At 53.3% G+C, this 57,671-nt stretch carries 55 protein-coding genes and 1 tRNA gene (1 of these 56 running past the window's edge); 25 read left to right on the top strand and 31 right to left on the bottom strand.

The features are described 5' to 3' along the window. From ACMV5H_RS17300 to ACMV5H_RS17270, 7 genes are all read right to left on the bottom strand, one after another. Positions 1–217: the start of a winged helix-turn-helix domain-containing protein gene (locus ACMV5H_RS17300; protein WP_115158304.1), read on the bottom strand. It extends 533 nt beyond the left edge of the window; the window shows 217 of its 750 coding nt (coding positions 1–217); it begins with the start codon at positions 215–217; its stop codon lies beyond the left edge, outside the window. Between the two features lie 378 nt (positions 218–595). After that, the gene (locus ACMV5H_RS17295; protein ID WP_115158303.1) at positions 596–1,246 is read right to left on the bottom strand and encodes a response regulator transcription factor; all 651 of its coding nucleotides are present in this window, start codon (positions 1,244–1,246) and stop codon (positions 596–598) included. A gap of 17 nt (positions 1,247–1,263) precedes the next feature. Further along, complete coding sequence (locus ACMV5H_RS17290) at positions 1,264–4,524, bottom strand: ATP-binding protein (RefSeq protein WP_414822172.1); 3,261 nt, start codon at positions 4,522–4,524, stop codon at positions 1,264–1,266. Between the two features lie 88 nt (positions 4,525–4,612). Further along, a complete protein-coding gene (locus tag ACMV5H_RS17285; RefSeq protein WP_115158301.1) occupies positions 4,613–5,113 on the bottom strand; it encodes a winged helix-turn-helix domain-containing protein in 501 nt (166 codons plus the stop codon). 53 nt (positions 5,114–5,166) lie between these two features. Next, positions 5,167–5,745: a response regulator transcription factor gene (locus ACMV5H_RS17280; protein WP_414822171.1), complete on the bottom strand. Its 579-nt coding sequence runs from the start codon at positions 5,743–5,745 to the stop codon at positions 5,167–5,169. Between the two features lie 793 nt (positions 5,746–6,538). Further along, on the bottom strand, positions 6,539–7,543 hold the full coding sequence (locus tag ACMV5H_RS17275; RefSeq protein WP_414822170.1) for a LacI family DNA-binding transcriptional regulator: 1,005 nt from the start codon (positions 7,541–7,543) through the stop codon (positions 6,539–6,541). A 92-nt stretch (positions 7,544–7,635) separates the two neighbouring features. After that, positions 7,636–8,178: a D-lyxose/D-mannose family sugar isomerase gene (locus ACMV5H_RS17270; protein WP_115158521.1), complete on the bottom strand. Its 543-nt coding sequence runs from the start codon at positions 8,176–8,178 to the stop codon at positions 7,636–7,638. A 221-nt stretch (positions 8,179–8,399) separates the two neighbouring features. Here ACMV5H_RS17270 and ACMV5H_RS17265 point away from each other — a divergent pair, with 221 nt between their 5' ends. Genes ACMV5H_RS17265 through ACMV5H_RS17245 form a run of 5 tightly spaced genes read left to right on the top strand, consistent with a single transcriptional unit; the run spans position 8,400 to position 14,575 of the window. Then, positions 8,400–9,434 (top strand): NAD(P)-dependent alcohol dehydrogenase, encoded by a 1,035-nt coding sequence (locus tag ACMV5H_RS17265; RefSeq protein ID WP_115158298.1) that lies wholly within the window; start codon positions 8,400–8,402, stop codon positions 9,432–9,434. Between the two features lie 3 nt (positions 9,435–9,437). Continuing rightward, positions 9,438–10,955 (top strand): xylulokinase, encoded by a 1,518-nt coding sequence (gene xylB, locus ACMV5H_RS17260; RefSeq protein WP_021804837.1) that lies wholly within the window; start codon positions 9,438–9,440, stop codon positions 10,953–10,955. Beyond that, positions 10,952–12,457, top strand: a complete 1,506-nt coding sequence (locus ACMV5H_RS17255; RefSeq protein WP_414822169.1) for a sugar ABC transporter ATP-binding protein — start codon at positions 10,952–10,954, stop codon at positions 12,455–12,457. Before xylB ends, ACMV5H_RS17255 begins: the two co-directional genes overlap by 4 nt. A 37-nt stretch (positions 12,458–12,494) precedes the next feature. Beyond that, a complete protein-coding gene (locus ACMV5H_RS17250) occupies positions 12,495–13,532 on the top strand; it encodes an ABC transporter permease (protein WP_021178412.1) in 1,038 nt (345 codons plus the stop codon). A gap of 50 nt (positions 13,533–13,582) precedes the next feature. After that, positions 13,583–14,575 carry a substrate-binding domain-containing protein gene (locus tag ACMV5H_RS17245; protein WP_371822191.1) on the top strand — a complete coding sequence of 331 codons (993 nt, stop codon included), beginning with the start codon at positions 13,583–13,585 and terminating at the stop codon, positions 14,573–14,575. An 82-nt stretch (positions 14,576–14,657) separates the two neighbouring features. Here the strand turns inward: ACMV5H_RS17245 and flhA are convergent, their stop codons facing one another. The 3 genes from flhA to hypA all read right to left on the bottom strand — a co-directional run bounded on the left by flhA (position 14,658) and on the right by hypA (position 17,517). Then, complete coding sequence (flhA, locus tag ACMV5H_RS17240) at positions 14,658–16,724, bottom strand: formate hydrogenlyase transcriptional activator FlhA (protein WP_414822168.1); 2,067 nt, start codon at positions 16,722–16,724, stop codon at positions 14,658–14,660. 139 nt (positions 16,725–16,863) lie between these two features. Continuing rightward, entirely contained in the window at positions 16,864–17,157 is a 294-nt protein-coding gene (locus tag ACMV5H_RS17235; protein ID WP_059200441.1) for a HypC/HybG/HupF family hydrogenase formation chaperone, read from the bottom strand. 15 nt (positions 17,158–17,172) lie between these two features. Continuing rightward, positions 17,173–17,517, bottom strand: coding sequence for a hydrogenase maturation nickel metallochaperone HypA (hypA, locus tag ACMV5H_RS17230; protein WP_021804842.1), 345 nt, complete (start codon positions 17,515–17,517; stop codon positions 17,173–17,175). Between the two features lie 671 nt (positions 17,518–18,188). Between hypA and hydN the strand changes: the two genes are divergently transcribed. The 15 genes from hydN to ACMV5H_RS17155 all read left to right on the top strand — a co-directional run bounded on the left by hydN (position 18,189) and on the right by ACMV5H_RS17155 (position 35,021). Further along, a complete protein-coding gene (hydN, locus tag ACMV5H_RS17225; protein WP_021804843.1) occupies positions 18,189–18,731 on the top strand; it encodes an electron transport protein HydN in 543 nt (180 codons plus the stop codon). A gap of 31 nt (positions 18,732–18,762) precedes the next feature. After that, on the top strand, positions 18,763–19,383 hold the full coding sequence (locus tag ACMV5H_RS17220) for a 4Fe-4S dicluster domain-containing protein (protein ID WP_021804844.1): 621 nt from the start codon (positions 18,763–18,765) through the stop codon (positions 19,381–19,383). A 2-nt stretch (positions 19,384–19,385) separates the two neighbouring features. Continuing rightward, a complete protein-coding gene (gene hyfB / locus ACMV5H_RS17215; protein WP_021804845.1) occupies positions 19,386–21,401 on the top strand; it encodes a hydrogenase 4 subunit B in 2,016 nt (671 codons plus the stop codon). Between the two features lie 12 nt (positions 21,402–21,413). Next, entirely contained in the window at positions 21,414–22,364 is a 951-nt protein-coding gene (locus tag ACMV5H_RS17210; RefSeq protein ID WP_314733017.1) for a respiratory chain complex I subunit 1 family protein, read from the top strand. A 17-nt stretch (positions 22,365–22,381) separates the two neighbouring features. Continuing rightward, a complete protein-coding gene (locus tag ACMV5H_RS17205; protein ID WP_115158290.1) occupies positions 22,382–23,839 on the top strand; it encodes a hydrogenase 4 subunit D in 1,458 nt (485 codons plus the stop codon). A gap of 11 nt (positions 23,840–23,850) precedes the next feature. Continuing rightward, a complete protein-coding gene (gene hyfE, locus ACMV5H_RS17200) occupies positions 23,851–24,501 on the top strand; it encodes a hydrogenase 4 membrane subunit (RefSeq protein WP_115158289.1) in 651 nt (216 codons plus the stop codon). Positions 24,502–24,505: 4 nt separating this feature from the next. After that, on the top strand, positions 24,506–26,089 hold the full coding sequence (locus tag ACMV5H_RS17195; protein WP_414822181.1) for a hydrogenase 4 subunit F: 1,584 nt from the start codon (positions 24,506–24,508) through the stop codon (positions 26,087–26,089). Next, positions 26,032–27,822, top strand: a complete 1,791-nt coding sequence (locus tag ACMV5H_RS17190; protein WP_179247932.1) for an NADH-quinone oxidoreductase subunit C — start codon at positions 26,032–26,034, stop codon at positions 27,820–27,822. The genes ACMV5H_RS17195 and ACMV5H_RS17190 overlap by 58 nt, the downstream gene beginning before the upstream one ends. A 10-nt stretch (positions 27,823–27,832) precedes the next feature. Then, positions 27,833–28,378, top strand: coding sequence for a hydrogenase 4 subunit H (hyfH, locus tag ACMV5H_RS17185; protein WP_414822167.1), 546 nt, complete (start codon positions 27,833–27,835; stop codon positions 28,376–28,378). A gap of 1 nt (position 28,379) precedes the next feature. After that, the gene (locus ACMV5H_RS17180; protein ID WP_115158287.1) at positions 28,380–29,165 is read left to right on the top strand and encodes an NADH-quinone oxidoreductase subunit B family protein; all 786 of its coding nucleotides are present in this window, start codon (positions 28,380–28,382) and stop codon (positions 29,163–29,165) included. Then, the gene (locus ACMV5H_RS17175) at positions 29,155–29,571 is read left to right on the top strand and encodes a formate hydrogenlyase maturation HycH family protein (RefSeq protein WP_021804853.1); all 417 of its coding nucleotides are present in this window, start codon (positions 29,155–29,157) and stop codon (positions 29,569–29,571) included. Before ACMV5H_RS17180 ends, ACMV5H_RS17175 begins: the two co-directional genes overlap by 11 nt. Then, positions 29,568–30,020 carry a hydrogenase maturation peptidase HycI gene (gene hycI / locus ACMV5H_RS17170; protein WP_059200433.1) on the top strand — a complete coding sequence of 151 codons (453 nt, stop codon included), beginning with the start codon at positions 29,568–29,570 and terminating at the stop codon, positions 30,018–30,020. Before ACMV5H_RS17175 ends, hycI begins: the two co-directional genes overlap by 4 nt. A gap of 172 nt (positions 30,021–30,192) precedes the next feature. Next, positions 30,193–32,337 (top strand): formate dehydrogenase subunit alpha, encoded by a 2,145-nt coding sequence (gene fdhF / locus ACMV5H_RS17165; RefSeq protein WP_115158286.1) that lies wholly within the window; start codon positions 30,193–30,195, stop codon positions 32,335–32,337. A 280-nt stretch (positions 32,338–32,617) separates the two neighbouring features. Further along, on the top strand, positions 32,618–33,787 hold the full coding sequence (gene rfaQ / locus ACMV5H_RS17160) for a putative lipopolysaccharide heptosyltransferase III (protein WP_414822166.1): 1,170 nt from the start codon (positions 32,618–32,620) through the stop codon (positions 33,785–33,787). 19 nt (positions 33,788–33,806) lie between these two features. After that, positions 33,807–35,021: an O-antigen ligase family protein gene (locus tag ACMV5H_RS17155; protein ID WP_414822165.1), complete on the top strand. Its 1,215-nt coding sequence runs from the start codon at positions 33,807–33,809 to the stop codon at positions 35,019–35,021. 65 nt (positions 35,022–35,086) lie between these two features. Here ACMV5H_RS17155 and ACMV5H_RS17150 read toward each other — a convergent pair whose 3' ends face one another. The 8 genes from ACMV5H_RS17150 to ACMV5H_RS17115 form a co-directional block, all read right to left on the bottom strand. After that, the gene (locus tag ACMV5H_RS17150; RefSeq protein WP_414822164.1) at positions 35,087–36,685 is read right to left on the bottom strand and encodes an ABC transporter substrate-binding protein; all 1,599 of its coding nucleotides are present in this window, start codon (positions 36,683–36,685) and stop codon (positions 35,087–35,089) included. 162 nt (positions 36,686–36,847) lie between these two features. Next, the gene (locus ACMV5H_RS17145; protein WP_021178434.1) at positions 36,848–37,642 is read right to left on the bottom strand and encodes an ABC transporter ATP-binding protein; all 795 of its coding nucleotides are present in this window, start codon (positions 37,640–37,642) and stop codon (positions 36,848–36,850) included. Further along, a complete protein-coding gene (locus tag ACMV5H_RS17140) occupies positions 37,639–38,541 on the bottom strand; it encodes an ABC transporter permease (protein WP_021178435.1) in 903 nt (300 codons plus the stop codon). Before ACMV5H_RS17140 ends, ACMV5H_RS17145 begins: the two co-directional genes overlap by 4 nt. Before the next feature lie 80 nt (positions 38,542–38,621). Then, positions 38,622–39,584, bottom strand: coding sequence for an ABC transporter substrate-binding protein (locus ACMV5H_RS17135; RefSeq protein WP_414822163.1), 963 nt, complete (start codon positions 39,582–39,584; stop codon positions 38,622–38,624). A 162-nt stretch (positions 39,585–39,746) separates the two neighbouring features. Beyond that, a complete protein-coding gene (locus ACMV5H_RS17130) occupies positions 39,747–40,025 on the bottom strand; it encodes an ATP-dependent Clp protease proteolytic subunit (protein WP_223499230.1) in 279 nt (92 codons plus the stop codon). Then, the gene (locus tag ACMV5H_RS17125; RefSeq protein ID WP_218519515.1) at positions 40,022–41,266 is read right to left on the bottom strand and encodes an amino acid permease; all 1,245 of its coding nucleotides are present in this window, start codon (positions 41,264–41,266) and stop codon (positions 40,022–40,024) included. The genes ACMV5H_RS17130 and ACMV5H_RS17125 overlap by 4 nt, the downstream gene beginning before the upstream one ends. Positions 41,267–41,815: 549 nt before the next feature. After that, complete coding sequence (ppk2, locus tag ACMV5H_RS17120) at positions 41,816–42,691, bottom strand: polyphosphate kinase 2 (protein WP_414822162.1); 876 nt, start codon at positions 42,689–42,691, stop codon at positions 41,816–41,818. A 375-nt stretch (positions 42,692–43,066) separates the two neighbouring features. Beyond that, positions 43,067–43,154: transfer RNA gene (locus ACMV5H_RS17115), tRNA-Ser, on the bottom strand. 228 nt (positions 43,155–43,382) lie between these two features. Here ACMV5H_RS17115 and yccA point away from each other — a divergent pair. Together yccA and tusE are read left to right on the top strand one after the other, a co-directional pair. Then, complete coding sequence (gene yccA / locus ACMV5H_RS17110) at positions 43,383–44,042, top strand: FtsH protease modulator YccA (RefSeq protein WP_021181987.1); 660 nt, start codon at positions 43,383–43,385, stop codon at positions 44,040–44,042. A gap of 108 nt (positions 44,043–44,150) precedes the next feature. Next, complete coding sequence (gene tusE, locus ACMV5H_RS17105) at positions 44,151–44,480, top strand: sulfurtransferase TusE (RefSeq protein WP_024485653.1); 330 nt, start codon at positions 44,151–44,153, stop codon at positions 44,478–44,480. Positions 44,481–44,487: 7 nt separating this feature from the next. On the opposite strand, the gene yccX is transcribed toward tusE, so the two are convergent. Beyond that, on the bottom strand, positions 44,488–44,766 hold the full coding sequence (yccX, locus tag ACMV5H_RS17100) for an acylphosphatase (protein WP_021181988.1): 279 nt from the start codon (positions 44,764–44,766) through the stop codon (positions 44,488–44,490). 328 nt (positions 44,767–45,094) lie between these two features. Next, positions 45,095–45,496: a S24 family peptidase gene (locus tag ACMV5H_RS17095; RefSeq protein ID WP_414822161.1), complete on the bottom strand. Its 402-nt coding sequence runs from the start codon at positions 45,494–45,496 to the stop codon at positions 45,095–45,097. Between the two features lie 232 nt (positions 45,497–45,728). Here ACMV5H_RS17095 and ACMV5H_RS17090 point away from each other — a divergent pair, with 232 nt between their 5' ends. Further along, the gene (locus ACMV5H_RS17090) at positions 45,729–47,684 is read left to right on the top strand and encodes an acyltransferase family protein (protein WP_414822160.1); all 1,956 of its coding nucleotides are present in this window, start codon (positions 45,729–45,731) and stop codon (positions 47,682–47,684) included. Positions 47,685–47,726: 42 nt separating this feature from the next. Here the strand turns inward: ACMV5H_RS17090 and ACMV5H_RS17085 are convergent, their stop codons facing one another. From ACMV5H_RS17085 to ACMV5H_RS17035, 11 genes are all read right to left on the bottom strand, one after another. Next, positions 47,727–48,653, bottom strand: a complete 927-nt coding sequence (locus ACMV5H_RS17085; RefSeq protein WP_414822159.1) for a hypothetical protein — start codon at positions 48,651–48,653, stop codon at positions 47,727–47,729. A gap of 1 nt (position 48,654) precedes the next feature. Then, complete coding sequence (locus ACMV5H_RS17080) at positions 48,655–50,520, bottom strand: hypothetical protein (RefSeq protein ID WP_414822158.1); 1,866 nt, start codon at positions 50,518–50,520, stop codon at positions 48,655–48,657. 55 nt (positions 50,521–50,575) lie between these two features. Further along, positions 50,576–51,865 carry a hypothetical protein gene (locus ACMV5H_RS17075; protein ID WP_414822157.1) on the bottom strand — a complete coding sequence of 430 codons (1,290 nt, stop codon included), beginning with the start codon at positions 51,863–51,865 and terminating at the stop codon, positions 50,576–50,578. A 1-nt stretch (position 51,866) separates the two neighbouring features. Continuing rightward, positions 51,867–52,454 carry a DUF2612 domain-containing protein gene (locus tag ACMV5H_RS17070; protein ID WP_414822156.1) on the bottom strand — a complete coding sequence of 196 codons (588 nt, stop codon included), beginning with the start codon at positions 52,452–52,454 and terminating at the stop codon, positions 51,867–51,869. Further along, the gene (locus ACMV5H_RS17065) at positions 52,454–53,692 is read right to left on the bottom strand and encodes a baseplate J/gp47 family protein (RefSeq protein ID WP_414822155.1); all 1,239 of its coding nucleotides are present in this window, start codon (positions 53,690–53,692) and stop codon (positions 52,454–52,456) included. The genes ACMV5H_RS17070 and ACMV5H_RS17065 overlap by 1 nt, the downstream gene beginning before the upstream one ends. A gap of 7 nt (positions 53,693–53,699) precedes the next feature. Then, complete coding sequence (locus tag ACMV5H_RS17060) at positions 53,700–54,194, bottom strand: HNH endonuclease (RefSeq protein WP_414822154.1); 495 nt, start codon at positions 54,192–54,194, stop codon at positions 53,700–53,702. After that, a complete protein-coding gene (locus ACMV5H_RS17055) occupies positions 54,191–54,550 on the bottom strand; it encodes a hypothetical protein (RefSeq protein WP_414822153.1) in 360 nt (119 codons plus the stop codon). The genes ACMV5H_RS17060 and ACMV5H_RS17055 overlap by 4 nt, the downstream gene beginning before the upstream one ends. A 57-nt stretch (positions 54,551–54,607) precedes the next feature. Further along, on the bottom strand, positions 54,608–54,856 hold the full coding sequence (locus tag ACMV5H_RS17050) for a hypothetical protein (protein WP_414822152.1): 249 nt from the start codon (positions 54,854–54,856) through the stop codon (positions 54,608–54,610). A 10-nt stretch (positions 54,857–54,866) separates the two neighbouring features. Next, positions 54,867–55,643 carry a phage antirepressor KilAC domain-containing protein gene (locus tag ACMV5H_RS17045; RefSeq protein WP_414822151.1) on the bottom strand — a complete coding sequence of 259 codons (777 nt, stop codon included), beginning with the start codon at positions 55,641–55,643 and terminating at the stop codon, positions 54,867–54,869. Between the two features lie 84 nt (positions 55,644–55,727). After that, entirely contained in the window at positions 55,728–56,381 is a 654-nt protein-coding gene (locus ACMV5H_RS17040) for a Bro-N domain-containing protein (protein WP_414822150.1), read from the bottom strand. Next, on the bottom strand, positions 56,371–56,544 hold the full coding sequence (locus ACMV5H_RS17035) for an Arc family DNA-binding protein (RefSeq protein ID WP_202290827.1): 174 nt from the start codon (positions 56,542–56,544) through the stop codon (positions 56,371–56,373). The genes ACMV5H_RS17040 and ACMV5H_RS17035 overlap by 11 nt, the downstream gene beginning before the upstream one ends. 118 nt (positions 56,545–56,662) lie before the next feature. Here ACMV5H_RS17035 and ACMV5H_RS17030 point away from each other — a divergent pair, with 118 nt between their 5' ends. Beyond that, complete coding sequence (locus ACMV5H_RS17030) at positions 56,663–56,941, top strand: Arc family DNA-binding protein (protein WP_414822149.1); 279 nt, start codon at positions 56,663–56,665, stop codon at positions 56,939–56,941. Between the two features lie 16 nt (positions 56,942–56,957). Continuing rightward, entirely contained in the window at positions 56,958–57,593 is a 636-nt protein-coding gene (locus ACMV5H_RS17025) for a hypothetical protein (protein WP_414822148.1), read from the top strand. Positions 57,594–57,671: the final 78 nt, after the last annotated feature.

The following is a 57,671-nucleotide window of genomic DNA, read 5'->3' as shown; positions in this document are numbered from 1 at the left end:
TATGATTATTGAGGTTATTATTTGACGCCGTTAGTCCATGCTCTGACCAGACGACATTTAGCAAATGCTCTCGAGCCACACCGGCAGGATTTTTCAAAAGCTCACAGAAAAGCCGGGATGAAATAGCACTTAACGTTAACGTTTTATTATTCTGCTTATTGGAGAGTAAATGCTCTTCGGTATCAAAGAGCAAACTGCCGTTGATAATATAGTTCACTTAATCACCTGCTACTTTGCATAACATGATTAAATAGGTGCACCTAATGGTGCTATAAAAGGATATCATTCAATTTACTCAGCAAAGCTAACGCTCTGCCATGGCAATATCATTCACCAGTCAGCTTTTTTTATCAAGTATTATGCAGCCGTAAGATTATTTACGCTTAAATAAAAAACAGCAAAAAAACATAAAATAGCTACTTAATAATAACTAAATATAATTTCGCAACTTATTATATTGTTAAAGCCCAATGATATATAAAAAAAACCCTAATAAAACATATTATTCAGCATTTAAAGCTATTTAATTTCACTTAACCAGCCCAAGATGCTTCTTCGACCTCTTGGGCTTCAACCTCGCCAAACCGCCGTACTATCAGTCAAAAATATGGTTGCCCATACAAAAACGGATCAGCTCCTGATTACTCTCAACGTTCAACTTACGCATAGCAGAATTCTTCTGCAGGCTAACCGTCTTGGCACTCCGATTAAGCCGTTCTGCAATATGCGCAATGGAATCACCTTTGACAAAGTAACGTAAAACTTCAAACTCGCGAGGTGACAAACTATTGATGCGCTGCTGTATAAATACCTCACGCTCATCGCTAAGGCCATCGCTCTGGAAGGAAGCGGGATAATATCTGGCGTTCGCCCTTACGGCTCGCAACGCTGAGTGAACCTCTGATAGCGGATCCTGTTTAAAGACCACCCCCGCTACACCGGTGTCGTAAAGCGCGGAGACGATCATCGGATTGGAAATCATGGTCAACACTAACATTTTAACTTGAGGGAAATTTCTGACCAGAAAATCGACGTAGCGTAAACCGTCTTTATGTGTCTCGTCGTGGGGCATATTGTAATCGGTGATAATCACATCGGGTGGGGTGGTTTTGAGATAGCGAACCAACTCCTCGGTCGAGGTGAAGGTGGCCACAACTTCGATATGGGGGAGTTGATCCAGATAGTCTTTCAGACCTGCCAACACCACCTGGTGGTCGTCCACCAAGACTACGCGTAATGTTTTCATCGGACACCTACGTTTGATCAGATTGATGCGATGTTGTTCAAAACCCGACGTATGTCAGTGACGATTGCGGACATTCTGGCTTGCCCTTGCTCATCAAGCCCCTGCGTTTGCATATGCAACTCAAGCTCTGCCATTTGCGCCGCGAGCGCTCGATGGTTGGCCAACGCCAGCGCAGCCCGCATACGGTGCAGGGCCGTGGCAACCCGGTCTGCATCGCTGTCAGCCATCCCTTGCTCTAGCTGACGCATATCTTCCTCCATGGTGCTGAGAAAAATGTCGCGGTGTTTGTTAAGCACGTTGGGCTCTACATGTTTGAAATCCCTATCGTCTTGACTCTCAAGTTGATTATGGTTGCTGTGGGAATATTTGCGCAAGATTTCTACCAGCGTACTTACCTCAATCGGCTTAACCAACCAGTCATTCATACCCGCTTCAACACAGCGGCGTTCCTCATCAAGCATCGCGTTGGCCGTTACCCCGATAATCGGCACCGTCGCCCCTTCCGCACGTAGCTTACGCGCCAGATCGTAACCATTCAGGTAAGGCATGTTGACGTCGGTCAGCACCAGGTCATAGGGAGTGATATCCCACTGCGCCAGCGCTTCTTCACCATCGCCTGCCAGCTGGACCTCACAACCCAACAGTTCGAGTTGTCCCTGTAGCGTGACCTGGTTAAGAGGATGGTCCTCCGCCACCAGTACGCGAAAGTGGAATTGCGGCAGAGCCATTTCTTGTTGTTCACTTGGCCGCTTACCGTTGAGCAGTTGGCCAATGCCGTAGCCTATGCTGCTTAGGCTGTATGCATCAACCACCGCGCCATTGGCAACTTCACCGGATAAATAAACGGCTAAAATCGGCCCATGCCACTCAAGCACCTCACCCGGAGAGCTCCGCTGCACATCCAGCAAAATGGCCTCGTCATTATTCCCCGGTAACAGCCGATCTCTAGCCGGTGCCGCTTGAGCCCCCCAATAGCGCAGCCAAGTACAGATATTATCGGTCAGTTCCGGGTGCGGTGACCGAACCAACACGCTGGCCCCTGCCAATTGCGGTTCATGATCATCAGGCGTTTCGCCAACGGCAAGATCCAACGTCACTGCAAACCTGCTGCCCTGCTGAGGTTTACTTTCCAGCGTGATTTCCGCCCCCATCAAATCGGCAAGGCGTTCACAGATGGAAAGGCCAAGCCCCGCGCCACCCAAACTGCGGTGCCCCCCGTCAATCAAAAAGAAGGGAGTGAACAGTTTCGCCTGATGTGCTTTAGAGATGCCGACCCCGCTGTCACAGACCTCCAGATGCAGTCGGGTTTGCTCGCGGCCAGCATCAACCTGACTGAGCCGAACGATGACGTGGCCAAACTCGGTAAACTTGATCGCATTACTGATGAGATTACTCAGGATCTGCCTGATGCGCACCGCATCCCCTATCGCCACCAGCGGCACCTCGGGATCGACCACAGAGAACAACAGTAAGCCCTTACGGTGAGCCATTGCCGCATAAGTGCCGGTACAGCTTTGTACCAACTCGCGCGGCTGAAATGCCCTCTTTTCCAACCGCAACTGCCCGGCCTCAATCTTGCTGACATCCAGGATATCGCTGATCAGTTGCAGCAGCATTTGTGAGGCGTCGTCAATACGTTCGACATATTGACGCTGCTGGCGGTCCAAACTCGTGGTGGCCAACAGCTCCAAAGTGCCTAATGCGCCATACAGCGGCGTGCGGATCTCATGGCTCATGGTGGCCAGGAAGGTGGATTTTGCCACGCTGGCGTCATCCGCAGCCGCCTTGGCTAACGCCAGTTGGCGTTCTATTTCCGCCCGTGCGCTGACGTCCGCAAAGGCGCACAGAATCACGTCACGCTGCCGGTAACGGGTTGGCGCATAGGCAACGTAAAGTATCCTTCCTGCCATATCCAGTTGTTCGATAACTCCGGCAGCCGGTGCAGAAAGCACCTGATCCAGCAGCCTGGTGGCGGCTGCGGAATCAGGCAACCGCTCACCGACGGTTGCCCCTAACCAGTCCAATGCCAGCCCATTACCAAACACCAAATGACCATCGTCACGGTCGATCAGACACAACGCAACCGGCGCCGTCTGTATCAGGGTGCGGTTAAAGGCATCGCTTTCTAGTATTTCATGTTGGGCCTCCTGGGCTGGCAAGATCACCTGCCGGTTATACCAGCGCAGATAAGCCAAACCGCTGGTAATACCGATCAGCAACACCAATAGCACGCTAACAGGCAACCACAGGTTATCCCGGAAAAAACTCACATAACTTACGGCATAATACCCTGCCCATTCGCCACTTGGGTCAACAATCTTGAACAGCAGGCCACTCGGGGAGTAGTACAAACCAGGCTGATTGACTCTAGGGGGCTGGCCTTCACCCATTAGTAGGCCGTGCGTTTTATGGCTCAACCATACCTGACCATACCGCTGCAGCCAGAATATATGACGCGGTGCCGGGTTGACGGCACGTTCCAGAACTCCCACGCGCGAACGACTTAGCAGAGTTGCTGCGTAGATACAGCTGGCAGGCCCTCTACTCAAGTGGCTCCAGATCCTGGGCGAGAACCCTGAGGGTATCAACCCAATCAACTGGTCTGGCAGAGCAGCGGTGCGAAACCAGATAGCCTCATCCTCTACCGGCTTGTCCCCTGGTTGCCACTGGCAATCCTTGATTGGCGCACTGCTGCTTAACCGTTCACGCACGGCATCGACCACGACCCGATAAGTCTCAAGGTCGATAGGTTCATAGCCAGCACTGACATTAACTGCGGGAACGCTAATGCTGGCATCGTCAGCTTCATTAATAAAGAACACGGTAGCAGCAGGAAAGTAGGATGCCGCCCAAAACGAAGAGTAAAAATCCGCCAGGTAGCTACCTAGCGGCAATAGTGCTTCAGGCTTGATAGGGCAATTTTTTTCGCACAGCAAAGAGAACGGCATCCCCACCGCGGTTTCACGCCCCTCAAACAACCTGTCCCCGAAAGCTGGCAAGGTGGCAATCTCATGAAAGCTACCCAGTCTCGCATCAGGCAGAGCAGACAGTTGCCCGCTCTGATGGCGCAATTCATGCAGGAAGGCCTCCTGTTCGTGGGCATACCCTACCAGCGTCAAGAAGTCTAAGGTGAAGCGGCCACGCTCCTGATCGATAATGCGCTGAGTGCCCCAATACAGGCCAGCGGCCAAAACCATCGCCAATACCGCAAAGGCAAACAGCACCTTGTTTTGTCTACGTGACGTATAGGTGACCCTACTAAACGGCGTTTGCGACATAGGATAGCAACCTGCAAATTCATCATGGGCTTATACTGATTATAAGGTTAGCCAATCAGAATGCCCACCTAGTCGAACCAGACTTGACTCAACACACCCCAAATATTGCGTGGTGATCGCTCGTCACCATCAGGCCGAGCAGCACCAGCAAAATGACAATCGTCATTGAGAGAAACCACAGGATCGCCGGATACTCCATCGTTGTCGTCTTTTTTGCCACTTTGACGGCTACCTCAGGCCGGTCAGAAACCTCCGTCTTGATCACGTTAACAGCATATTTCTTGTTCACCACAAAGCCTTTTTTGGGTAAGGTAGTGATCAGGTCATCCACTTGCGCAATGCTGGCAATGTACTTGCGTAACAGGCTGATATGGTTATTGAGATTATTATTTGACGGTTTCAGACCGTAATTGGACCATACTGCATCCAGCAGATAGTCACGCTCAACCCCCGCCACATTTTCTAGCATCTCAACAAATAAACGGGCAGTGATCGCCCCGATCTCGAGTGATTCATCTGGTGATTCTTGCAAGAATAGTGTTCTTTCGTCACTATCAAATACCAGTCTGGTATCAATGATATACTTCATATGATGTTAACTTTATATTTAAACTGCAGATAAATGATCACCTGAGGAAAATTTCATCTCAGATTTTCTGCTCCGCACATTTGCGGGTAATGCGTCTCGATGAGCCAACGCCTGAACTCGCCTTTGTGCTTGAAGTTAAGCTTGTTCATCGCTTTGATTTTGTGCGCACTGACCGTTTTCTGATGTATGCCAAGCAGTTCACCAATTTCTACATTCGTGTAACCAATTGAATAATAATGTAATACATCCTTTTCCCGCAGGGTCAATGACAGGGGGTTCCTAATCTGCGAAAATCTCTGCGGCGTGAGATAAACCTCGTCAATTTGCTGCAAGAGCGTACTGACAGAATGATTACGCAGCAGAATTTTCATAGCCTTTTCAGGGCGATTTAAAATCAACTCAACGTCGGGCTGAATAATGAATATCACCTCAGTACTGACCATTTTTCTGGCGTAGAAATATTGCGACAGATTATTGACGCCAATAAAGGCCAAATAGTAATGTGCATTGGCATCAAGTGTTTCATTCACGTCAACCAAGATGCCTTTTTCATTAAAGTAGTGACTCAAAATATGCGTCAGGCCCTGCGTAAAGAACTTGTCATCGTTGGATATAAGTACTTTTATCTTCATTGTGATATATGGTTAATTTAGCTTATGCCCAATACCATTCAATGGTGCCAAGCAGTCGTATCAGGTGCGATAAGAGAACATTATCCAAATTTATCAATCGAGCGATATAAGGAATGCCTTAAAGCACGCACATTGATGTTTAGATGGACAACAAGTAGAAGGGGCAAGATAAGTCTTGACTATCTGACACGCCATTCCTTTGCAAAACTATTACAGCCTATTAACTCTGGTATTCACACCAGGGCACCCATTATGTATGGTTAGGCCAACTTGAGTTCCATCCTTCAAGAATCTTCTGAGTGAGAATTCTTTCCGGCTAATATTAATTAATGTCGCCCAACTGTCAATGATCGTAAAAAAAGCCGCAATAACTCAATTCAACTGATTGATTTCAATCAATATTACATCAATAAATAGCTCTACTGCGCAGTTGTAACTCACTTTTTTGGTACTTTATCGCAAAACCTTAACAAAAGTAGATATAAAAACCAGTCAATAAAAAAAATAGATTTAAAATCTAGCATAAAACCATTAAATAGCTAATAACTCCAAAAAAGCCACCGTAAAACCTTGATTTATTAAAAAAAGATAAAAAAATAATTTTAATGAGGCGATCTATCTCGTCAAGAGAGAGCTTATTTTGTAAATATAACCTTACGGCTTATTAAAATAAGGGTTAAAAAGAAGGATAAATGCCTGACAGTATGAAACTCCAAGCCTTTGCGGTTAGGGGGTATGTGTGGCACATTAGATTCCCTCTCCTTGTGGGAGAGGGCTGGCGTGAGGAGCATCCCTAGCCGGAGAGCAACTTGCCTCTGACAATGACTTTACCCGGTTTAATATCGTGATCGACGGCCCGGCGGATAGCCAACCCCAACGCCTGCCAGGCGATTTCATGCAGATCGTGGGAAATACAGGGGAAATTAAAACCGTAAATTGCCGCATTAGAGACTTCATCAATACCGAACAGCGAGACGTCTTGCATCAGCCTCAGGCGATGGTCGACGCAAGATTTGATGATGCCCAACGAAATCTGGTTATTGCAGCCGACAAAATAGTCCGGCGGCGGCTGGCGATCGAGATACTCATTGGTCACACGCAGGGCGGCATCCATATAGAAATCCGCATGGATAATCTCCAGGCTCGCCACCTTGCCTTGCAGCGCAGCAATCAGCCCGGTAACCCGCTCTTTGGCCACGTTGGAGTCCTCTGGCCCGGAAACCACCACCACCTTTTGGCTGTTCTGCTCCAGCAGATAACGCCCCGCCTGTAAACCGCAGTCCAGATTGTCGATATACACGCCGCTGCAAAACGCCCCATCCAGTTCCCGATCGACCAGCACCACCGGGATGCCGAGCCTTTCCAGGTTTTTCAGGTAGCCGGGCGTATAGTTTCGGTCCGATGAGATCACCGATAAAATGATGGCATCCACGTTGTAGCCAATCAGCTTGTCGATAATGCGGTTTTCATTTTCCTGCGACTCATAAGAGTCAAACACCAGCGTATCGTAGCCCGCTTTCTGCGCCTCCAGCGTCATCAGCCGGGTGAGCGCGCCAAAAAACGGGTTGGCCATATCAGGGTTGACGATGCCGATCGTTTTGCTTGCTTTAGCCCGCAGATTGCGTGCGGCGGTGTTCATCACATACCCCAGACTCTCCGCCGTCTTGAGGATGCGATCGAGCGTATCGGGGTGGACTTTGTCCGGCTGCGAGAACGCGCGGGATACGGTAATTTTGCTGACATTTGCAAGCGCTGCGACGCTCTCTAGCGTCGCTTTCAGTGGTCGATCGGCCGCCAAGTGTGACTCCTGGTTGGAACATCTCATTTTGTACCATGGCAAGGTGATCAAGGATTATCACCTCTTATGTAAATACTCTCATCACTGCAGCATCAACCGACGCGCCGGACGTTGGGATCGGTAAAAACATCTAGATCATCACGGCTTTGCGATGAGAACTCAGAAACCACCGCACCAAGCTTACCTGCCTGGAACCAGTGTCTGGTATTAGGCTTGATTGTATATTGTTCTCCCGCGCGCAACAAAATATAACGCTGGCAGGTATACCACTGTTCGAACCCGGCTGGAGGTTGACAGACTGGGTTCCCCCGCTCGGTGTTCAAGGTCAGGGCATCATCATCCACAAACAGATAAACCTCACCCCAGCGGCAGCGGAACGTTTCCTGTTTGCCCGGCGTATTATCAAACGGCGGATGGAGATGCTCCGGGCAGGTTTGGTGTGGGAATAGCACCAACTCCTTGGCGCAGTAGCGCGGGGTGTTAATGTAAGTCAGTAGCTGTAACCCCGAGCGCGGGTAATCGGCCAGGCCGAAATCCGTCAGCTCGATCTCCCGTTTTTCCACGTCGGTCAACCGTATGCCACAGCCTGCAAGCAAGGTTTGGGTTCTTTCTAGCGCATCGATAGGTCGCTGCATGATGTCCTCGTTAACGTTAATGATATCGATACCATCATAGATAACATCGCACGCCAATAAATGTGATCTTCACGACTATTTAACATCATTAAACCAACAACTTTTAACACAAAAGCAAAAAACACAACCAACATCACACATTTTTAGCCCGTCCGCGCTTACTATCCTGCTCATTGAAAATGATATCGATACCATAAAAATGATACAAAAGGATGATAACCATGCAAGCATTAGTGCTAGAAAAACCCGGTAAAATCAGCATCCAGGATTGTCAGTTTGATGAAGTCCTTGGCGAAAACGATGTACAGGTCAAGATCCATTCCGTCGGTATTTGCGGCAGCGATGTGCATTACTATCAGCATGGCCGTATCGGACCGTTCGTGGTTAACGCCCCGATGGTGCTCGGCCATGAGGCTGCCGGCGTCGTCATGGCGATTGGCAAAAACGTTCGCCATCTACAGGTTGGCGATCGGGTTTGCATGGAGCCTGGCATTCCCGATCTGCAATCACAGCAATCACGTGCAGGGATATACAATCTGGATCCAGCCGTTCGCTTCTGGGCCACGCCGCCGATCCACGGCTGCCTGAGAGAGAGCGTCATCCACCCTGCCGCCTTCACCTTCAAACTGCCGGACAACGTCAGCTTTGCCGAAGGTGCCATGGTGGAACCCCTGGCCATCGGGATGCACGCCGCCACCAAGGCTGCGATCAAGCCGGGTGATATCGCGCTGGTGATTGGTGCTGGCCCCATCGGCGTGGTGACCGCTCTGGCGGCGTTGGCCGGTGGCTGCTCAGATGTGATCATCTGCGATCTGTTTGCAGAGAAGTTGCAGGTGGCCGCCAATTATGAGGGGCTGCACGCGGTCAATATCAAAACCGGCAACCTGGCGCAAAAGGTCGCCGAGTTGACCAGCGGCAACGGCGTCGACATCGTGTTCGAATGCAGCGGAGCCAAACCGGCCATCGGCGGCGTCAGCGAGCATATTGCTCCCGGCGGCACTGCGGTACTGGTCGGCATGCCAATTGATGCCGCACCAATGGACATCGTGGCCGCCCAGGCCAAAGAGGTCACCTTCAAGACCATTTTCCGCTATGCCAACATGTATTCGCGCACCCTGCGTTTGCTCAGCTCCGGCAAGTTGCGGGTACAGCCGCTGATCTCGCAAAGCTTCAAGTTCAAGGACAGCGTGGCCGCCTTTGAACGCGCTGCGGCGGGTCATCCAACCGACATCAAAATCATGTTGGAAATGGAGTAACTCATGGCGCTCTATGCAGGCATCGACTGTGGCACACAAGGCACCAAGGTGGTGATTGTCGATGGCACATCCGGCACCATCGTGGGCGAAGGCAGTGCGCCGCATGAGATGATCAGCGACTCTTCCGGGCGCCGCGAGCAGTTGGCCGAGTGGTGGATTGAGGCATTGCTGCTGGCGTTTCGTCAGGCGATCGACAGCGCCAGCATTGATCCAGCGGCGATTGTCGCCCTGTCGGTTTCCGGCCAGCAGCACGGCTTCGTTGCTCTGGATGAGCAAGGCGAAGTGCTGCACGCGGTAAAACTATGGTGTGACACCGCTACCAAGCGGGAAAACGACGTTCTGCTGGCAGGCCTGGGTGGCATCAAAGGTTCCCTGCAGAAGCTGGGGCTGATGGTAGCGGCGGGCTATACCGCGTCCAAGATCCTGTGGTTCAAGCAGCAACATCCACAGCTGTGGGCACGGTTGAAAACGGTGCTGTTACCGCATGACTATCTCAACTTCTGGCTGACCGGGGAACGGGTGGCGGAATTTGGCGATGCCTCAGGCAGCGGGCTGTTTGACATTCGTCAGCGCTGCTGGGATCGCGATGCCGTAGCGCTGATCGACGATAGCGGCCTGCTGTGGAATGCCCTGCCTCGCCTGATCAACGCCGAGCAAAGCGTTGGCTATCTGCGCCCGGAAGTGGCGGCGCTGCTGGGTCTGCAACCTAATGTCCGGGTGGCCAGCGGCGGCGGCGACAACATGATGGCGGCAATCGGCACCGGTAATATTCGCCCCGGCATCGTGACGATGAGCCTCGGCACCTCCGGAACGCTGTTTGCCTATGCCGATCGGCCGGTGGTCAGCCATTCTGAAGCGATTGCCGGTTTCTGCTCCAGCAGCAACGGCTGGCTGCCGCTGATTTGCACCATGAACGTCACCTCTGCCAGCACCTCGGTACAGCGTCTGTTGCACCAGGACATAGCCGGATTTAATCAGGCCCTTGCCGCCACCGAACCCGGAGCGGCAGGCGTGATGATGCTGCCGTTTTTCAACGGCGAACGCGTTCCGCAACTGCCCGCAGCCAAGGCCAGCCTGCATAACCTGGACAGTGACAACTTTACCGGGGCCAACCTGTGCCGGGCCGTGGTAGAAAGCGCTACCTATGGCCTACGCTACGGCCTCGACCTGTTCCAGCAACAGGGTATTTCCACCAGCGAAATTCGCCTCACCGGCGGCGGCGCTCGCAGCGCTTGCTGGCGGCAGATCGTCGCCGACGTGATGAACTGCCCGGTGGTGTGTCTGGCAGAAAAGGAAACCGCTGCGCTGGGTGCTGCCATTCAGGCCATGTGGTGTGACAGTCTGGCGACCCAACCCGAGCTGTTGGCCTCAGAAGAGTTAACCAGGCTATGCCAGCGCTTTGTCCGGCTGGATGAAGAGACCCGCGTGATGCCGGATCCGCAGCGCCAGCGGCAATATGCCGATCTGTATGCCGGTTACCTGAACCTACTGCAAAAAGAGTATCCCGAGGTGAAGCTATGACACGCGATCCCCAGACCCAAGCCCCGGCCTACTTGCTGGAGGTCACCGGCGTGAGGAAATCGTTTGGCTCCGTCGTCGCGCTGAAAAATGCCGAATTCTGCCTGCGCAAAGGATCGATCCATGCGCTGTGCGGCGGCAACGGTGCAGGGAAGTCCACCTTTCTCAGCATCCTGATGGGCTTTATCCAGCCCGACAGCGGCGATATTTTCGTCAATGGCCAACGCTGTGAATTGGCTCATCCGAAAGAGGCGCTGGCGGCTGGCATCGCTATCGTGCAACAAGAGCTGAGCGCCATCCCCGATCTGACGGTTGCCGAAAACATCTGGCTGGGGCGCGAACCCCGCCGCCTGGGCTTTGTCGATTTCAAAACCATGAACCAGCAGACCGCTGCGCTGTTGCAGGACCTGCATTTTGCCCTGTCGCCGACGGAAAAAATGCGCAACCTCAGCGTGGCGGAACAGCAGTTGGTGGAGATCGCCAAGGCCCTCTCCCACTCCGATGCCGACATCATCATCATGGATGAGCCTACGTCGGCCATCGGCGAGGAGGACGTGCAGAAAATCTTCCAGGCGATCACCCGGCTGGCCGCCAAGGGCAAAGGCATCATTTACGTCTCGCACCGTCTGTCCGAGATTTTCCAGATTGCCGACAGCTACACCATTTTCCGTGACGGCAGCTATATCCATGAAGGTTTGTTGCAAGATATCACCCGCGAGCAGCTGATTGAGCACATCATTGGCGGCGAGTTCGAAAGCGAGTTTGCCAAATTCAATCAGCCCGGTGATGAAGTGATGATGGAGGTGCAACACCTGTGCTGGGGCAACAAGATCCGCGACATCAGCCTGACGTTAAAACGCGGCGAGATCCTGGGGATTTACGGGCTGGTGGGGTCCGGGCGCAGTGAGTTCCTCGATCTGATCTTTGGCATTCAGCACGCGGACAGCGGCACCATCCAGATCGGCGATCGTCAGCTCGCCAAGCATTCACCACAAGAATCAATCAACAGCGGTCTGGCCTATGTGACGGAAGACCGCAAGGATACCGGCCTGGTGCTGTGCCGCTCGGTGAAAGAAAATATCAACGTGGCTTCGCTGGGTGCCATCAGCCAACTGGGTATGATTAACCCGAGCCAGGAACAGCAGCGCGCCAACGACATGATCCAGCGCTTCAACATCAAAACCCCCGATGCCGACCATATCGTCGGCAACCTGAGCGGCGGCAACCAGCAGAAGGTGGTATTGGGGCGTTGGGCCTTGCTCGATCCGCAAATCATGCTGCTCGATGAGCCGACACGCGGCATTGACGTGGGGGCCAAAAAAGAGATCTACCGCTTTATGTCCGAATTCGCGCTGAAGGATAAAGCGATCATCATGGTGTCTTCCGAGCTGTCAGAAATTATCGGTATGAGTGACCGCATTCTGGTGTTTCGTAACGGCATGCTCGCCGGTGAATTATCGACTAAAAACGCCACGCAGGCGGAACTAATGAAACTGGCCGTATAGCCAGGCAATCAACTCATTATTTTAAAGAGAACTTACTATGAATGGCACCCACTCATTAACGCCCGGGTTGGCTTTTTTTACGCAAAATAAACGGCATCTGCACAAATACGGCATTATTATCGCCTTCTTCGTGTTGTGTCTGATCGTCACGGTGATTGGCGAAGTTCAGGTGGCGCAAGGTGCCTGGAGCAGCAATTACTTCTTGAGCGATGAGAACATGCTGATCGTTCTGCGCCAGATCTCGATTAACGGCATTCTGGCCATCGGCATGACCTTTGTGATTATTACCGCCGGGGTCGATCTTTCCGTAGGCTCGGTCTTGGCGCTGAGCGGCATCGTCGCCGCCCGCTTTGCCACCACCAACAGCGGGCTGTCGATCGGCGATACCGCGCATGCCGTGATGGTGCCGCTGATTGTCGCCCTGGGCATCGGCATCGTCTGCGGGCTGATCAACGGCACCATTCTGGCCCGCTACCGCTTGCAGCCTTTCATCGTCACCATGGGGATGCTTTCCGCCGCCCGTGGCCTGGCGCTGCTGACCACCGACGGTAACCCGGTTTCGCAACTCAACAGCGATTTCCGCTGGTTAGGTAATGGCTATGTGCTGGGCATCCCGGTGCCGGTGATTATTTTTACCGCCCTGTTTGTGCTCGCCTGGATCCTGCTCAATAAAACCATCTTCGGCCGCCATGTGTATGCCGTGGGGGGCAACCAGAAGAGCGCCCGCACCTCGGGCATCAGCGTGATACAAATCAAGGTGTTGGTCTACACCCTGTGTGCTGCCCTGGCGGGGATCGCCGGTTTGATCCTGACGGCACGTACCGGTTCGGCACAAACCAACGCTGGTAGCGCCTACGAGTTGGACGCCATTGCCGCCGTGGTCATTGGCGGCACCAGTATGGCTGGCGGCGTCGGCACCTTGGTTGGCACCCTGTTCGGCGTATTGATTATCGGCGTGATGAATAACGGCCTCGATTTGCTCGGTGTGCAGTCCTATTACCAGCAGATCATCAAGGGCGCATTGATTGTTGTCGCCGTGTTGCTCGACCCGTCACGCAAACAACAGCGTGACTAACTTACCTCATAACAACAAAACCCCTATAACCAGGAGTCACCATGAACAAGATGACCAAAATTGCGTTGCTCACCTCCGGCCTGCTGCTGGGGACCTCAACGCTGGCCCAGGCCGCCCCGGTGAAAATCGCCGTGTTGATGTACGGCATGAAGGCCGAATTTGTCCAACTGATGGAGAAGGCGGCGAAAGAGCATCCTGAGGTTAAAAATGGCAACGTACAGCTCACCGTTTACGACGGCCGCTACGACCCGATGGTGCAGAACAATCAGGCTGAAACCGCCCTTCAGACCAAAACCGATGCCATCATCATTAACCCGATGGACTACGAGGCCAACATCGACGTGGTGACCATGGCCAACAAGGCCAAGATCCCGGTGGTGGTCACCAACGCCCGTTTGAATACCGATCAGATGACCTCTGAAGTGGTCTCTGACGACGTGCTGGGCGGGTATCTGGAAGCCAAAGCGGTACTGCAGAAAATGAACTGCCAGGGCAACGTGGTGATTATCGAAGGGCCAAAAGGCGGCAGCGGTGAGATCCAGCGCGGGCAAGGCAACGACAAGGCCATTGCCGAATGTGGCCCAGGCAAAATCAAGGTGCTGGAGCGCAAGACGGCCAACTGGTCACGCGCCGAGGCGCTGCCGCTGATGGAAAACTGGTTGCAGAAACACCGTGGCCAGATTAACGGCGTCATCGCACAAAATGACGAAATGGCCTTGGGGGCAATTGAAGCTATCAAGGGTGCCAATCTGAACGTGAAAGACTTTGCGATTGCCGGGGTCGACGGCGTCTCTGATGCCATTCGTGCCGTACAGGCTGGTGAGATGGTGTCGATTCTGCAAGATGCTCATGCCCAGATGCAGGGTTCTATCGATGTAGCGCTGCGCGCGGTAAAAGGCGACAGCTATCAACCACAGTCGGATATCTGGAAGCAGTATGCAGGCCAGATGCAGTGGGATAACGGCACGGCTAAACGCTATTCGGTGCCATGGACCGTGGTGACCACCGAGAACGCCGCTCAACTGCTGGATGCGCGTAAGTAATCATTCGTCAACCAACCCCAGGGTTTTGAGCCTGGGGTTAATAGGATTAAAACGGGCGCAGCATGCGGCGCCCCCTTCACCATCAATTCACCGAAATGCCCCACTTCTTCATCCGCGATAGCAGCGTAGTGCGTTTCAGCCCAAGACGCTGTGCAGCCCCGCGTGGCCCAGCAACCACGCCGTTGGTTTCTTTCAGCACGCGGAGCACCCGTTGGCGCTCATCCTCCTCCGGCGATACCTTTTCCATGGCAGCGACAGGCGGCCCCCCTGAGGATTGCGAATACTGCAATTCGGGTAGCGGCAGCTCAAGCACCGAGCCGCGCGTCAACAATACCGCCCGCTCAATCACGTTCTCCAGTTCACGCACGTTGCCCGGCCACGGCATCTGGCTTAATAACCGCAGCGTTTGCGCCGGGATACTGTCGATGGTGCGCTTCATGCGACGAGCAATTTTATGGGTCAGGAACTTCACCAATTGGGGGATATCTTCAGGCCGTTCGCGCAGCGGTGGAATAACGATCGGAAACACGTTCAGACGATAGAACAGATCGCTGCGAAATTCACGATCGGCCACCATCTGCTGCAAATCCCGGTTGGTGGCGGCAATCAGACGGATATCGACGGAGATCGGTTTATTGCCGCCGACCCGTTCAAACTCCCGTTCCTGTAACACCCGCAGTAGCTTGGGTTGCAACTCAATGGGGATCTCCCCCACTTCATCGAGGAATAGCGTCCCCTTCTCCGCCAGTTCAAAGCGGCCCATACGTTGGGTCGAGGCCCCGGTAAACGAACCTTTTTCATGGCCAAACAGGTCGCTCTCCAACAGGCCCGCAGGCATCACCGCACAGTTCATTTTCACCATGCGCTGGTCACGTCGTTCGCTCAGGTTATGGATCGCTCGCGCAATCAGCTCCTTGCCGGTGCCCGTTTCCCCGAGGATCAGCACCGAACAGTCGCTTTTAGCCACGATTTCGACCTGTTTGAGCACCGCAGACATCCCCGCGCTGCGCCCGACAATCTCGCTCAGATCGGGATGATTGACGTTGATCTGCTCGGTCAGATACAGGTTTTCATGCACCAGGCTCTCTTTGAGCCGGTTGATCTCCTGGCAGGCCAGCGCATTATCCACCGCGATGGCAATACGCTCGGCAATCTGTTGTAGCACCCGTAAGTTGGCCGCGTTAAAACCATCTGCCTGGCATTGCGCCAGCTTCAGCACCCCCAGCTTCTTTTGGCCGAATATCAGTGGCAATACGCACAATGCCTCGATCCTACCCTGTGATATATCAAACAGCCGACGCTCATAGCCGGAAAGCTGCTCGGCATTTTTCAGGTTCAACAGCAGCAATTCGCCGCTGCGCATCACCCGTTCGGTTAAGGTGCCAGCCAACGCCACGTTGTATTGTTGACGTTCGGGGGCGTTGTTATGCAAATAGTGGGTGGAGTAGATAGTGAGCTGCTCTGCGTGGTTACTACGTAATACGATGCTGATGGCGTCGCTGTTGAAAAAGTGGTGAATTTTCTCCGAGATCTCCCCCATGACATCATCCAGATCCAGCTTTGACAGCACCGCATTGGTGACATCCACCAAGATACGATAGTCATCCAGCTCATGACGCAGCTGGTGCTGTTGCCGTTGCGCGTTTTCCAACAAAACGATCTGCTGCGTGGCCAGCACCACCACTTCCATCAGCGTTTGCAACTGCACCAGGCTGGCATCGCTGAACGGCTCGCTTCCGCTACGCAGTAATTCACAGCCCCCGAGCGGCCGCCCGCCCGCATGTAGCGGCATCAAACAGTATTGGTTGAAGGGAGGATGCAACTTCAGGGCGCGGATTTGCGGATAGCGATCGTGCAGCTCATCAGCCTGCCAGCGTTGGGGTAACGAGCTGTGTTGAAAGCGGCTCACCGGGCCATTCGCCAGCAACGTTTCGTCCTGATAGTTTACCGACTGCAGCGCTTGATCCAGCCCGTGAAAACTCACCCGTTCACTGTGCGGATCAAATAGCACCAACGCGACGCTGTCGGCCAATTGCATGCGCTGCAATACCTGACGCAATTGCAGTAACAGATCGATGAAATTATGCTGCCCGAGCAGCATGCGCGTAATTTCGAGCAGGTCTTGTTGTTCTAAGCGTACAGTCGACATGGTTTATCACTTGTCTGAGTCACGAAGATTATTGCCAGCGAACATCCCCACAAAGAGTAAGGTTTGTTAATGGTAATTTCTCCCGACCGGATCAACAAAACACCGCAACAGGAATATCATTTGCCGGGGATAGCACAATTTATCTCCGTTCCTGCTCGGTCTCACCTGCCAGGAACAACGCAACATCCTGCTCCACTTCCCCCATAGCCTGCAGTGCCGACAAGGTTTCCTGCGCTTCGTGCTCGTCCAGGCGGCTCATGGCAAAGCCAACATGGATCAACACCCAGCTACCGATTAGCGCTTCTGGCGGTTCATCGTCCTGGCACACCAGGGCAATATTCACTTCTCGTTGCACACCGCAGACGTCAACCCAGGCGTGCTGGGGTTGGTTTGCGTCCAGCGCCACAACCTTACCGGGAATGCCTATACACATGCCTTTTCCTCTTGGTTATTCAATTTCCAGGCGCTTGAGTTGCAAGCCGTCATCCGCCTGCACCCGCAGGTTGCGCCCGCCGCATTGCGGGCAGACCAGGACCTGGGGAACCAGCAACTGGACATCCGCCCGGCAGTCGTGACACCAGCACTGTGCCTGTTGTTCGAGCAGATATAACTCGCAGCCTTCGGCCAAGGTGCCGCGACAAACCATGTCGAAGCAGAACCTCAGCGACTCCGCCTCCACGCAGGAGAATGCGCCGATCTCAAACCAGACGGCGGTAATGCGCCGGGCCTGATGTTGCCGGGCATGTTGCTGCATCATTTCCATCGCATGATGGCACAGGGTTATTTCATGCATCTGGGCTCCGTTGTTCGGCGATTAATCACCGATGCTTCAGCTAGTGCAATTACGGTGCCAAGGTGATCCCATGGCCCCTCACCCTAACCCTCTCCCACAGGGAGAGGGAACCGATCGAGTTGGGCTGAAAGTATAGTGATCCTTCATAAGCACCGGCTGACTCACCTTCGCTAAAGGGGGCGACCGAGGTTGCTGATATGACAGCCCTTCTCCCAACAGAGTAGGAGTTATCAGCTCTCTCTCCCCTAAGAGAGGGGACAGTCCGAGACGCAAATTAAGTCCCGTGATCGACCACAGCGCCAATTTAACTCCCCCTCCACAGGAAAATTGACTTAACAAGCCGCAACTTTATTCCCGCACTTATCGACAACGCCGATCGGCTCCCTCTCCCCGTGGGAGAGGGTTGGGGTGAGGGGCAAACCGTCATTTTTGCTACCGATTTCGACAAAAATGACGAAGTGACGACGCCAACCCGGGCGGAACGTGACGAATATCCCCTCCCGCTTCGTCGTTTATGCCCATCCGCCGTTCATGCGCGGCACATAAAATCACAACCAACTGTTTTATATCAACTTATTAGGCTTGGCACGTTTTGTGTATAGCTAACGGCAGCACAGACCTACAGGCTCGCCGCCTGGGGTTTAACGATGGAAGGTAATCAGGAGTGACTGATGAACAGGTTTATCATGGCCGATCCGCAAAAATGCATCGGCTGCCGTACTTGTGAGATCGCCTGCGTAGTGGCTCATAGCCAAAACCAGGATGTCTCGGCGCTGGATGCCGCCAACTTCACGCCTCGCCTGCATCTGCTGAAAGGCGGCAATGTCAGCACCGTGGTGCTGTGTCGTCAGTGTGATGATGCCCCCTGCGCCAGCGTTTGTCCCAACGGGGCCATCAGCCAGAGCGACGGCATGGTCAAGGTCACGCAGGAGCGTTGCATCGGCTGTAAAGCCTGCGTCATGGCTTGCCCATACGGAGTGATGGAAGTGGTCACCCGCCCGATGGCCCATCAGGGTAATGCCTTGATGTTCCCCACCGCCGAGAAGGCGGAAGCGCACAAGTGCGATCTCTGCACCGGACGTGCCAATGGCCCGGCCTGTATGGAGTTTTGCCCCACCGATGCGTTGCTCTGTGTGGACCAACAGCTACTGCAAAAAATGAACGCAGAGAAACGCCGCCGCGCCGCCCTCAATCCACTGTCGTTGGCGATATAAGCATGAACCGCTTTCTGTCGGAGGAACGGCCATGAACCGCTTTGTTATTGCGGAGCCTCAACACTGTATCGGATGCAATACCTGCATGGCTGCCTGTACCGAGGTGCATAAGGCCGAAGGACTACAGTCGCATCCCAGGCTGACGGTGACCCGGGTCGGAGAACAAACGGCGCCGATACTTTGCCGCCAATGTGAAGACGCCCCTTGTGCGCGCGTTTGCCCGGTCAATGCCATCACGCACGGCGAGCATGCCATAGAGCTGAATGAGACCCTGTGCATTGGCTGCAAGCTATGTGGCCTGGCCTGCCCGTTCGGTGCAATTACGCCGGCGGGCAGCGGGCCAGTCAATATCCCGTCGATGTTTGAGCAGTACGTCCCGGCAGAACTGCTGCCCGACGTGCCAACCAGCCCCGCAAACCAATCTCCCTATCTGTCCTGGAATGCCGGGATCAAAACGGTAGCGGTGAAGTGCGATCTCTGCGCCTTCCTCGCCGATGGGCCAGAATGCGTGCGCATCTGCCCAACCAATGCCCTGCATATCATCGATGAGCAGCAGCTTGAGCAGGAAGCGCAGGCCCGGCGTTTGGCGCGAGCCGGCCAGGTCGCGATCGGCTGGCCATCCTCTCCTTCTCTCGTCAGGGGGCAGAAATAATCATGGACTCTCTCACTCTACTGTTTTGGGCCTTGGTGATGTATGTCGCCGGTGGTGTGTTATCACTGCTGCTGTTTCGCCGGGAGCGCCTCGCCATTTTGCTGGCGGGCATCAGCGCGATAATGGGTGGCCTGTTAGGGTTGTGCAGCGCCGTCCCGGTCCTGTTAAGCGGGCAAACCCTCACCTTCTCTACCCCTGGCCTGTTCTCGTTTGCCGCCTTTGTGGTACGCATGGACTCGCTGGCGGCCTTTATGCTGGTAGTGATTTCGCTCCTGGTCACCGTTTGCGCGTTGTATTCCATCGCCTATGTGCAGGAGTATCGCGGCAAAGGCGCCGCGAGCATGGGGTTCTTTATGAACCTGTTTATCGCCTCGATGGTCGGGTTGGTGGTGATGGATAACGCCTTCTACTTCATTATTCTGTTCGAAATGATGTCGCTGGCCTCCTGGTTCCTGGTGATCGCCGATCAGGATGACGAATCGATCAGCGCCGGTTTGCTGTACTTCTTTATCGCCCACGCCGGTTCGGTGCTGATCATGATCGCCTTCTTCCTGATGTGGCGGCAGAGCGGCAGCCTGGACTTTGATTCCTTCCGCACTCTGTCTCTTTCCCCTTGGATGGCGTCGGTGGTGTTCCTGCTGGCCTTCTTTGGCTTTGGGGCCAAAGCGGGGATGCTGCCGCTGCACAGTTGGTTACCGCGCGCCCACCCGGCTGCCCCTTCCCATGCTTCAGCGCTGATGTCCGGCGTGATGGTGAAGATCGGCATTTTCGGCATCATCAAGGTCGGGATCGACCTGCTGGGTGCCACCGAAATGTGGTGGGGCATCGTGGTACTAGCCTTCGGCGCGGTGTCTGCGGTGTTGGGAGTGCTGTATGCGTTGGCCGAGCACGATATCAAACGCCTGCTGGCCTGGCACACGGTGGAGAACATCGGCATCATTTTAATGGGCGTGGGCGTGGCGATGGTCGGTATGGCTAGCGGACACCCGGTGATGGCGGCGTTGGGCTTGCTCGGCGCTCTGTACCACCTGCTCAACCATGCGGTGTTTAAAGGCTTGCTGTTCCTGGGGGCCGGTGCCGTGATTTGGCGCGTGCATACCCGCGATATGGAACAGATGGGCGGCCTGGCGAAGCTGATGCCGCTCACTGGGCTGGCATTCCTGATCGGCTGTATGTCGATCTCCGCCCTGCCGCCGCTGAACGGTTTTATCAGCGAGTGGTACACCTACCAATCGCTGTTTTCCATGAGCCACGACGGCAACTTTGTGATGCGCCTCAGCGGCCCGATTGCCATGGTGATGCTGGCGATCACCGGGGCGCTGGCGGCGATGTGTTTCGTCAAGGTCTACGGCGTCAGCTTCTGCGGCGGCCCGCGCAGTGAAAAAGCGGTGCAGGCTCGCGAAGTGCCATGGCAGATGACGGTCTCCATGCTGTTGCTGGCCCTGCTGTGCGTACTGCTCGGCGTGGGAGCCAGCGTGGTCGCACCTGTGTTGGCGCAGGTTGCCATGACGCAGGTTGGCACTCATGACGTCACCGTCGTGCAAGGTTCCATGCTGGTGCCGCAACTGGCCAGCCAGGCCATGCTGTCACCAGCATTGACCTTTATCCTGCTGCTCGCTCTGCCGCTGATCCCATTGGCGGTGTATCTGTTGCTGAAAAGCAATCAGTCCAACTTCCGCCGCCGTGGCGACCCTTGGGCCTGCGGCTACAACTGGGAGCAGGCGATGGCGGTGTCCGCCGGGGGCTTTACCCAGCCACTGCGCGCCATGTTTGCTTCGCTGTACCGTCTGCGCAAGCAGCTCGATCCAACTCCGGCATTAGCGCGAGCACTGGAACAGACCACCGCAGGGGCAACCCGCGCCGAGCCGTTCTGGGATGACTGGATCATCCATCCGCTGGTCAAGGCCTCTCAACGCCTGGGGGTGCGGTTGCAGGGCATGCAGAGCGGTGACTTCCGCTTCTATTGCCTGTATGTGGTGATCGCCTTGGTGATCCTGCTGTTGCTTGTCGCGGTTTAAGGGAGAAATAGCATGTCGATGCAGGAAACACCGTCGTTAATGATGGGACTCTTCGCGCTGATGCAGGCGCTGATAATGCTGGCGCTCGCGCCGCTGTTCACCGGGATCTCCCGCCAAATCCGCGCCCGGATGCACTCGCGCCGTGGCCCTGGCATTTGGCAGGACTACCGCGATATGGGCAAGCTGTTCAAGCGCCAGGAGGTGGCTCCGGCGCAGTCGGGCGCCATCTTCCGCGTGATGCCTTATGTACTGCTGAGCAGCATGTTGCTGGTGGCGATGACGCTGCCCATCGTCACGCGGACGTCGCCGTTTGCCGGTGCGGGGGACTTGATCACCCTGCTCTATCTGTTCGCACTGTTCCGCTTCTTCTTCTCGCTGTCTGGTCTGGATACCGGTAGCCCGTTTGCCGGGATCGGGGCCAGCCGCGAACTGACGCTGGGCGTATTGGTAGAACCTACGCTGATCCTGGCGTTGTTGGTGGTGGCGCTGATTGCCGGTTCCACCAATATCGGCACCATCAGCGCCACCCTGACCGAAGGGTGGAGTTCGCCGACGGCCACCCTGCTGGCCATGCTGGCCTGCGGTTTCGCCGCGTTTATCGAAATGGGCAAAATCCCCTTCGACGTGGCAGAGGCGGAACAGGAACTTCAGGAAGGGCCACTGACCGAATACTCCGGCTCCGGCCTGGCGCTGGTGAAATGGGGGATAGGCCTCAAGCAGGTGGTAGTGGCCGAGCTGTTCCTGGCGGTGTTTATTCCCTTTGGCAAGGCGGTGGAACTGACGGTGCCCACTCTGGCGCTGGCGGCAGTCATCATGCTGGCCAAACTGCTGGCGGTGTTTGTCATTGCCTCCATTGTTGAAAATACCTTGGCGCGTGGGCGGTTCCTGTTGACGCACCACGTTACCTGGCTCGGTTTTGGCGTAGCGGCGCTGGCCTTTGTCTTTTACCTAACCGGTCTGTAGCCGCCAGGAAACCCATTATGGAAAATACGCTCTGTTTGCAATATACCGCCCTCGCCACGCTGCTGCTGCCGTTTATCGGCGCGCTGCTGACGGCCTGTGTGCCGCAACGGATGGCCAAGTGGATCTGTACCCTGTTTGCGCTGCTGGCCACGCTGGGGACGGTGATTATCGGTTGGTTATTCCTGGCCCATGGCAAGTCGGATACGACCATCACGCTGCTGCAATACGGCAACGTGGCGCTGTTCGGCTTTATCATCGACCGCATCAGCACGCTGATTGTCTTCGCGGTGGTGTTTCTTGGCCTGCTGGTCAGCCTGTATTCCACTGGTTACCTCACCACGGCCAACCGCGAACATCCCCATGAGGGCAGCAACCGCTATTACGCTTTTCTGCTGATCTTTATCGGCGCGATGGCCGGGCTGGTAATGTCCTCCACCATTCTGGGGCAGTTGCTGTTCTTCGAGATCACCGGCGGCTGTTCCTGGGGGCTGATTAGCTACTACCAGACGCCGAAGGCACAGCGCTCGGCCATGAAGGCCCTGCTGATCACCCATATTGCCTCAATCGGTTTATACCTGGCGGCGGCAACGCTGTTCCTTAATACCGGCACCTTCGCCCTGAGCGCCATTGCGCAGCTCAACGGTACGGCCAGCCTGGTCGTATTTGGTGGCATCCTGTTCGCGGCCTGGGGGAAATCGGCCCAGCTTCCGTTGCAGGCCTGGCTGCCCGATGCCATGGAAGCCCCTACCCCGGTGAGCGCCTATCTGCACGCCGCCTCTATGGTGAAAGTGGGCGTCTACATCTATGCCCGCGCCATCCTTTCTGCGGATGCGGTGCCGCATATTATCGGCTGGGTCGGCATCGTCATGGCGACTATCACCCTGATTTACGGTTTCCTGATGTACCTACCGCAAAAGGATATGAAGCGCCTGCTGGCCTGGTCCACCATCACCCAGCTCTCCTATATCTTCCTGGCGTTATCCATTTCCATCTTCGGTTCCAAAACTGCCTTTCTTGGCGGCGTGGCCTACATCTTTAACCACGCGTTTGCCAAGAGCCTGTTCTTCCTGGTGGCCGGAGCGCTGAGCTACAGCTGCGGCACCCGGATGCTGCCCCGCTTGCAGGGCGTGATGAGCAAGATGCCGCTGCTGGGCGTGGGATTCTGCGTGGCCGCGCTGGCGATCACCGGGGTGCCGCCGTTTAACGGCTTCTTCAGCAAGTTCCCGATTTTTGCCGCCGGTTTTGCACTGTCGCGCGAGTTCTGGCTGATGACGCCGCTGATGGTACTGGTGCTGATCGAGTCGGTCGCCAGCTTTGCCTGGTTCATCTATTGGTTTGGGCGCGTTATTCCCGGCAAACCCAGTGATGAGGTGGCACAGGCCGCTCCGCTGCCGCTGGTGATGAGCGTGGTGCTAGTGATTCTGATCGCGATGTCGGTAGGTTCCAGCGTGATTGCCGTCGCCTGGCTTGGATAAGGGAGTTGATTATGACTGGTTCACTGATCGTCAATAACCTCGCGGGGCTGATGATGGTCACCTCGCTGCTGGTGATTGGCGCCAAACGGCCCGTGGCCTCGTGCTGGCTCTATGCCTTGCAGTCGCTGCTACTGGTGCTGATCTTCTTTACGCTAGGGCAAACCCTGGGCGCCCACCAGCTCACGCTGTGGGCGATCAGCGCCTTTATCACCAAGGTGGTACTGGTGCCGGTGATCATGGCCTATGCCTTTCGCAAAATGGACGATCCCTCGGCGAACGGCAGCCTGATCGGCCCGGTGATGCTGATGCTGGCTGCGGCGGTGATTGTGCTGCTGTGCTGGTTTGTGGTGGAACCGGTGCAGGTGCCGCTGCTGGCCTCGCTGAAACCGGCGCTGGCGGTATCGCTGGGGCATTTTATGCTCGGCCTGCTGTGTATCGTCACCCAACGCAACATCCTCAAACAGGTGTTTGGCTACTGCCTGATGGAAAACGGATCGCACCTGACGCTGGCGCTGCTGGCGAATCGCGCGCCGGAGCTGGTGGAGATTGGCATCGCCACCGATGCCATTTTTGCGGTGATCGTGATGGCCGTGCTGGCGCGCAAAATCTACAGCACGCTCAACACGCTGAATGTTGAACAACTGACGGCGTTGAAGGGGTGAGATGATGAATAATTCCACCATGCTGTTTCTATTACTGCTGACGCCGCTGGCCTTCTCGCTGTTGACCTTTGCCTGTCGGTTGCTGGGCAATGCGGCACGGGCCTGTGTAACGCTGCTGCACTTTGTCGGTATCATGCTGCTTCTGGCAGTTTCCCTGTGGGTGGTGATGCAGGTATACCAGCAAGGCGATATTCTGGCTGCCGGGCGCTGGCTGCACCTGGATAGCCTCAGCGCCCTGTTCCTGGCAATCCTCGGCATCATCGGCTGCCTTACCGGGCTTTACTCTATTGGCTATATGCGCCATGAGGTCGATGAGGGCGAGATATCGGTAGCGACGCTGTGCCACTACTACGGCTTCTTCCACCTGTTCCTGTTCACCATGCTGCTGGTGATCACCAGCAATAACCTGATCCTGATGTGGGCGGCCATCGAAGCCACCACGCTCAGCTCGGCGTTTCTGGTGGGGTTGTACGGGCAGAGCTCCTCGCTGGAGGCGGCCTGGAAATACATCATTATCTGTACCGTCGGGGTGGCCTTCGGGCTGTTCGGCACCATTCTGGTCTATGCCAACGCGGCCAGCTTTATGCCCGATCCCAACGACGCCATCTTCTGGACGGAAGTGCTCAAGCACGCCACGCAGTTGGATCCGATGCTGATGCATCTGGCGTTTGTGTTCATCCTGATTGGCTTTGGCACCAAAACCGGGCTGTTCCCGATGCACGCCTGGCTACCGGACGCCCACAGTGAGGCACCAAGCCCCACCAGCGCCCTGCTCTCTGCCGTGCTGCTCAAATGCGCGCTGCTGATCATTATCCGTTACTACATCATTATCAGCACCACGCTGGGGCATGACTTTACCGGCACGCTGTTGATGGTGTTTGGCTTCCTCTCCGTCGCGGTGGCGGCCTTCTTTATTCTGGTGCAGCGCGATATCAAACGGCTGCTGGCCTACTCCAGCGTAGAGAACATGGGGCTGATCGCCGTGGCGATCGGCATCGGTGGTCCGCTGGGTATTCTGGCGGCGCTGCTGCATACCCTGAACCACAGCCTGGCAAAAACCCTGCTGTTCTGCGGCTCCGGCAACGTGCTGCTGAAGTACGGCACCCGCGATATTACCGTGGTGAAAGGGATGCTGAAATGCATGCCGTTCAGTGCCGTGCTGCTGGCCGGGGGGGCCTTGGCGCTGGGCGGTATGCCGCCGTTCAACATTTTCCTCAGTGAGTTTATGACGGTCACCGCCGGGTTGGCGGCTGGCCATATTACGTTGACCATCGTCTTGTTGCTGCTGCTGACGGTGGTGTTGGCCGGTTTGGTCCGCATGGTGGCCAGCGTGCTGTTCGGCGACAAGCCAGAAGAGGTCAACAAAGGCGAACTGGGGATACTAACGACCTTACCGATGCTGATCCTGCTGGTATTGATGCTGGTAATGGGCACCCATATCCCGCAACCGGTCAGCCGACTGCTGGAAAATGCGGTCCACATCGTGATGAACAACAAGCCTGGCACTCATGCCCAGCCACTGAGCTGGCCATGGGCCGTTCAGAATCATTCCTCTGCGGCCGAACCTCAGGCAGGAGAAGTAAAGTGAGCTACGAAACCCACGTATTGACCCTCAACAACGACGAGAAACTCGGCAAAGGCTACCTGGCCAAAGTGCGCGAGAAGTTCCCCTCCGCACTGCTGGATGCCGAGTGGCAAACCGCCAACCAGGTCACCATCACGGTCAAGCTGAACTCATTACCCGAGATTGTGGAATACCTCTATTACCCGCTAGGCGGTTGGTTGCCGGTACTGTTTGGCAATGACGAACGTACCTTGACCGGGGACTTCGCCGTCTACTACGTGCTGTCGATGGAGGAAGGAGAAAAGTGTTTTATCACCGTCAAGGCTCAGGTTAGCGCCATCACGCTGGAGTTTCCGTCGGTTACCCCACGCGTTCCCGCCGCCGTATGGGGCGAGCGTGAAATCCGCGATATGTACGGTTTGATCCCAGTAGGGTTGCCGGACGAGCGCCGTCTGGTGCTGCCGGACGACTGGCCGGACGATCTTTACCCGCTGCGTAAAGACACCATGGATTATCGCCAGCGCCCCGAACCAACCACCGATGTGGAAACCTACCCGTTTGAAAATGCGGCCACCGGCGAGTCGCGCGTGGTCCCGATCGGGCCAATGCACATTACCTCCGACGAGCCAGGGCATTTTCGCCTGTTTGTTGACGGCGAGCGCATTGTCGATGCCGACTATCGGCTGTTCTACGTGCACCGAGGCATGGAGAAGCTGGCCGAAACCCGTATGGGCTATCAGGAGGTCACCTTCCTGTCCGACCGGGTCTGCGGGATCTGCGGCTTTACCCACAGCGTGGCCTATACCACCTCAGTGGAAAATGCGTTGGGGATCTATGTACCACCCCGCGCCCATGCCATTCGCAGCATTCTGCTGGAGGTCGAACGGCTGCACAGCCACCTGCTGAACATCGGGCTATCCAGCCACTTTGTCGGCTTCGATACCGGCTTTATGCAGTTCTTCCGCGTGCGTGAAAAGTCGATGACCATGGCGGAGCTATTGACCGGATCGCGTAAAACCTATGGGCTCAACCTGATCGGCGGCGTGCGCCGCGATATCCTCAAAGAACAGCGAGTTAAAACCATCAAGCTGATCCATGAGATGCGTGCCGACGTGACGCAACTGGTTGAGATGCTGCTCGCCACGCCGAATATCGAGCAGCGCACCAAAGGCATTGGCCTGTTGGATCGGCAGATCGCTCGCGACTACAGCCCGGTGGGGCCGATGATCCGCGCCAGCGGTTTCAAGCGCGATATGCGCTTTGACCACCCTTATGCCAACTACGGTTCATTGCCGAAAACGCTGTTCACCTTCGACGGCTGCGACGTGTATTCGCGCGTAATGGTGCGCGTGCAGGAAGTGCTGGATTCGCTGGCGATGATCGAATACGGCCTGGATAACCTGCCGGGCGGCCCGCTGCTCACCGAAGGTTTCCGCTACCAGCCGCACAAGTTTGCCTTGGGCTATGCCGAAGCCCCGCGCGGTGAAGATATCCACTGGAGCATGCTGGGGGATAACCAGAAACTGTTCCGCTGGCGCTGCCGGGCGGCCACCTACGCCAACTGGCCGGTGCTGCGTTATATGCTGCGCGGCAATACGGTTTCCGATGCCCCGCTGATTATCGGCAGCCTCGATCCCTGCTACTCCTGTACCGACCGCGTCACGCTGATCGATATCAACAAGCGCAAAGCGAAGACCGTACCGTACAAGGAGATTGAACGCTACGGGATCGAACGCACCCATTCACCGTGCAAGTGAGGGAGACAGCATGCTGAAACTGTTTAAAACCATCCTGAAGGCCGGTGAAGTCACGGTGAAATACCCGTTTAAGCCGCTAGAGGTGTCCCCTGGGTTTCGTGGCAAGCCAGAGTACGATCCTGAGCAGTGTATCGCCTGTGGTGCCTGTACCGTGGCCTGCCCGGCCAATGCATTAACCATGGAAACCCATGAGGCCAGCGGCGAGCGCGTCTGGCAGTTGTTCATTGGCCGTTGCATCTTCTGCGCACGCTGTGAAGAAGTTTGCCCGACGCGGGCGATCCGGCTGTCGGAAGAGTTTGAAATGGCGGTGATGCACAAGCCCGATCTGTATATCCGCGCCACCTTTACCCTACTCAACTGCCGTAGTTGCCAGCAGCCCTTTACGCCAACCAAATCGGTGAATTACGCCCTGGCGTTACTGGCCCACGCGGGCATGGGCACCGACGGCATTGAGGCCTTACGGCCCCAGTTCGAGACCTGCCCCGCCTGCAAGCGTAAACAGGCTCTGAGCCAGCATCGGCCAATGAAACTGAACCAGCCGGCGGGAGCGAAATAATATGACGATGCCCGATATCAAGGTCAATCATCACCGCAGCACGCCGATCACCGTTGATGAACAGACCGCCAAACTCAAAAGCAAGCTGCTGAAGGATATCAAACGCTCGGCCTACGTTTATCGCGTGGACTGCGGCGGCTGCAACGGCTGTGAGATCGAGATCTTCTCCGCCATCACGCCGGTATTTGATGCCGAGCGTTTTGGCATCAAGGTGGTCCCCTCACCGCGCCATGCCGATATTCTACTGTTTACCGGCGCGGTCACCCGGGCCATGCGCGTGCCCGCGCTCAGAGCTTACGAATCGGCACCCGATCCAAAAATCTGTATCTCTTACGGGGCCTGCGGCTGTGGCGGCGGGATTTTCCACGATCTGTACTGCGTCTGGGGCGGCAGTGAGTCTATCGTACCGATTGACGTGTGGATCCCTGGTTGCCCACCGACGCCCGCCGCTACTCTCTACGGCTTTGCCGTGGCCCTGGGCCTGCTGGAGCAAAAGCTGAAGGGCGAAAACCACCTTGAGCAGGTAGGCGAAAAGGCAGCATTGCTGCTGCCTGGCATCCCACTGCATACCCGCGTACTGATTGAACGCGAGGCACGCCGTCTGGCGGGCTACTACCAAGGCCGCATCATCAGTGACCGTTTCCTCTCCCTGTTGGCCGGAGCCAGCATGGATGCGGCCACGTTGCGCCTGGAAGAATGGTTGAAACAGGAAAACGACCCTCGTCTGCGCGAGATTGTCGCTTGCCTGGTTGACTGCCTGCAACAGGAGCTGACCCATGCAAAATGAAGGTAAGGCGGTGTTCTGGTCGTTACGCCAGAAGTTTCTTGATAGCGATGACGACATGCCTGCCCAGGCGCAGCAGGTGATGTATTACTCGCTGGCGATTGGCCATCACGTGGGGGTGATTGACTGCCTGAACACCGAGTTGAGCTGCCCATTGCCGCAATATCAAGCCTGGGTTGAGCTGTTCCCGGAAGGTGAGGCCCAACGCAAGATGCGTGGCCTGCTGACCTTTGGCGAAATCACCATCGACTCCACCCACACCAGCCTACTGGCCAATGCCTTGGCCCCGTTGATTGATAGCCAACCGGCGCCCTTTAGCGAATGGAGTACCAAGCTGCTCGGCCTGCTCGCCGAGATTGAGCGCGAGCCTGCTATCTATCTGATTGTGAAAAAGGTGACCACCCCATGAATGTCGTCCTTACCGTAGGTAATAGCATGATGGGTGACGACGGTGCCGGGCCATTGCTGGCCGAAATGATGGCTGACGCGCCAATCGAGGGTTGGATCGCCGTCAACGGCGGTTCCACCCCCGAAAACGTCACGCATCAGATCCGCGATCTTAAGCCCAGCCGGTTGGTGATTGTCGATGCCACCGATATGGAGCTGGCTCCTGGCGAAATCCGTATCGTCAATCCTGACGATATTGCCGAGATGTTCTTTATGAGCACCCACAATATGCCGCTCAATTTCCTGATCGACCAGCTACGTGAGGATATTGAGGAAGTGATATTTCTCGGCGTTCAGCCGGACGTGGTGATGTTTTATTTCCCGATGACGGAGAAAGTGATGCAGGCGGTACGGGTGATTTATCAGCGGTTATCAATATGGGATACGGGAGAAGGTTTTGAGCAGTTGTAAACCTCTGCCAATGATTATCGAGTAATACAGGCGTGCCATTAATCCACATCAAGTCAGCGTGGCACAATTTATGCTTCAAATAAGTGAGACACATTTTTCGTCACTGCGGAGATTTTCAAGCCCAGTGGCGTGTTGAGCAATGTCGAACAGGTTTAAACAAGGAGTGCTGGAGATGAAAACAGTCATCACGGTCTGCCCCTATTGCGCTTCAGGTTGCAAAATCAACCTGATAGTCGACAACGGCAGGATCGTTAAGGCCGAAGGCGCTAACGGCGTGACCAATCAGGGCGAGCTATGCCTGAAAGGGTATTACGGCTGGGATTTCGTTCACGATACCAAGATCCTGACGCCACGGCTGAAAACGCCGATGATCAGGCGGGAACGAGGTGGCAAACTGGAGTCGGTGTCCTGGGAAGAGGCCATTGAGTTCGCCAGTTCACGCCTGCTGGCCGTTAAAGAGAAATACGGCCCGAATGCGATTATGACGACCGGTTCCTCACGTGGGCCCGGTAACGAAGCCAACTATGTGATGCAGAAATTTGCTCGCGCCACCGTCGGTACCAACAATATCGACTGTTGCGCACGCGTCTGACACGGCCCCTCGGTTGCAGGTCTGCAGCGATCGGTCGGTAACGGCGCCATGAGTAACTCAATCTGCGAGATTGAGGATACCCAGTGTATTTTTGTCTTCGGCTATAACGCCGCGGACTCACATCCTATTGTCGCCCGCCGCATTCTCAAGGCGAAGGAGAAAGGAGCCAAAGTCATTGTTTGCGATCCGCGCTATATCGAAACGGCGCGTATTGCGGATATCCATTTACCGTTGAAAAACGGTTCCAACATCGCCCTGATCAACGCGCTCGCTCATGTGATGATTGAGGAGAACCTATACGATCAGGCGTTTGTTGAGCAGCATACCGAGCAGTTCGATGAGTATCGCGCCATCGTGGCGGACTACCCACCGGAGTCGGTTGAAAAAACCACGGGCCTCACCGCCCAGAAAATCCGTGAAACGGCACGCATGTATGCCAGCGCGCCGACGGCCACCATCCTGTGGGGCATGGGCGTCACCCAGTTCTATCAGGGCGTGGAAACCGTGCGAGCGCTGACCAGCCTGGCGATGCTGACCGGTAACCTGGGCAAGCCGAACGTCGGGGTTAACCCGGTGCGCGGGCAGAATAACGTTCAGGGTGCCTGTGATATGGGCGCGTTGCCAAACACCCTGCCCGGCTATTTCCAGGTCACGGATGCCGAGGCACGGGAAAGGTTTGCCAACGCATGGGGGATCGACGCGATGCCAGCCGAGATCGGCTATGCGTTGAGCGAAGTGCCGCACAATATCGACCATGGCAAACTCAAAGCGCACTACATCATGGGGGAAGATCCGCTGCAAACGGAGCCGGATTTAGCCACCATCCGTAGAACCTTTGAGAAGCTGGATTTGCTGATTGTGCAGGATATCTTCATGACCAAAACCGCCGCAATTGCCGACGTTGTTTTTCCGGCAACCTCCTGGGGCGAGCATGAAGGGGTGTATACCGCGGCAGACCGCGGCTTCCAACGCTTCTATAAGGCGGTGGAGCCGGTGGGCGATGTGAAGACGGACTGGCAGATCATCAGCCTGATGTCGACGGCCATGGGTTACCCGATGCACTACAACAACACGCAGGAAATCTGGGACGAACTGCGCGAGCTGTGCCCACTCTACTATGGCGCTACCTACGAGAAGATGGCGGATCTGGCCTACATTCAGTGGCCATGCCCAACGTTGGATCACCCAGGTACCCCTTATCTGTACGAAGGCGGGGAATTCTCTCGGCCCGGTGGCAAAGCAGAGTTCTTTACCTGTGAATGGGCTCCGCCGATCGATCAGCTCAGCGATGAGTTCCCGTTCGTGCTGTCGACGGTACGCGAAGTGGGCCATTACTCCTGCCGTTCGATGACCGGCAACTGTAAGGCACTGGTCGCGTTGGCCGATGAACCAGGCTATGTACAGGTCAACTCGGAAGACGCCGCACGGCTAGGGATTGAGGATCAGGCCTTGGTGTGGGTACGCTCCCGTCAGGGCAAGGTCATTACCCGCGCCAACGTCAGCGAACGTCCTAACCGGGGTGCGATCTACATGACCTACCAATGGTGGATCGGTGCCTGTAACGAGCTGGTGGCGGAAAACCTCAGCCCGATAACCAAAACGCCGGAATACAAATACTGTGCCGTGCAGATTGAGCCCATTAAGGATCAAGGGCAAGCAGAACACTATGTTCAGCAGGAGTACAGCAAGATCAAACAGCGCCTCCGCGAGGCCGCTGCGGGCTAATCTGTAAAAGCCGAATCCCAGGGACGAGGTTCGGCTTTCCACGCATCTCTCACCACCCGCTATTCATCCTCACACTTCTGCCAGTGGCTGCCATACTAAAATTCCTCATAGACGATTTATCCCGTGGCTCACAATCCCGCACAATACCCCCTTACTTTATCAAGGATTGATCGTTTTCAACGATCGGTCTGATCTTATTGATCTGTACAACCAATTATCTTTGTCTTTCCGCCACCTATAAGATCGCCTTTTATCGTTCTCTGGGATATATCAGCAAAATATGACGTTCGCGATGAGTGCTGGCAAGGCCGTGTTACCTGACCGTCGCTTGCCCAACGGACTACTGCACCGCGATCGGGTACAGCGCATCCTGGTGATCAAGCTGCGTCACTTTGGTGATGTCCTGCTAACTACCCCGTTGCTCAGTACGCTGCGCGCCAATTACCCCAACGCCCTGATTGACGTGCTGGTGTATGACGGTACCGAGGCGATGCTGGCGGGCAATCGGGATGTCTATCTGACCTATACCGTCGATCGCAGCCTAAAACGGCAGAGCTGCAAGGCACAGTATCGCGGTGAGCAAGCCCTGTGGAACAGTCTCAACACTGGCCACTACGACCTGGTGATTAATCTGTCCGACCAGTGGCGAGCGGCGTTCTATTGTCGCTTTCTCAAACCGACGTTCAGCCTGGGGTTTGCTTACCCCAAGCGTAATAACCGGCTGTGGCGGGCTTGTCATTCGTTGTTGGTGCCGGTGGACGGACATAACCAACGGCACACCGTGCTCAATAACCTCTCGATTCTGTCCCCATTGGCCTTACCCACCTTGGAAACCAAGGTGACCCAGGCTTACCGGCAGCGCGATGTCGATGAGATTGACCGCCTCAGCCAACATCATCACCTGACGGATTTCGTGCTGATCCAGCCTACTGCGCGCTGGGCGTTCAAAACCTGGTCGGTGGCGGGATTCACACGGGTTATCGACCATCTCACCGCCAGCGGAGAAACCGTGGTGCTGACCTGCGGGCGTTCTGCCGATGAGATCGCCTTGATAGCCACCCTTCTGGCCCACTGCGCCATGCCACAACGGGTGGTCAATCTGGCCGGTCGCCTGGACCTGCCGGAGCTTGCCGTCTTGATCGATCGGGCGAAGCTGTTTATCGGGGTGGATTCGGTAGCGATGCATATGGCCGCCGCCTTGCAAACGCCTTCCGTCGTGCTGTTCGGCCCCAGCAATCTGCAACAGTGGTCGCCCTGGCAGGCTCCGCACATCCTGTTATGGGCAGGCAACTACCGCTCATTACCCCACCCCGACGAGGTGAACACCGCTACCCCGGAACGTTATCTGGACGCCATTCCCGCCAGTGAGGTTATCCGGGCCATAAACCGCCAGCTCACCTGCTTGGAAATCCCAACTTTCCGCACAGTGAATGACACCGTGTTTAATTAACCCTGATTTGAGCCACTCCATGCCATCCACCGAACCCTATTCCGTATCGTTACTCTCCCCTGCCCGCCTTCGGCTATTTGGCTTCACGGCGTTTTTGCTCGGCGTATCCCTGCCGACCTCCAATGCGCTGATGAATGCTTCGCTGGTGTTAGCGGCGCTATGTCTGCTGTGGCAGCGTGACTTTCGCCACCTGATGCCTTTGCTCAAACAACCGCTGGTATGGCTGCCCGCATTGATGTTTGCACTGCTGGCCGCCTCGTTATTGACCCAGCACCACGAATACGGCCCGAAGATGGTCAGCAAGTATCAAAAGCTACTGTTTGTGTTGCCCTTGGCACTGTTCTTTATCACCGACTCCAGGCTTATCATCCGCTTTATCAGCGGTTTTCTGATCGCCAATGCCGTGATACTGGCGATCAGCCTGATTTCGGGGGTCGGGCATGTAACGCTGGGTGGCCTCGATCCGCAGAATCCAACGGTGTTTAAACTGCAGATAACCCAGAACGTGTTTATGGCGTTTGCTGCATTGATATGGCTAACCCGCGCTTTTGCGCAATCAGGTGTGCTGCGTTGGTGCTATGGGGCATTGGTTCTACTGGCAACGGCGAACGTACTGCTGATGGTACAGGGGCGTACCGGCTATGTGGCGCTATTGGTCGGCGTGGGGCTTTGGTTGCTGCTGACGCTGCCCCGCTGGCAGCGGCTGGGGGTACTAGCCTGTGGTTTGCTGCTGGCCATTATGCTGATTTTTATCCCCAATAGAGCGACGGAGCGCCTGACGCTCGGCCTTGCTGAGGTACGCAATTGCGTGTTGGCCCCGGCAGAGCAGGCCTATCAGGCTTGCGACAACTCGATGGGACAGCGCACCGCCTTTGCCCGTGAATCGCTGCGCCTGATAAAACAGGCCCCACTGCTGGGTAACGGGGCCGGGAGTTTCTGGTATGGCAATGCGCAGACCGGTTACGGCGTGCATAACCCGCACAATGAATACCTGCTGGAAACGGTACAAAATGGCTTGCTGGGTCTGGCGTTGTTTCTGGGGTGGATGTGGTGCTGCTTCCGAGCAGCCTGGCGGCAACCAACAGCCTGCCGCAACCTGCTGGTTGCCGTGCTCGGTAGTTATCTGGCCTGCCACCTGTTCAACTCGTTCCTGCTCGATTCCGCCGAGGGGCATCTGTTTATGGTGTTGGCTGCCGTGCTGGCAGGCTACCGGGTTGTTCGGCAGCCTAAGTAACCTCAACCGTCTCATTGTGTTATGGGGGCGCCGTATGCTACCCCCGTTTTCAATCTGGCCTGCGGTTAATTCAGTTTGGCTTTGGAAAAATCACTGCCCATCAAGCTGACGCTATAGCCACTGACGTTGCTGCGCGTGGCATAGAAGGTTTTGCCATTCGCCAGGGCAATCCACGGAGCCTGCTGGTAGAAGATTTCCTGCGCCTGACCGTAGAGTTTTGCACGCTCGGCCGGGACGCTAGTCAACCTGGCCTGCTGTACCAGACCATCATAGGTTTTATCGCACCAGCGCGCGGCATTCGAGCCGGTTTTGATGCTGTTGCAACCCAGCAGCACCTCGGCAAAGTTATCCGGATCGCCATTATCAGACATCCAGCCAAACAGCGCGGTGTCATGCTCGCCCTTACGCATACCGGCGAGATACTCTCCCCACTCGTAAGAGACGATTTTCGCCTTCACGCCAACCTTTTCCCAGTCGCTTTGCAGCATTTCCGCAATACGCTTGGAGTTCGGGTTATACGGGCGCTGCACCGGCATTGACCACAGCGTGATCTCAAAGCCTTTTTCCAGCCCGGCCTGTTTCAGCAACGCCTTGGCTTTTTGCGGATCGTAGCCGTAATCCTGCAGGTCTTTATCAAAGCCCAGCATATTTGGCGGCAACGGCGATTTCGCCACCGTGGCAGAACCTAAAAATACCGCGTTAACTATCGCCTTTTTGTCAGTCGCGTAGTTTAGGGCTTGGCGTACCAGCACGTTATCCAGCGGTTTTTTCTCGGTGTTAAATGCCAAGTAACCGACGTTCAGTGCATCCACCTTATGCAGGGTCAGGTCTTTGTTTTTATTGATTTCATCAAACTGTACCGGAGCCGGCGCGGGGATAATCTGGCACTCGTTGGTCTGGAGTTTCGCCAGGCGCGTCTGTACGTTCGGCGTTATGGAGAAGATCAGATGCTTGGTCGGCACCTCTCCATCCCAGTAATTAGGGTTGGCAGCATAGCGGATCAGTGAATCGACTTTATACTGCTGCAAGACGTAAGGGCCGGTGCCGATTGGCCAGGTATCCACGTATTCTGGCGTGCCTTTTTTCAGCATCGCATCGGCGTATTCGGCAGAAAGGATCGACGCAAAGTCCATCCCCCAGTCGGCCAGAAACGCGGCGTTCGGCTCGCTGAGAACAAACTGAACGTGGTAATCGTCCAGCTTTTTCACTTCCTTAATCAGCGTATCCAGACCTACGTCGTGAAAATATTCGTAATTGCCCTGCGATACCTTGTGGTATGGGTGATTGGCGTCTTTCTGGCGTAACACCGAGAACGCCACGTCATCGGCGTTAAAATCGCGGGTCGGCTTGAAGTTTTTGTTGCTGTTAAATTTCACCCCTTGGCGCAGGGTAAAGGTGTAGGTTTTGCCGTCTGGGGAAATTTTCCATTCGGTTGCCAATGACGGCGTTGGCGTGTTGTTAACCGGATCGAAATTGATTAAACGGTTATACAGCACCTGCGAGCTGGCAACGAACGTTGGGCCAGAGCTGGCAATCTGCGGGTTGAACGACTCCGGTGACGCCTCGGAGCAATAAATCAGCGTATCGTTGGCTGCCGCCATGGCAGCACTTGCCGGTAAGAGTGTGCTCAGCGCCAGCGCGAGCAGCGTTTTCCCTGTAGACATGGTCATCGCCTTGTTTGACTTTTTTCAGGCGACAATCTCAGCACGGACGGGGAACCCAGGCAAATAACCAATTGCTCTCAGGTTATGCCAAAACCGTTGTTTTTGCTGTTTTATTCAGCTAAGCGGGCGCAGCAATGCCACGCCCCAACAAAGTGAACACCCTTAGCTCAGCAGTAGCCCATCATCATCCAGCTTTTCGCCACGAGTTTTCTCAAACATCGCCAACAGATCGGTAACCTGCATGTTCGCCCGTTGCTCACCGACAACATCCAGCACCACCCGCCCTTGGTGCAACATCACGGTTCGATGGCCATGATCCAAAGCCTGGCGCATGGAGTGTGTCACCATCAGTACGGTCAATTGCTGCTCGGCGACAATACGGTCGGTCAGCGCCAGCACAAAAGCCGCCGTTTTAGGATCGAGCGCGGCGGTATGCTCATCCAGCAAGAGCAAACGAGAAGGCTGTAGCGACGCCATCAACAGACTGACCGCCTGACGCTGCCCGCCAGACAGCAGGCCCATGTGATCCCCTAAACGATTCTCCAGCCCCAGTTCTAACGTGGCCAACTTGTCACGGAACAGCTGCCGCTGTTTGCTCTTGACCGCTCGCTGAAATCCTCGCGTTTGACCCCGCTGCAGAGCCAGTGCCAGATTCTCCTCAATGCTCAGCCCCTCACAGGTTCCCGCCAGTGGATCCTGGAATACACGGGCAACCATACCGGCACGACGCCAGGCGGGCATCAGGGTAACGTCCTGTTCATCAATAAACACTTGGCCACGATCGGGGGTAATATCACCGCTGACCGCATTGAGCAGTGTAGACTTCCCTGCCCCGTTACTGCCAATGACCGTCACAAACTGCCCTGCCTCAATATTCAAAGACAGGCCACGTAATACCGGGTTCTCCAGCGGGGTTCCAGGGTTAAAGGTTTTAAACAACTGCTCGGCACGCATCATGATGGCTGCCTCCCCCGCTTGCTTTTCAGCTTTTGTTTTAACTTCGGCAGGACCAACGCCAATGTAACCAGGAGCGCGGTGATCAGATTCAGATCCTGCGCCTGCAAGCCGATAAAGTCTGCATTCAGGGCCAGAGCGATCATCAGGCGGTACAGCAATGCCCCTAACAGGGTCGCCATAGTGATCAGGAACAGGCTACGGGCAGGCAACAGTGTCTCACCGATGATCACCGCCGCCAGCCCGACGACGATGGTGCCGATCCCCATGGAGATATCCGCGCCCCCCTGAGTCTGTACGTACAGTGCCCCCGCCAGCGCTATCAGCGCATTGGACACCGCCATGCCGATCACCGTCAGCCGACTGGTCGCAATCCCCTGAGCGCGCGCCATGCGCGGATTCGCTCCGGTAGCCCGCAGCGCAAGGCCGACTTCTGAGGTCAGGAACGCGTCGAGCGCCAGTTTGACGACGACGACCACCACCAACAGCAATAACGGCTGGATCAGCCAGGCGTTGTCCTCAACCTGGCTGATGAAAGGAGTGAAAACGCTGGGTAAGCCGATCAGGGCCAGGTTTGGCGCGCCCATAATGCGCAGGTTGATGGAATACAGGGCGATCATCACCAAAATACTGGCTAGCAGTTGCAAAATACCGAGCCGCACGTGCAGCCAGGCCGTCAAACAGCCAGCACCGGCACCCGCGATAGCCGCCAGCAAACATGCCAGCCAAGGGTTATAACCGCTGACAATCATCACCGCGGCAACCGCGCCCCCTAAAGGGAAGCTGCCATCGGCCGTCAGATCGGGAAAATTGAGCAAGCGAAAGGAGATCAATACGCCCAACGCGACCAGCGCAAAGATCAGGCCGATCTCCAAAGCGCCCATCAGGGAAATTAACGACATGCGTACCTCATAAACAGCTTGGCCCGCCACCTGCGGCAGGCCATTTACACCCGATGTAAACCATCATTCAACGCAGATCGTTATTTGATGACTTCTTGTGCTGATTGCACCAGTTCCGCTGGCAGAGTGACCCCCTGCTTCTGGGCGGCGGCAGGGTTCACGCTCAGGCTGAGCTTGTTACCTACCTCTGGAGCTATGGCACCTGGCTTCTCGCCCTCTAACAGACGGACGACAATTTTACCGGTCTGACGGCCCAGATCGTAATAGCTCATCCCCAACGCCGCAGCTGCACCACGTTTGGCAACGCTATTGTCACTGGCGATCAACGGGATTTTAGCCTGATTGGCAATGCCGACCAGCGACTCGTAGGTGGAGATAACGTTGTTATCGGTATTGGTGTAGATCACGTCGACTTTGCCCACCAGGCTTTTGGCCGCTGGGGCTACGTCGATAGTACGTGCGGCAGGGACCTCAACCAGCGTCATCCCGCGTTTGGTTAATTCATCTTTCAGCTCTTTGACCACCACCGTCGAGTTGACTTCCCCTGGGCTGTAGACCATGCCGACCCGCTTGGCATCGGGTTTAACCTGCAAGATCAGATCGACCTGTGGGCCAATGGCGACGCTGTCTGAAACGCCGGTAACGTTGGTGCCACTCGGCTGCCAGCTACTGACCAGCTTGGCCGCCACCGGGTCGGTTACCGTAGTAAACACCACCGGAATGGTCTTGGTAGCCCCCACCACGGACTGCGCCGCAGGCGTTGAAATCGCCACTATCGCATCGGGCTTGTCACCGATAAATTTACGCGCAATCTGCCCAGCGGTGGCCGTATTTCCCTGCGCGCTTTGGAACTGGACCTTGACCTTATCCTTGTCATACCCCGCAGCCTTTAGCTCATCAATCACCCCATCACGGGTGGCATCCAATGCCGGATGGTCAACGATAGAAAGGATCGCCACGGATTTCGGCGCAGCTGCGTAACTGCTGACAGCAAATAAAGCGGCGGCGAGAGCTACAAAAATATTTTTATTATTCAAAGGCATGGTCATATCCTTTTCAAGTTGGCGTGGGTGCCAGAGGGGGTGATTAATCATCCTAGCACAGTGTTTTACCGCCATCTATCGGATAACGTTTTGTTATCATGTGGTTAACATACAGAATGAGAAGAAAACACTCGGGCCGGTTACATGGGGCAGTGATTCGGGTCACAATCCGCCACTGTTGGCCTCTCGTTGTTCGATGCGTAGGCCATTAAACAGCGCCCACAACCCGCGTAGCGAGCGGGTAATGGGCACCGATAAGAACACATTAACCGCGGCGCTCCCTACCCAACCGCTGCCGATCATATTCACCGGAGCGCTAATAAATCGGATGACATCGTGGATCACATCACCCGATTCTACATGGCCGCCAGGTGAACAAATCAGGAAATTAATCGGCGCGGAGGACTCGTCAGACAACCCCAGCAGCCTTGCAACAGTCACCAGCCAGCCGGTAAATAACCAAACAGTGACGCAATTGCATAGACCGCACTTCCCAGATACAGCAGTACAATACTCACCTGCAACAGCGGATGCGTGATCCAGTTACATTGCCAGAACGGTACCCGGTCGCCATTTTTGCGGGCGCCCCGCAAAATCAGTATCGGCATGATCGACAAGATCACGCCACTGAAGACACCGGCGAAATACAACGCATTGACGAAAGAAACCAGACCACTGTAAGCCAGCGCGAACGGTGGCAAAACGACCACCATCAACACGCCGAAGCGTCGCAACGGCCGTTCGTCGTCCCCCAACCTGAACTTATCGAAAACATTACTCACGAAGCTGCCGCCCAACCCCCAGTAGGATGTCAGCATGGCACATAGCGCAAAGATATTGGCAGAGAAGAAAGCCCATTGGCCGAGCGCCTGCCCCCACGAGATCGTCGCCACGTCAGAAATATTACCCAACCCACTGAGCGCGATCACCGACATCGGCACCACTGCCAACAGCACAAAAGTCGTTACCATCCCGACAATAATGGCCTTGGGAAGTTGTTCTGGCTTATTCGCAAAACCACGCGCCATCTCAGGCACAATATATTGGGCAGAAAAACAGAACACCACCACACTGAACACGGGCACCATAAAGAGCCAATCACCGTCAAGCAGGTTGCGCATCTGGGTGGTCTCTTTCAATAGCGTCGCGATAACCAGAGCGCTCAACATGACAACCATGCCGATACTGATAAACTTTTCGCCACGACCAATGGCCTTCAAGCCGAGATACAGAACCAACGCCGCTGGGATAAAAAACAGCAGGCTGCCGAGCGCAGGCGAAATGCCGAGCAGGGATTGCAATAGTTTGCCGCTACCAGACATGTAAGCGGTAAGCGCGCCGATACTATTGACACATACTGAAGCAAACATGACCCATGAAGCAAAACCGCCGACATAGCGCTGGGCCAAGCCGCTTAGCTGCAGATGTTCTCGGGTACGAAGAGTGGATTCAGCGACATACAGCATAGAGATGGTGGTTACACAGCCAACCAGTACCAACCAGAATAGCAAAGGTAAATAACCTGCTTTACTGGAAGCGTACGCGATAGAAAGCACGCCTGCACCGATATTAGTGCCGACGATCATTGCGACCCCTTCAAGGAAAGTCAGTGATTTGACGGGTGCAAGAGTCCGTTCCCCTGCGGCTAATGCCGGGGAAATGCCGATGTTTTCGCAAGACATAAATCATCCTTTGATACCCGGTAGCGTTAATGACCAGGAAAAGTTAGCGTCTAGAGGGTTGGCTGTTACTTTTCATTCACAAAAATGAAACAACCTCACTTGGTTATACAGTGTACGGCCCTATAAACGAGTGCCAATCACGATTACTTGAGGGATCCAATTGTGTTCTTTAAGGGGGAATTATTATTGCAGCGATTCAGCGAACAGCATGATGGCAAGCGGCATCGCGGCTTTATAAGGCGAGCCGCACCAGCGATCTTTGTGCTTCGGGCGATTATTGTCTGGCTGGTGTGTACGAGGATTTTTGCAGGACGTGATCAGAGGGCATAAAAAAGTGTGGGAAAGTCGTCAAATGGTTCGCCTGCTGAGGTTAGGATAACCAACATCATTTCATAACAATCCCATTATATCAGCCCTATTCCGTCACTACCCGTCAGCCCTCTGATTTTACAGGCTCATCGTTTTTGTCGTCAGCTTTTGTGCTCAATGGATAAAAACGCCATGAGTTTTTAAACAGCAAATCGCCATGAATTAGCATGGCTTCTTTGTTCAATAAATCTCAGGAATATGTTTCAAAGGATAGTCTGGTGACTGATATTTTCCGATTTTGCGTTTAGGCAGTTTAATCTTCGTTTTTGGCAACCGCTTGTAGGGAATATGCTGCAAAAAATGGTGGATAACATTTAGTCGAACCCGTTTTTTGTCTTCTGAATTAGCAACAAACCAGGGAGCCCAAAGGCTGTCTGTGGCAGCAAACATGTCGTCCCTGGCTCGGGAATAGTCGTCCCAGAGTTCGAAAGAACGGATATCTATCTCTGAAAGCTTCCATGTCTTGCGGCCATCATCAATACGTGCACGCAGTCGACGCTCTTGTTCCTTTGGGCTTACATCCAGCCAGTATTTGATGAGAATTATGCCAGACTCCACCATTAATCGTTCCACCATCGGAACCGTCTCCAAAAATTGATGCGTCTGCTCTGGCGTACAAAAACCCATAACTCGCTCGACGCCAGCTCGGTTATACCAACTACGATCGAAGATAACGACCTCTCCTGCTGCTGGCATGTAAGGCATGTAGCGTTGCAGGTACATTTGGTTTTTTTCACGTTCGGTTGGGGCAGGAAGGGCAACAACACGGAACACTCGTGGGCTGACTCTTTCGGTCAGTGCTTTTATCGTACCGCCCTTGCCAGCCCCATCGCGTCCCTCAAACACGATGCAAACTTTCAGCCCCTTGGCAATCACCCAGCTTTGTAAATGGACAAGTTCTTCGTGTAACAACCTGAGCTCTTGCTGATATTTTTTTTCCGGGATTTTTACCGTGCCTTTTCCTTGTGGCACACGTTTGCCTGATATGCGCTTGGGGTTCTTTTCTTTTGCAAGACTGGCATCGGGTACGATTTTGTTTTTCTTTCCGTTAGTCATGAAGTTACCCCACAATATCATCAATATGACGCTAGCCAGACGTTGAACGTCCCCTCACAGCGCTTGGAGGGCTGCGTATGCAGGACGGATAAGGAGTCAGGAGCCGATGAGCAACCACGTGGTCTCATCTCATACCATATCGTAGTTGTTATTTCTTCATGCTGCGAACGGAAGGCCGCTTCATTATGTCTACTGTTGTTGGAAAAGTTGCATTGGTCACGGAGAGAAACAAGCTGTTGATGGAGGAACAAATAGCTAAATAAATTGCATACCGTCCTATCCCTACCTTTGGCCGATATGGAGCGGATGGTATATTTACTGGATAGCATAAAACGAAAAACCCCAAGCCTTTTGAGCTTGGGGTCATTCATAATATGGCGGAGGAGCAGAGATTCGAAGTCTGGAACGGTTTCCCGTCGACGGTTTTCAAGACCGTTGCCTTCAGCCACTCGGCCACCCCTCCGTAATGCAGCGAACTATAAACACAGCCGATCCCGTTGTAAAGCCTGAAACCGTTCAACCGAACGAAAAAACGGCATCTGCAAGCTGACCGATGAAGAAATCAACAATCTGGGGGCAGCAATACCCTAGTAGTCACGTAGGGTAAAGAATGGTAAACAAACTTTAATCAATGGCTTGCACTGCACTATCATCATGATCAATTTTGTGATGACCTGATAAGAGAGATCATATGGACCGCATTGTCGTCTCATCCTCCTCGCGCGACTCTTTGCTAAGCACGCATAAAGTCCTGCGTAACACCTATTTTCTGCTGTCGTTAACGCTGGCCTTTTCCGCACTGACCGCAACCGCCAGCACCATGCTGGGCTTACCGGCTCCTGGGCTGCTGTTAATGCTGGTCGGCTTTTATGGTTTGATGTTCCTGACCCATAAGCTGGCCAATAGCCCTGCCGGTATTCTGGCAGCCTTCGCCTTCACTGGCTTTATGGGCTACGCCCTTGGCCCGATCCTGAGCTCGTTCCTGAACGCTGGCGCGGGTGACCTGATCATGTTGGCGCTGGGCGGTACCGCAGTGGTGTTCTTCTGCTGCTCGGCCTATGTGCTGACCACCCGTAAAGACATGTCGTTCCTGTCTGGCATGATGATGGCGGGCTTCGTAGTGCTGCTGGTGGCGGTTATCGCCAACCTGTTCTTGCAGATCCCTGCCCTGCACCTGGCCATTAGCGCACTGTTTATTCTGTTCTCTGCCGGTGCCATGTTGTGGGAAACCAGCAACATCATTCATGGCGGTGAAACCAACTATATCCGTGCCACCGTCAGCCTGTATGTTTCGCTGTACAACATGTTTATCAGCCTGCTGAGCATTCTGGGCTTCGCCCGCAGCAACTGATACAGCACTTTGTTTTGACCTGAGCCCCGCAATGCGGGGCTTTATTTTTGCCGGGGCAAAAGTTTGCTAGACTGTGGCCCGCAATGAATTACCGATCACCGAGGCTGTATGTTGGAGTTTGAAGGTCAGACGATTGAAACTGACGCCCAGGGCTACCTGAAAAACAGCGCCGACTGGCACGAAGGGCTGGCCCCACTGTTAGCGGCACAGGAAGAGATTGAACTGAGCGAAGCGCATTGGGAAGTCGTACGCTTTGTGCGTAGCTTCTATCAGGAATTTAATACCTCTCCGGCCATTCGCATGCTGGTCAAGGCGATGGCGCAAAAATACGGCGAAGAGAAAGGCAGCAGCCGCTACCTGTATCGCCTGTTCCCGAAAGGCCCGGCCAAACAGGCGACCAAGATCGCCGGGTTGCCAAAACCGGTGAAGTGTATCTAGCTACGGGTTAATAGCGAATACTGAAGCCCTTATATTCGGCAACCCCACGCGGTTCCACCAGCACTCGGTCAACGCGGGCGCTACGTGGGCCGCCGCTTTTCAGCCACGCCATCAGTTGGTCAACGGCCTGTTGTTCGCCACAGGCCAGCACTTCCACGCTACCATCATCCAGATTACGCGCATAGCCAGTTAACCCCAAAGCCGTAGCCTGGTGTTGAGTGTTATAGCGAAATCCTACCCCCTGCACCACACCATAGACATACGCGGCAATACAAACTTGTGTCATAATCGGCTCCTGATCGATTTCATTACAGGCATTCTCTGCGCTGATGCCCAGAGTGTGCCACTCTTTTTTCTCTATCTGGCAGCATACTTAATTATGACCGCACGCTTGATCCTTGCCAAAGGACGTGACGAAACCATAAATTCACCTTTATTTCAATTGGTTGAAATAGATTTAGATTAAACTTTGTGCTATTTTTTGCATTAGTTTACATCAATTGCAGTCACTATGAATCAGTAAGTTAGCACCTGATAGTGACCTGTAAAAGTAAAGCATTACCGCAAGTTGGCTCCCGTCCATCGAGAGTTGTCTTGCGGTAATTTTTTGCCCTTCACACGACCAGATCATCAAACTCGCACGTCCTCATATCGTTCAGCGCATACGTGACCACGCCAAACACCTCCACCGCCCCGCAGTCATCAGTAATATCATCCCCTTCGTCTATCATTGTCACATTCTCCGATCCGTCAAGATACTCCAGGCACCGAACCGGAACCAGACGCAGTCTCCTTACCGCAAGCTCACCGCCGACAGAAGCAAGAATAACGCTGCCGTCTACTGCCTCTACTGATCTATCGACAACGAGCGTTGCGCCTGGGTGGATGCCAGCGGTAATAGCTCCACCCTTAGCAGTAACGAGATACACAGATGCCTTACTGGTGCCGCACAACTCGTCAAAGCCTATGCGGCTATGCACATAGTCTTGGGCCGGGCTGGGGAATTTTGATGCCATACAATCCTCACACAACAAATACTGGTTATACATACAGTATAAGCATAGTGAATTATGCGTGTGAAGATCGATTTTGCAGGTGAATGGTATGGTGCTGATCGGGAAGGGAAGAAAGTTTCCCGCTTAGCGAAGGCTATTGCTGGGTGGCTTAAATCTTATAAAAACCCATGGGTGTGGGCAATTGCTTGGTTTTGTAGCAAAATACCTATTATTTAGTTAAATGAGCATCATTATGTCTTCTAATGCACGAGCCTTTAGGCATGACATCAACGGACTGAGAGCCTGGGCTGTCGTTGCTGTTGTTCTGTTTCATTTTGGCATTCCTGGCTTCGGTGGCGGGTTTGTCGGTGTAGATGTGTTCTTTGTCATCTCCGGCTTCTTGATGACCCAAATCATCGCCAACGGCCTTGAGGCAGACAGGTTTTCAATCTGGAAGTTTTACCTAGCGCGAGCCAGAAGGATAATTCCCGCACTTCTTGCCTTGTGTCTGTGCTTGCTGGCCTTGGGTTGGTTTTGGTTGCCAACAGCAGACTATAAAACTCTCGCTACTCATGCATTATCAGCGATTTTCTTCATTTCAAATGTGAAGTTTTGGAGAGAGGCTGGATACTTCGATGCTGCGTCGCATGAGAAATGGCTACTTCATACCTGGTCATTATCCGTTGAATGGCAGTTCTATGTGATATTACCGATCGCCCTCATGGTGATGTGGCGCTTCTGGAAAACGAATGGGATTAAATTCGTTATTTTTGCTGGCTGCATTCTTTCCTTTGCACTGTCAAGTTATCTGGCCTTTAAAACGCCAGCAGCTGCATTTTTCTTATTGCCTACCCGTGCATGGGAAATGCTGGCTGGCGGGGCAGTATGGTGGGTAACTCGCAATAGCACACTTTCAGCGCCCAAAGCCAAACAAATCGAGCTACTTGGCTTTATTCTAATTATTGCGTCAATTGTTCTTTTTAGTCCTTCACTTGCGTGGCCAGGCCTGTATGCAGCAGTTCCTGTTATAGGGGCAATGCTCGTCCTCGGCGCTGCCCGCCAAAACTCAATGTTTACGTCCAATTTCATAGCAGAACGACTGGGCGTGTCGTCCTACTCGATCTATCTTTGGCATTGGCCGGTAGTAGTTTTGCTGACATACACTGAAACTGCGCACCAGTGGCAGTGGATAGTAATCGGGATCATCGTCAGCCTCGTACTTGGCGAACTGTCCCTCCGTCTGATTGAAAACCCAACTCGCAAAGGGTTATCAAAACAAACACCATGGGGCAACGCATTAACAATAGCTCTATGCATGGTGATAATCAGCGCAGCATCACTCGCCATCTATAAATTTAATTTTTCAAGCCGCGTTCCTGCGCAGATTGATCTCATCGCAAACGAAAGCTACAACATCAAACCTAACCGGGATAAGTGCTTCTCGACATCAGGCTCAACCTCCAATGCCTGTGTGTATGGTGGGAGTGATATCAAGGCGATTGTTGTTGGTGATAGCCATGCTGACGCCATGACAACTGCGGTTGAGGCTGCACTTCCTTCAAAGAATGATGGCGTGTTAGACCTGACTTTCGCGAACTGCCCAACCATCTATAGTGCGAAAGTTATTCCAGGTGAAGCCCCTGATAACCAACATTGCTTTGAGTACAATCAGTGGGAAAAAAAGAAGCTGGCCACTATGGATAAAGCCATACCTGTGGTCATCATAAACAGAACTTCAGCATATGCATTTGGACAACATAACATTGTAGAAAAGATGAATACGCCAATCGTCTACTTCTCCTCCGTTTACCGCACACCAACCCCTGAATTTTTGAGTGAATTTGAAAAGGGGCTGATTGATACGGCATGCGAAATTGCTGCAACTCGCCCGGTGTTTATGGTTCGCCCTATCCCGGAGATGATGTTTGATGTTCCAAAAACGTTATCTAGAGCGATGATGTTTGGCAAAGAAACACCACATATTTCGTTAAGCGAAACAGATTACATGAAGCGTCACTCGTTTGTATGGGCGGCCCAAGACAAGGCAGCAGAAAAGTGTGGCGTAAAGATACTTAACCCATTACCTCTGCTGTGCAAAAATGGTACATGTGAAAGCGTACATGATGGAACGCCAATCTATTACGATGATGATCATTTAAGCGAATATGGGAATAAGTTACTTGTTCCCATGTTCCAGAAAATGTTCTAAACAATAGCAATATCTGGCCGGGTAGTCCCCGGCCCTTTCTCTTCAAATGGTGTTGTAATAGCTTGCCATATTCCCAATGATCCCCTGGTTCACCGTCCCTTTATCACTTGGATAGATGACGATTTCAGCGATTTTACTATTGGGGTTTGAGCCCTCAGTAGTTGGGTTTATCCCCCTACGCGTAGCGCCAATCGTCGCCTGCTCCAAGTGCATTGCGATAGCATTCATATCACCTGGAGTTCCCACCGCAGAGCCATCAATAGCATAGGCCGTTAATCCAGAGCGGATCACCCCGCCAGAACGACCTGCAATTTTCAAGGCTGTTGGTGATACGACGGATTTTATCGCTGTTGATGTTCGAACAATACGCAAGAACATCCCCACCCCTCCATTCACTCCGGAATACTGGCCATTGCACTGGAACAGCAGCAGGTCGTTATCATTCGCTACAGTTGAATCCCTTGCAGCCATCGAGAGCACTGTAAACGATGCGGTCGTCTTTGTTTCTGCAACGAAGAACATCGATAGGCTGGCGTTTGCCGCCGTGAACTGCTGAGGCAGAGCCTTGGGAACGGAAAGGAAGTCGTCAACTCCATCGAACATGATTGAAGGCTTACCGTTGAGGAGTACCGGTGTGCCGCCGGATATTACTTTGGGCTGGTACCCGGCAGTTGGTTGTGTTGCATGCAAACCGTTTCCAGTCTGGTCATAGAGAGTCACTACCGTCCCGTCCCCGCTGCCGACGAACAGTTTGACGTCATCGATACTAACGGCGTTGTTAACCGCGTAGAAGTCCATGGTTAAGTTGTCAGACGATCTACGAATGGTGACGAGTGGCCCGGCATAAATACCACTACCCACCTGGCGCAAACTGTAAGCAGCGGCCGCACCAGGGTACATGCCGAGCAGGCGATCGGCGCCGATAAAGTTTGTGAATACAGTTCCTGAGGCAATTATTTTTGTCGCCATGTTAAACAGCCTTTGCGTTAGTAATTGAAACATTGACATACGGGAATGCGGAACTTTGAACGTAAAGGTTACCGCCTGCTTTAGCTTGTTGAATAAAGTTGAATCTGGCATTAATTAATGGACCACTGATGGTCAGCGGATTTTGAGAGAAATTAGATTTAATGCCGTTCACTACAATATTCCGCATATCTGTCAAGTATGCAGGCCTGCCGTATGACGAGGAAGTGGAAACCAATACTTGGCTCCCACCCGTTGCGGCAGTGTCTTCAATATTAGAAATGCTCACAGTATCAATCACCGAACCGCCAGTTGGCAAAATACGAACCTGATTATGAGCTGACTTACTTGATACGCCAGAGATAGAAATATTAGTAATATTGTCACCCAGTGGACTAGGCTTATCGCCGCCGACTTGCAGTGGATAAATATAGGTACCAAACGGATACGTATCGATGAAGTTCAATAGCGCGGTCATGGCTATTGTATCGTCAGCTGTTATGCCCGTTATTCTTTCAACCCTACCGTTGGAACACCCTTTCCTGAAGTCTATGCCGTCTCCGTTTTTAACGGTTGTGTTGAAGTCAAGATCATGCAAATACATCCCATCGCAGCCATGTTCTTGAGAAATGGCCCAGCAGGTTGTTTTTTGCATTTTAAAATTGAAAATTTCGTAATCTTTCGTGTTCGCTAGCAAGATGCCGAGTGTTCGCCAGCCATAAGCATCACCAACCCACGCAACGGGCGCCCCACCAGTTACTGGGTGCGGTGCTACGTATGGAACGTCAGGACCTTCTATGAACGCAGTTGTAATACCACTGCCTTTTATCTTTATTCCTCTATTCTCATTAAGCTTTAAGGCGTAGCTATATGGATTGTCTGGATCAACCACAATGCCTTTGTTACGGATGATATTATCAAACACGCCATTCTGAAGCTTTAACTTGGCGTTATCGATGTACAATGTCGTATAGTCAGGAAGTAACAAGGACTCAGATATAAGCCAAGTATTCGTGTTTGGCACAGTAACAGTATCGATGCCCAGCGTCAGCGTCCCACCACCGTTAAATTCAATTAAATCCAGAGCAGCTTTTATTCGATCTGTTTGTGTTGCACCATCAAAACTGTTCGGCGTTATAGATAACGATTCGTTTCTGGCCGTTGGCGCGTTGGATTCCACTGGTGGGGTGTAAAATCCGACTGCCTCGCCGCGATCGTTGAACCCAGCAATGACATTCCTGTCACTGTCCCTGATTGTCCACACCCACCCGTCCGCTGATTTCTCTGACTTTACGTCTTCTTGAATTGTTAGAGGCAAAAGGAATTGTCCATTATCATAGATTATCGCACATGAACGCCCAAGAGAGTCCTCGAATGAAAATGCAACACCCTCAGATTCCATTGTATTAATTAGCTTTGTGACTTCATTCAAGGACTCAGAGCTCGGATAGCTCACCCCGGTTGTTGTGGCCACGCCAGCGACGTTCTGGTATTGGTCAGCAAATCGTGGTGGCGTTGAGCCTGCAGCCACAGCAACGTTAAAAAGAGCATTGAGCGGAATTGTGCCGGCTGTAATGGCTGACTGAGCAGCAGCTAACGTTGGGTACAGGCTAGATGTAATTGTGGCATTCTGAGCTGCCTCAGAAGCAATAGCGGCGGACGCAGATGCATTACTCTCAGATTCCGATGCTGATGTGGCGGACTCAGTCGCTGAAGAAGCTGACGCGGAGGCGGATTCGGCACTTGCCTTTGCTTGATTGGAGAAGTCCTCCGATAGCCCAGCCACATCTGCATATGACTTAGCTTCTGCGGCGGAGACTGCGGCATTAGCCGCATACCTTTGCGCACTTAAATTGTCTGATATGGCCATATTTATTCCAAAAAAAAGACGCAAATTGCGCCGTTGTGGGGTTTTAACTGGTTGCTTACCATTCGATTACGACAACACCAGACCTTCCATTTCCGCCTGTGTATGCATTACCACTCGTTGAGACATCGTATGCTCCGCCACCGCCAGCACCGAAGCATGATGCACTTACACCACCTTGCGCGCCGCCTCGTCCACCACCACCCCAGTAAGAAGCGCCGCCAGTTGCTGAAAGTACAAATGAGCCAATCTGCCCGTCACTACCTCCACCGCCAGATACGTTAACCGCCCCTCCAGATGCGCCGCCACCGCCACCGCCAGCTGTACTTGTCACGCTTGATTTGACCCCACCATAACCGCCAGTAGCATTGCAATATGCCCCAAATGATGAAGCCCCTCCCTGTGGCGCTCCATTTGCACCTGTTGTGCCAGAAGCGCCAGCCCCAACAGTTACCGATATGTTAGATCCTGGGGTAACCTGGAATACGCCTATAGCCGTACCCCCGGCCCCACCTCCTGAACCAGAAAACGTTTCACTTAATGACCCCGCCTGGCACCCCATGCCACCGCCACCGCCGCCCGTGCAAATAACACGAACCTGCGTTACATTGCTCGGAACGGTGAAAGTTCCTGATGCAGTAAATGTTTGCATGCCATGCGCTGGTGCGTAACTAGATATATTGACGCCATCACAATGTATCTGAGTAACAGATGACGCTCTGGATGAAACACTTAAAGCACCTGGCGCTGTTGTCGTGCAAATTACGCTGAACAGGCCAGTTGTTTTATTCTCTATTACCCAGTCCTTTATCCATGGAGGGAAATAGAGATAGACGTTAGCGATTAGATTTCCAGATATTACAATTCTATCTTTTGAAGCCTGCAAAGTTGTCAGTGTTACACTGGCGTTGCTCATGGATAAGCTTGTTACGCCATAGTTATAAATAGGAACCCATCCTGTGTCAGTGGCTGTGCTTACTTCTGGGTTATTTACGTTGGCGTCATTGAGATTTATCCACGCGCCGCTGTATGTACTGTTCGGTATCACCGCTCCTTTAGGGTATCCAGTTAAAGCGCTAGAGAATGTGGCATCATATGGGTATCCCATCCCGGCGTCCTGCCACCTTTGCTTGATAGTTATGGCATACAGTATGCCATTCATATCCTGTCCTTTGGGTGGTTTTCCTCCGGCAACTTCCGGAGTCATTGTCAATGGAGGAAAACCGCTATCAAAGGTTGCGTCTCCTGCGGCCAGAGTATCTCCAGAGGAATCTACTGGAATGTTATTTTTTGCGCCATTTACAGAGAACGCTTTTATCGTGCGTGAAGGGATTTCTGATGAATTCATTTTATACCTGCTGCTCTATATTTACCGTTACTCCAGCCGGAGATGGAAGCGCTCCTGAACTCTGCACAATTGCCAGTTCAACTGTAGACAGCTCAAACTCAAAGACATATGTCATAACCATTCCGCCGTCATTCCTTACATATGCTTTTCCGCTATCACCAAACATATACATCAACATTGCATTCATGCTTGGAATTGTGCAATCTGTTATATTTGCCATTGCCTTTAGCATAATTAGCTTTCTATATGCTTCATTTGTTAGCGAGACCGTCGATGTTTGCATGTTACCGGTGTAAAACGGAACCTGGTTAAATGGTTGCGGATCATTGATTACAGGTGGAGTGTTAAGTGCCTCGCGAAATCCAAAATACTTACCGCCTGGAGTTACGGTGAGCAATCTACTGACCACGACAATCTTACCCCAAACATCTAGCCCATATGTACCAGCGGTTTCGATGTTCCATATAATGTCATAAAAGTCATCTATGAAATCGTCCGGCTCTACAGCCTGATTAAAGGTGTCAATGATATTTCGTAACTTTGGGCTGTCCGCATACTGAGAGATTATTGTATCGGCATAGTTTTTCATTACACCACCAGTTCAACCGCTATGTTAGTAGCATCAATCGTTGGTATCTCATCAATGCCGAACTCTACAGATGACGAATATACGGACCCGTCTTTTGATATTTGAACGTCAAGGATGTTGACATTGTTTGAGTCGATTTCCTGAACGCCTGCATAATATCGGCCAGCAAATATGCGAGAACCTATCCTAGCTCTAGTTCCGCCATCTTCACCATTGAACGATGCGATGATTGAAGCCTGAACCAATGCGTCAATATTCGAAGGCAATGAGTCATTCGCCTGTAGCTGCACCTTGAAATAAACGCTGATTGCTGTTGGAGTAACCCACCTGATGGTGTATTCAGGGTAAGGATAAACGTAGTTCTCCCTGTCCTGTATCACAATGGACGTACTGCCGTTCATGTTGACGCCAGGAGGGGCGGAGTTGTTGATAGCGTTTCCAATGTCCTCGGCAAGGCCGCCATATGCAGCAACATAGAATGAATTAGCTGCCAATGGGTAGTTGGTGACGCCTTTGTTCACCACTGCCGCAGTCTTGTTATCGGTGACATACGCATCACTCACACCATCTACTGAGAGAACAGCAGCATAGATAGCCCCTAGCGTATTACTCGCATTCTTGGCTACCGATTGACGCCGCCTGTACTCAAAGTTGGCCCGCCCCTCCACGTCATTACCTGGAACACCTGCAGTAAGGTTGGTAATGCTTGACCACCCCATCACTGCTCTGTAAATCGTATTCAGCGATCCGATTGGGCACGAAATTGGCCCCGTCGCCTGGTTCTGAAATACAACATCAATGCTGCCACTGGCAGGGATAGTGGCTTCAACTAAAGATACATACAGATAACCTCTATCATCCTGCGCAATGCTATTCGCTGGTATTTTTGCATCAACTAGGCCGGAACATGTTGCAGTCACTAATGTGCCAGTAGCCCCGATGCGATCAATAAAGTAAATCCTGGCGATACCGTCCTGCATTCTTCCCGATGCATAATCGGGGTTTACTTGATTAACAAGCCACGCCAGGCTGTCATTCTTCGCGGCGATAATGGCCGTGTCACTCATTGCAATCTGCCCCTGCGGCGTTGTCAGGCTGGTACTCATTCCGCCGCCCATCGAAGTATCCAGGTCGCTTAATCGACCATTCAGAATGTCGAGTTCGTCAGGAATTGCGAGGCCGGTGTCGGTGATCGTCACGGCAGGAACTGCGGTGGTTACTACTACGGGTTCAGCCATGGTTTCCTCAGAATTGAATTGGATTAAAATTTCCATGATAGAAATGTGCAGCGATTCGATACGCTATCGAAGCGCGCTCCGGCGTGTTGTAGTAGCCAATGTGCTTGTTTTTGCCATCAACCCTAATGTGCGCTACCCACTTTCCCCTTGTTGAAATTGCGCTTACCCCCTTGAATCCAGAGGTGTTTGCTGATGATTTAAGTTTATTTTTGGCATTTTGAGATCTAGTAGCTAACCTAAGATTAATGATCCTGTTGTCATCCCTTACTCTATTTATATGGTCAATCTCTTGCTTTGGTAAGCCCCCGTAAACATAAAGCCATGCCAAGCGATGGGAGGGAATTACCTTTCCACAAACTTTAATTTTTCTATAACCATCGGTATCTTTTGTCCCCGCCACACTACCAATGACAACTCTTCGAGAGGGCTTTACTTTCCATGTAAATACGCCAGTTTCCTCATCGAAGTTTAGTTTTTCCATGATTTCAATTTGTGTAATCAAAAGCTGACCTCCGATTGGTCATTATTTTGGTCAACTATAGTCATAACACCGTTACCGATGCGGTCAGACTGGCCGATGATGATTGTGCAGGTCGCTGATTGGACGTATGGGAGCTTTTTCGCCTCGGTCTGCATCTTCGTATTGACGTACTGAGTTCCAGGCCAATGACCTAGAATGCGCTCGTAATACGGCAGGCCAAGCGTGGTGTCATACCAGACTTCACCCGCAAAGGTGCTACAGGTCGTTGCTACGTCCTGAGCCACCGCGTAAGGGTTCTCCGTCTGCGCAATGTTGCCGAAGTCGTCAAGCTGCAAATCCCATGTGTCAGTGTTGAGAAGTAATGATTTTGTGAGCATTGCCATTCTCCAGGCATAAAAAAACCCACCGAAGTGGGTTGGCTAATGGTGTTTTTATCAGGCTACATCAGCACCGAGTAGCTTTTTCAACCTGTCATAGATATCGCAGGCAGTGATAAAGTCGCTGCTAATTTCCTTCATAACCTGTTCACCGTCGCTTCCTAGCAGCTCAATCCAGTACATGTACTCGTCGTTTCCTTCGTCATTTTCACAGGCCAGTGCTGTAAATTTGGCCGTAACGCAATCGCCTTCCATCAAATGGCGGCTTTTCGCGAGCACAGTGTCGCCCAATACACACAGTGTCATTTCATCTTCCTTATGCAGCAATGCCGCTAATCACAATCATTTTTGACAACTTCGCCAGCCCTTTGGCAGTAACCAGTACCTGCTCTACAACCTTTTCGCTGCCATCTGAACGCTCAACGGTCGTCACTTTATGCTCCAAGACACCAGATTGAATTTTGTCCTGATAAGCTATCCAACTGCGGCCGCCTGCGCGTTTGTAGATCCAGTGGCTTTCTGAAAGAACCTTGAACAGAAATTTAGGCTGAACCTGCAAATGTTTTGCTGCATTGGTGATGCACATGCTGCCGTCTGCTTTGGCAATTCGCTCCAGCGCATCCACATCTGGCTGCATTTCTTCTACCTTATGCTCCAGTGCGATCACCTTCTCGCTGTAGGTCAGCAAAGTGCCGCGCAGGAACTCCGCGTCATTTAGCGCAGCCATAGGATCGAATGCTTTTTGCAGCTTGCCAGCCTTGAAGTCAAGGAAGGTCTGGTTAACCTGCAAGCGGTAGGATGCAGAAATCCAGCCCGCGTACTCAACAGCCAGCAACTCATGGGCAAAAGTGCCTGGAGCAATGCCACCCTTAGTTACTTTGATTACATCCTCACCAAAGGCAGGATTCTGCCTTAGCTCCTCGATCAACTCCTGAGCTTGTTTAGTAGCCAACCATGCCTTTGGACGCTTTGCGTCGCGCCCGCCGCTTGCCTTATGCAGCGCGTTAAGGTTAAAGCGACCTTCCTCATCGGTGTTGATGTCAACGCCAGCGATGACAGGCAGTGATTTATTTGCTACATTTGAATAAGTCATCTAAGACTCCTATCGCATTAGTAGTTTTTGACATAGCCGCCAGCTGTAACTGGCGGTTTTCTTTTGCGTCATCCCATACGCCTATCAGTAAATTCTCCTCATTTTCTCTTTATCCATGCCAATATCGACAAATCCAGTTGGCTCATACCCCATGTCTGTCGCCACGCCTCTGGCTATTGCTCTGAATGTATTCGCTTTGCCAAAAAATTCGACACACCCTCCAAATAAATCATCATAAACAATTACCCGGACGCGATAACGCTGTTCTGATTTCGTCTCTTTGACAGCTGGCACGGATGGCTCGGCCTGATAACTTCCAGTTTTACGGATTGCGGGAAGTACTTCACCAGTTACCCACTTGCGGAACTGGTGTGGAACAGAACCAGGCTTGACTGCGTCCCGACAGCGAAGCACCAGAGTAAACATGCCAGATTCGCTGATGACATTGGCCTCACCCTGACGCCCTAAGTTGAACTTAGACCGCTCATCATCATCCAAAGATTTCAATGACATGGTTGGGTTGGTGAGTTTAAGTGCTTTGCACACATCCTCGGCAACAAACCACGGCTCGCCGACCTGAGTAACAACACGGATTTCCGACTTCCCAAACTTGAACTTAGTGAATTTTGGCGCTGCTTTTGGTAAACTCTTCATGTCGATATTTCCTACGCGGTTATTTTCGATAGAAGCCCGGATAGTGTTAGCGCACCTCTGGGCTTCGCTGTTTTTACTGACCATTCGCCCTTTCCTCACGCAAGCAACGCGCCAAACGCTGCACAATCGCAGAGTTAATCGAAATCCCATCCATCTCTGCCATGCGGCGGATATCTTCTTTCATGCGCTCTGGCATGCGAAGTTGGAAGCTGTCGTTTTTGCGGCCGGTATACAGTACGTCACTCATAACCTTCTCCTCTGCTTTATGACACCAAGTTGGTGCTAGAACCAATTTACCACCATTTAAGGTGATGTCAAGTAGGTGCTATTATCTCGTGAACTTGTAAAGCTACCCTTGGTGAGTCATGAAGAAATACCCTAGTCAGGAAATGGATAGGTTTAATGTCCGCTTGCCCGCTGGCATGCGTGACGCCATAGCAGACTTGGCAAAGGAAAACGGGAGATCGATGAACTCTGAGATCATTCAGGTCATCCAAGACGCCCTGGACGCAAGGAATGGCAAAGTAAAAATTGATGATGGCGCGCTGGCCGACATTCTGGTTAAGCTGCGTCGACACTCCCAAGAGCAGGATATGCTCATAAACGAACTGGTTCAGGCAATGGAAAGTAAGAAGTCCATCTAGCCAAGGAGTAAGCTCAATGACAGGGAAATCGCCAACCTCCCTCATACAGGAAGTGATCGCCTCTGCCGGGGTAGATCACGGCACCGCTATCGTAATTGCTACCGATTTTTTGGCTTTGGATGTATCCAAGCACGACGAGCCTGGCCGGGAGATTGAAAAAACCTTCATGGCATGCCACAAGCCGGGGTTTGATGCTTACTCATTTAAGCTGTTCTTGAAAGGCAGATACTCATTAACTGACAAGCAGTCCACTGTTGTCCTTCGTGGGTTTCAGTATAAATGTAACTATCAGATAAACTCGAATAGAGCGATGCTTGCTGGCATAAGCGAAGGAACCTGGGCTTTTCCTGGTAAATGCGACTGTATTGATGGCAATTTGCACTCATCACTTCATGGTCAAAACTTCCGTCTTTCTGGCGGGGTATCTTTAAATGGGCAGCCCATAAAGCCTGGAGAGTCGTGGCTATGCTGTTGCGGGTACCGCCCTACCCTCGCCGCACTTGAAGAGAAGAAGCCATCGCTACTTTCCAGAATAAAACGCATGTTTTTCAAAGAAAAACCAGAGCCAAAAATTAGGATCACCACAAAGCTTGAGAGAAAGGATGTAAGCGTCAACTCAGCACCGTCTGGCTTAATGCGTCAGGCGCTGTAGTTTAGGTGTCCACTTATTCTTCCAGGTGGACACCTCCGTGAGTACTAAAGAACGACGTTCCCGTCAGCATTATTCCCC

The organism is Serratia sp. N21D137, assembly GCF_047530005.1.
Classification (GTDB): Bacteria; Pseudomonadota; Gammaproteobacteria; order Enterobacterales; family Enterobacteriaceae; genus Chania; species Chania fonticola_B.
The sequence above is the reverse complement of the archived record's forward strand: the minus strand, read 5'-3'. Positions and strand labels throughout refer to the sequence as shown.

What these genes read in the sequence shown, in the direction of transcription:
- ACMV5H_RS17295 (WP_115158303.1), bottom strand. Translation starts at nt 1,246, where the DNA reads ATGAAAACATTACGCGTAGTCTTGGTGGACGACCACCAGGTGGTGTTG.
- ACMV5H_RS17290 (WP_414822172.1), bottom strand. Translation starts at nt 4,524, where the DNA reads ATGTCGCAAACGCCGTTTAGTAGGGTCACCTATACGTCACGTAGACAA.
- ACMV5H_RS17285 (WP_115158301.1), bottom strand. Translation starts at nt 5,113, where the DNA reads ATGAAGTATATCATTGATACCAGACTGGTATTTGATAGTGACGAAAGA.
- ACMV5H_RS17280 (WP_414822171.1), bottom strand. Translation starts at nt 5,745, where the DNA reads ATGAAGATAAAAGTACTTATATCCAACGATGACAAGTTCTTTACGCAG.
- ACMV5H_RS17270 (WP_115158521.1), bottom strand. Translation starts at nt 8,178, where the DNA reads ATGCAGCGACCTATCGATGCGCTAGAAAGAACCCAAACCTTGCTTGCA.
- ACMV5H_RS17265 (WP_115158298.1), top strand. Translation starts at nt 8,400, where the DNA reads ATGCAAGCATTAGTGCTAGAAAAACCCGGTAAAATCAGCATCCAGGAT.
- xylB (WP_021804837.1), top strand. Translation starts at nt 9,438, where the DNA reads ATGGCGCTCTATGCAGGCATCGACTGTGGCACACAAGGCACCAAGGTG.
- ACMV5H_RS17255 (WP_414822169.1), top strand. Translation starts at nt 10,952, where the DNA reads ATGACACGCGATCCCCAGACCCAAGCCCCGGCCTACTTGCTGGAGGTC.
- ACMV5H_RS17250 (WP_021178412.1), top strand. Translation starts at nt 12,495, where the DNA reads ATGAATGGCACCCACTCATTAACGCCCGGGTTGGCTTTTTTTACGCAA.
- ACMV5H_RS17245 (WP_371822191.1), top strand. Translation starts at nt 13,583, where the DNA reads ATGACCAAAATTGCGTTGCTCACCTCCGGCCTGCTGCTGGGGACCTCA.
- flhA (WP_414822168.1), bottom strand. Translation starts at nt 16,724, where the DNA reads ATGTCGACTGTACGCTTAGAACAACAAGACCTGCTCGAAATTACGCGC.
- ACMV5H_RS17235 (WP_059200441.1), bottom strand. Translation starts at nt 17,157, where the DNA reads ATGTGTATAGGCATTCCCGGTAAGGTTGTGGCGCTGGACGCAAACCAA.
- hypA (WP_021804842.1), bottom strand. Translation starts at nt 17,517, where the DNA reads ATGCATGAAATAACCCTGTGCCATCATGCGATGGAAATGATGCAGCAA.
- hydN (WP_021804843.1), top strand. Translation starts at nt 18,189, where the DNA reads ATGAACAGGTTTATCATGGCCGATCCGCAAAAATGCATCGGCTGCCGT.
- ACMV5H_RS17220 (WP_021804844.1), top strand. Translation starts at nt 18,763, where the DNA reads ATGAACCGCTTTGTTATTGCGGAGCCTCAACACTGTATCGGATGCAAT.
- hyfB (WP_021804845.1), top strand. Translation starts at nt 19,386, where the DNA reads ATGGACTCTCTCACTCTACTGTTTTGGGCCTTGGTGATGTATGTCGCC.
- ACMV5H_RS17210 (WP_314733017.1), top strand. Translation starts at nt 21,414, where the DNA reads ATGTCGATGCAGGAAACACCGTCGTTAATGATGGGACTCTTCGCGCTG.
- ACMV5H_RS17205 (WP_115158290.1), top strand. Translation starts at nt 22,382, where the DNA reads ATGGAAAATACGCTCTGTTTGCAATATACCGCCCTCGCCACGCTGCTG.
- hyfE (WP_115158289.1), top strand. Translation starts at nt 23,851, where the DNA reads ATGACTGGTTCACTGATCGTCAATAACCTCGCGGGGCTGATGATGGTC.
- ACMV5H_RS17195 (WP_414822181.1), top strand. Translation starts at nt 24,506, where the DNA reads ATGAATAATTCCACCATGCTGTTTCTATTACTGCTGACGCCGCTGGCC.
- ACMV5H_RS17190 (WP_179247932.1), top strand. Translation starts at nt 26,032, where the DNA reads ATGGGCCGTTCAGAATCATTCCTCTGCGGCCGAACCTCAGGCAGGAGA.
- hyfH (WP_414822167.1), top strand. Translation starts at nt 27,833, where the DNA reads ATGCTGAAACTGTTTAAAACCATCCTGAAGGCCGGTGAAGTCACGGTG.
- ACMV5H_RS17180 (WP_115158287.1), top strand. Translation starts at nt 28,380, where the DNA reads ATGACGATGCCCGATATCAAGGTCAATCATCACCGCAGCACGCCGATC.
- ACMV5H_RS17175 (WP_021804853.1), top strand. Translation starts at nt 29,155, where the DNA reads ATGCAAAATGAAGGTAAGGCGGTGTTCTGGTCGTTACGCCAGAAGTTT.
- hycI (WP_059200433.1), top strand. Translation starts at nt 29,568, where the DNA reads ATGAATGTCGTCCTTACCGTAGGTAATAGCATGATGGGTGACGACGGT.
- rfaQ (WP_414822166.1), top strand. Translation starts at nt 32,618, where the DNA reads ATGACGTTCGCGATGAGTGCTGGCAAGGCCGTGTTACCTGACCGTCGC.
- ACMV5H_RS17155 (WP_414822165.1), top strand. Translation starts at nt 33,807, where the DNA reads ATGCCATCCACCGAACCCTATTCCGTATCGTTACTCTCCCCTGCCCGC.
- ACMV5H_RS17150 (WP_414822164.1), bottom strand. Translation starts at nt 36,685, where the DNA reads ATGTCTACAGGGAAAACGCTGCTCGCGCTGGCGCTGAGCACACTCTTA.
- ACMV5H_RS17145 (WP_021178434.1), bottom strand. Translation starts at nt 37,642, where the DNA reads ATGATGCGTGCCGAGCAGTTGTTTAAAACCTTTAACCCTGGAACCCCG.
- ACMV5H_RS17140 (WP_021178435.1), bottom strand. Translation starts at nt 38,541, where the DNA reads ATGTCGTTAATTTCCCTGATGGGCGCTTTGGAGATCGGCCTGATCTTT.
- ACMV5H_RS17135 (WP_414822163.1), bottom strand. Translation starts at nt 39,584, where the DNA reads ATGCCTTTGAATAATAAAAATATTTTTGTAGCTCTCGCCGCCGCTTTA.
- ACMV5H_RS17125 (WP_218519515.1), bottom strand. Translation starts at nt 41,266, where the DNA reads ATGTCTTGCGAAAACATCGGCATTTCCCCGGCATTAGCCGCAGGGGAA.
- ppk2 (WP_414822162.1), bottom strand. Translation starts at nt 42,691, where the DNA reads ATGACTAACGGAAAGAAAAACAAAATCGTACCCGATGCCAGTCTTGCA.
- yccA (WP_021181987.1), top strand. Translation starts at nt 43,383, where the DNA reads ATGGACCGCATTGTCGTCTCATCCTCCTCGCGCGACTCTTTGCTAAGC.
- tusE (WP_024485653.1), top strand. Translation starts at nt 44,151, where the DNA reads ATGTTGGAGTTTGAAGGTCAGACGATTGAAACTGACGCCCAGGGCTAC.
- yccX (WP_021181988.1), bottom strand. Translation starts at nt 44,766, where the DNA reads ATGACACAAGTTTGTATTGCCGCGTATGTCTATGGTGTGGTGCAGGGG.
- ACMV5H_RS17095 (WP_414822161.1), bottom strand. Translation starts at nt 45,496, where the DNA reads ATGGCATCAAAATTCCCCAGCCCGGCCCAAGACTATGTGCATAGCCGC.
- ACMV5H_RS17090 (WP_414822160.1), top strand. Translation starts at nt 45,729, where the DNA reads ATGTCTTCTAATGCACGAGCCTTTAGGCATGACATCAACGGACTGAGA.
- ACMV5H_RS17085 (WP_414822159.1), bottom strand. Translation starts at nt 48,653, where the DNA reads ATGGCGACAAAAATAATTGCCTCAGGAACTGTATTCACAAACTTTATC.
- ACMV5H_RS17080 (WP_414822158.1), bottom strand. Translation starts at nt 50,520, where the DNA reads ATGGCCATATCAGACAATTTAAGTGCGCAAAGGTATGCGGCTAATGCC.
- ACMV5H_RS17075 (WP_414822157.1), bottom strand. Translation starts at nt 51,865, where the DNA reads ATGAATTCATCAGAAATCCCTTCACGCACGATAAAAGCGTTCTCTGTA.
- ACMV5H_RS17070 (WP_414822156.1), bottom strand. Translation starts at nt 52,454, where the DNA reads ATGAAAAACTATGCCGATACAATAATCTCTCAGTATGCGGACAGCCCA.
- ACMV5H_RS17065 (WP_414822155.1), bottom strand. Translation starts at nt 53,692, where the DNA reads ATGGCTGAACCCGTAGTAGTAACCACCGCAGTTCCTGCCGTGACGATC.
- ACMV5H_RS17055 (WP_414822153.1), bottom strand. Translation starts at nt 54,550, where the DNA reads ATGCTCACAAAATCATTACTTCTCAACACTGACACATGGGATTTGCAG.
- ACMV5H_RS17050 (WP_414822152.1), bottom strand. Translation starts at nt 54,856, where the DNA reads ATGACACTGTGTGTATTGGGCGACACTGTGCTCGCGAAAAGCCGCCAT.
- ACMV5H_RS17045 (WP_414822151.1), bottom strand. Translation starts at nt 55,643, where the DNA reads ATGACTTATTCAAATGTAGCAAATAAATCACTGCCTGTCATCGCTGGC.
- ACMV5H_RS17040 (WP_414822150.1), bottom strand. Translation starts at nt 56,381, where the DNA reads ATGGTCAGTAAAAACAGCGAAGCCCAGAGGTGCGCTAACACTATCCGG.
- ACMV5H_RS17035 (WP_202290827.1), bottom strand. Translation starts at nt 56,544, where the DNA reads ATGAGTGACGTACTGTATACCGGCCGCAAAAACGACAGCTTCCAACTT.
- ACMV5H_RS17030 (WP_414822149.1), top strand. Translation starts at nt 56,663, where the DNA reads ATGAAGAAATACCCTAGTCAGGAAATGGATAGGTTTAATGTCCGCTTG.
- ACMV5H_RS17025 (WP_414822148.1), top strand. Translation starts at nt 56,958, where the DNA reads ATGACAGGGAAATCGCCAACCTCCCTCATACAGGAAGTGATCGCCTCT.